Here is a 56,324-nt window from a genome sequence, read left to right on the forward strand (position 1 = left end):
TCCGGTGCGGGCAGGGACACCCCGCCTCCCGGAGTGGAGCGGAGCGCGAACTTCCAGTCCGGGTTGAGCCGCGCCAGCCACAGGGCGCGCGGGCCCGCGAAGGCGAGTGCCTGCGGACGCAGGTCCGTGCGCCCGCGGGCCGCGTTCAGGAGGGCCGGAAGCAGCTCGGGCGGCGCCGCGAAGCCGCGGTCGTTGGCCAACGCCAGCCATTGGGGCAGCAGTTCCATCAGGTCGGGCACCGCACCCCGACGCCCGCCGCCGCCCGCGCCGGGATGGTCGGTGAGCAGCGTGGCGAGCCTCTGCCGTGCTGCGGGCGGTACCAGGGGCCTGGGGTCGTCTGCGACAGGTCCGGGAGGTGTCGCGGCGGGCGCGGGGCACAGACCGGCTCTGCGCCGGACGGTCTGCACGGCCGCCGCGTCCAGCAGGGCGGTCGGCGCGTCCTTGTCCTGGGCGCGTACGGGTGGCGTGCGGCGGTCGGTGCCGAGGAGCGCGGCGGTGACCAGGTCTTCCCAGGGGGCGACGGTCGCTTCAGTGAGTGCGGTGGTCGCGGCGGGTGCGGTGGTGGCGGTCATGGTGACTCCTCTCTCGGGCGGATCTGCCGAGGGACGCTCAGCGGACCTTGCGGCACTGCGGCACTGCGGCACTGCGGTGTTGCGGCACTGCGGTGTTCCGATGGCCCCCGCGATGCACCGCGCGAACCCGGAGCTGCTCCGCGAACGCGTCGGTTCCCGCAGGGCGGTCAGCACAGGGCCACCGCCTCCCCCACTCCGCGCGGCCAGGCCGTCAGAGGGGTGAAGCCCTCGTGACCACACTCGCCGAAGACCGTCACCGGAGCGCCTCCGGAGAGTGCCACCAAGCGCCACAGGCCCGCTCGGGCCGCTGCGGAAGGGGTGATGGGCAGGGCCATGTCGCCGTCCGAGTCCGCCAATTGCCAGCTGCCGGAGGCCGGGTCCGGGTGAGGGGTCGGTATCACTTCGCTCAGCGTCACCGGCCAGGAATCCAGCCAGGGGTCGTCCCGCAGCACCTCGCCGTAACGACTCGCGGCCTGTTCCGTCCGTACGCCCGACGGCCGGACCGCCACCGGTACGGGAGCGCTGAACTGTTCGCCCAGGTCGGCCCGCAGCTGCCCCGCACCCGGATACGCGGTCAGCTCGGCGTCGAGGGCGAGGCCGACCGGCAGTGCGAGTGCGGGTGCGCGGCCTGCGGCTCCGTACGACAGGAGCAGGGCCGTCCGTCCCGACTCCGCGCCGTACAGCCATATCCGGCGGGTGGTGAGCTTGCTGTCCGCCGTGTCGTACTGCGAGAGCACCAGCCAGCGGTCCCGCACCGGCCGGCCCTCCGCCGACGTGGGCAGGCCTATGCGGGAGCGGACCGTGGCCGCCAGAGCCTCCGGCAGCTGCTCGCGGTGCAGCCAGCCCTGGGCGAGGAGGTGGAGGAGGGCGCACTCCTCCAGCATCCGCACCGGCCAGCCGGGCCCGGAGGAGGGAATGGCTCCCAATTCCCGCACACGCGAGGCGAGTCCGGGCGCCTGTGCGTCGACCATGCGGGCCGCCGTCTCGTCCCACAGCCCGTACCCCGACTGTTCGGCGGAGGCTATGCCGCCCCGCAGCAGATCTGAGAGGCGCTGCTCCAGCTCCGTCACCCCCGCCGTGACCCGCTCGGCCCGCCGTTCCGCCCTGCGGCGCGCGGCCTCGGGGTCAGCGGTCGCCGAGCCCGGCGCCGCGTCCGAAGTCCGCTTGGGCTCCGCTCTTTTGCGACGCCCCGCCAGCCACTCCTGCGCCCAGGCCGGTGGCTGTGCGTCCGGCGGCGAATCGTCCGCCGCCGAATCGTCCGGCACCAGGCCAAAGGGCTCCTCGCCACCCGCCCAGAGCAGCAGAAGCCCGAGCGCGTGCTTGCACGGGAACTTGCGGCTCGGACAACTGCACTTGTACGCCGGGCCCGCCGCGCCCGTGACGTCCGCGATGTCGACGACCGTCTGATACGGCTTGCTGCCACTTCCCTTGCACAGTCCCCACACCGCCCCCTCGACCGAACTGCCTGCCTCCGACCATGGCCCTGCGACGCCGAGCTTGCTTCCCGCCTTGCGTGACGGGGCATCAGGCGCCAAGGCAAGGACCTGATCCGCCGTCCAGCGCACCCCCTGCTGAGTCATGTCTTCGACGGTAGGTCCCACCACTGACAATCGGTCTCGCATCTGATGTCTGTGCAGGTCAGAGGGGTTTGAGGGTCGATTGTCAGTGGCGTGGTGCACGGTTGGAACCACATCCGGGCCAGACGTGTCCGGACGAGTTGGAGGGGGATCGCTCCATGACCGTGTCCATCGACTCGACGACCTCGACAACGGGCGAGGCGGAGGTGCTGCGTCCGCACGCCGAGTACGCTTTCGCCGCCGAACTGGCCGCGCTCGCCGCGCAGGACGACCGGCCCCGGCCCGCCCGCTGGCGGCTCTCGCCGTGGGCGGTCGCGACGTATCTGCTCGGTGGGACATTGCCCGACGGGACGGTGATCTCGCCGAAGTACGTGGGGCCGCGCCGCATCGTCGAGGTCGCCGTCACCACCCTCGCCACGGACCGTGCCCTGCTCCTGCTCGGCGTGCCCGGCACCGCGAAGACCTGGGTGTCCGAGCATCTGGCGGCTGCCGTCAGCGGGGACTCGACGCTGCTCGTGCAGGGCACGGCAGGGACGCCGGAGGAGGCGATCCGGTACGGCTGGAACTACGCGCAGCTGCTCGCGCACGGCCCCAGCCGCGACGCGCTCGTGCCCAGCCCTGTCATGCGGGCCATGTCCGACGGCATGACGGCGAGGGTCGAGGAGCTGACCCGCATCCCCGCCGACGTGCAGGACACATTGATCACGATCCTGTCGGAAAAGACCCTCCCCATACCGGAGTTGGGGCAGGAGGTGCAGGCCGTCCGAGGCTTCAACCTGATCGCCACGGCCAACAACCGCGACCGCGGGGTCAACGACCTGTCGAGCGCTCTGCGCCGCCGCTTCAACACCGTGGTCCTTCCCCTGCCGGAGAGCGCCGACGCCGAGGTCGACATCGTCTCGCGCCGCGTCGATCAGATCGGGCGCTCGCTCGATCTGCCCGCCGGGCCCGAGGGGATCGATGAGATACGCCGCGTCGTCACCGTCTTCCGCGAGCTGCGGGACGGGGTCACGGCCGACGGCCGTACGAAGGTGAAGTCGCCGAGCGGCACGCTCTCCACGGCCGAGGCGATCTCCGTCGTGACCAACGGCCTAGCGCTTGCGGCCCATTTCGGGGACGGCGTGCTGCGGCCGGGCGATGTCGCCGCGGGCATTCTCGGCGCGGTCGTCCGCGATCCGGCGGCGGACCGGGTGATCTGGCAGGAGTACCTGGAGGCGGTGGTCCGTGAGCGGGACGGCTGGAAGGACTTCTACCGCGCGTGCCGTGAGGTGAGCGTGTGAGGGGGGCGGCTGTGACGGGTGTGGCTGTGGCTGTGACTGATGTGGGTGTGGCTGTGACGGTGGCTGGTTCGCGGGAGACGGGGAGGGGCGGACATGAGCGACGAGGTGCGGGGGACGACTCGGGCTGGCGAGGGGCCGTTGCTGCTGGGGGTGCGGCATCACGGGCCTGGGTCTGCGCGTGCGGTGCGGGCAGCGCTTGAGGAAGGCGCGCCCCGTGTGGTCCTGATCGAGGGACCGCCGGAGGCCGACGCGCTGGTGGCGCTCGCGGCGGAGGAGGATATGCGGCCGCCGGTCGCGCTCCTTGCGCACGTCGTGGACGAACCGGGCAGGTCGGCGTTCTGGCCGCTGGCCGAGTTCTCACCGGAGTGGGTCGCGATCAAGTGGGCCGCAGGGGCCGGGGTTCCGGTCCGGTTCATGGACCTTCCGGCGGCGCATTCGCTGGCGGGAGCGGAGGAGACGGAGGACGCGCCGGAGAGGGAGCCCGGCGCCTCCGGACCTTCGGGGGACGGGGACGCGGACGCGGTGCGGATCGATCCTCTTGCGGTGCTCGCGGAGACCGCCGGGTACGACGATCCCGAGCGGTGGTGGGAGGACGTCGTCGAGCACCGGGGCGGGGGCGGTGACGCGTTCGCGCCGTTCGAAGCACTCGGAGAGGCCATGGGGGTGCTGCGCGAGGAGTACGGGACCGGCGGGCACGACCGTGACCTGGTGCGCGAGGCGTACATGCGGATCCAGGTGCGGGCAGCGCAGCGGGAGTTCGGAGCGGACGACGTCGCGGTCGTGTGCGGGGCGTGGCATGTGCCCGCGCTGCGGCAGAAGGTGACCGTGGCGGCCGACCGGGCGCTGCTCAAGGGGCTGCCCAAGGTGAAGGTCGACATGACCTGGGTGCCCTGGACGCACCGCCGTCTCTCCCGGGCGAGTGGATACGGAGCGGGGATCGCCTCGCCCGGCTGGTACGGGCATCTGTTCGGCGCGCCCGACCGCCCCGTCGAGCGCTGGCTGACCAAGGTCGCGCGGCTCCTTCGGGACGAGGACAGGCTCGTGTCGTCCGCGCATGTCATCGAGGCGGTACGGCTCGCGGAGACGCTCGCCGTGATGCGGGGGCGCCCGCTGCCGGGGCTCACCGAGACGACGGACGCGATCCGGGCGGTGATGTGCGAGGGCTCCGACGTGCCGCTCTCCCTCGTGCACGACAAGCTCGTCGTCGGGGACGTGCTCGGGGAGGTGCCGGATTCCGCGCCGGCGGTGCCGTTGCAGCGCGATCTCACGCGCCTCCAGCGGAAGCTCCGGCTCAAACCGGAGGCTTTCGAGCGGGAGTTGGAGCTCGATCTGCGCAAGGAGACGGACGCGGCTCGCAGCAGGCTGCTGCATCGGCTCCGGCTGCTCGGGATCAGCTGGGGCGAGCCTGTGGCGTCGCGGGGGAGTACGGGTACGTTCCGGGAGACCTGGCGGCTGCGGTGGGAGCCGGAGCTCTCCGTGCGGGTGGCGGAGGCGGGAGTGTGGGGCACGACCGTGGTGTCGGCGGCCACCGCTCGGGCCGAGTCCGATGCCGTCGGGGCGAGCGCGCTGGCCGATGTCACCGCGCTGGCCGAGCGGTGTCTGCTGGCCGAGTTGCCGCAGGCGTTGCCGGTGGTGATGCGGGTCCTGGCGGACCGGGCGGCGCTGGACGCGGACGTCGGGCATCTGGCGCAGGCGTTGCCCGCGTTGGTGCGGTCGCTTCGGTACGGGGATGTGCGGGGGACGGACACCGCCGCGCTCGGCGAGGTGGCCGGGGGGCTTGCCGAGCGGGTGTTCGTCGGACTGCCTCCTGCCTGTGCGGGGCTCGACCAGGATGCGGCGCTGGAGATGCGGGGGCATGTGGACGCGGTTCACCAGGCGGTGGGTTTGCTGGGGGAGTTGGGCGATGGGGGTGCGCCTGCTCCTGCCGCTGCTGCTCCTGCTCCGGCCGCTGCTCCGACCTCTCCCTCTCCCTCTCCCTCTTCCTCTTCCTCTTCCTCTACGTCTTCAGGGGAGAGGGCGGCTCGTATGCAGGGGCGGTGGTTCTCCGTGTTGAGGGTGTTGGGGGAGCGGGACAGCATTGCCGGGGTGGTGCGCGGGCGGTGTGTGCGGATCCTGATGGACGGCGGGGAGTTGGCCGAGGGGGAGGCCGCTCGATTCATGGGGCTCGCCCTGTCCCGGGGGACCGAACCCGCTGAAGCCGCCGCCTGGATCGAGGGGTTCGTGGGCGGTGGGTCCGGGGGCGGCATGTTGCTCGTGCACGACGAGCGGCTGCTCGGGCTCGTCGACGACTGGTTGAGCGGGGTTCCTGACCGAGCTTTCACCGACGTGCTGCCCCTGCTGCGGCGCACCTTCTCGGCGTACGAACCGGGAGTGCGGAGGACTCTGGGCGAGCTGGTGAGACGTGGGCCGGCGGCGGGTGGAGGCGGCTTGGGCGTTGCCGGTGGGATACCTGGCTTCGGGGCCGAGCTCGACGCTGAGCGCGCGGATGCCGTTCTGCCGGTGCTGAGTCTGTTGCTCGGGGCCGGGGCCGGGGTCAGGGGCGGGAGCGGGGGCAGGTCTGAGCCCGGGGCTGGGGCCGGGCTTGGTGACGGTGACGGTGACGGTGACGAGCTTGTGGGGGTGGGCTGATGGCACACGACATGGCTGAGGTAGTGGCTCTGGGAGCGGCGGGGGACGTGACTGCGGGAGCGGCAGCGGAGGCGGCGCAGGGTGTGACCGTGGAGGCGGGGGCGGGCGTGGCTCAAGACGGGGCGGCAGCTGTGCCCCAGGGCATGACGGCAGCCACAGCTCTGGCTGGGGCGGTGGCCGATGCTCGGGCAGGGGCAGCAACTTCAGCTCAGGTCGGGGCGGTGGCCGATGCTCAAGCAGGGGCAGCAACCCCAGCTGTGGCGGGGGCAGACCACGGCGTGAGCGTGGTGCTGGGCACGGGACCGGATGGGGCGCGTGGTCCGGTGTCGGATCGTGCGGAGGAGCGGCTGCGGAGGTGGCGGCTTGTGCTCGGCGGGGGTGCGGCGGATGGCACGGGGTGCGAGCTCGTCGGCCGGGACGCGGCGATGGACGGGGCGCTGGGTGCGTTGTACGGGGGAGGGGACCGGGGGCGGGACCGTTCGGCGGGGCTCGGGGCGTCCGCGCCGTCCGTGTCGCGCTGGCTCGGGGACATCCGGACGTACTTCCCCTCGTCCGTCGTCCAGGTCATGCAGCGCGACGCCATCGAGCGGCTCGGCCTCTCCACGCTGCTCCTGGAGCCGGAGATGCTGGAGGCAGTGGATGCCGACGTGCATCTGGTCGGGACGCTTCTCTCCCTCAACAAGGCCATGCCGGAGACCACCAAGGAGACCGCGCGGGCCGTCGTGCGCAAGGTCGTCGAGGACCTGGAGAAGCGGCTCGCCACGCGCACCCGCGCCACCCTCACCGGTGCGCTCGACCGCAGCGCCCGCGTCAGCAGGCCGCGCCACCACGACATCGACTGGAACCGCACGATCGCGGCCAACCTCAAGAACTACCTGCCGGAGTACAAGACGATCGTGCCCGAGCGGCTCATCGGGTACGGGCGGGCAGCGCAGTCCGTGAAGAAGGAGGTCATCCTCTGCATCGACCAGTCGGGCTCGATGGCGGCGTCCGTCGTCTACGCCTCGGTGTTCGGTGCCGTGCTCGGGTCGATGCGGTCGCTCAACACGCGGCTCGTCGTCTTCGACACGAACGTCGTCGACCTCACCGATCAGCTCGACGACCCGGTGGATGTCCTGTTCGGCACGCAGTTGGGGGGTGGGACCGACATCAACCGGGCGCTCGCGTACTGCCAGTCGCAGATCACCCGCCCCGCCGACACTGTCGTCGTACTCATCAGCGACCTCTACGAAGGGGGCATACGCAACGAGATGCTGAAGCGGGTCGCGGCGATGAAGGCGTCCGGGGTGCAGTTCGTGACGCTGCTCGCGCTCTCCGACGAGGGGACACCCGCGTACGACCGGGAGCACGCGGCGGCGCTCTCCGCACTGGACGCACCGGCCTTCGCATGCACCCCGGACCTCTTCCCCGAGGTGATGGCGGCGGCGATCGAAAAACGCCCTCTCCCGATACCGGACATGAACAGGCACCGCTGATCACCTGATCACAGGAGCAAACGAGTGGCCCTTGTCACCACAGCGGTCGCCCTCCCGCTACCCGGATCCGCGATCTGTGACAGTCATCACCGCCCAAATGCGATCTGCGATTTAGGGACCTGCGGCCCACGGCGATAACCTGCGAGACGGACATGCCGCGTACCGGACTCCGTCCTACGCCTCTCTTGTGACAGCGCAGTCACGTTGCCCTCCGCGGCACGCCCACGCAGACAGCTGACCACAAAGCAGCGAGATCGCAGCGAGATCACGGAAAAGGGACGGACGCGCGTGGACCTGTTCGAGTACCAGGCGAGGGACCTCTTCGCCAAGCACGGTGTACCGGTGCTGGCCGGTGAAGTCATCGACACGCCTGAGGCGGCGCGCGAGGCCACCGAGAAGCTGGGCGGCAAGTCGGTCGTCAAGGCACAGGTGAAGGTCGGTGGCCGCGGCAAGGCCGGCGGCGTGAAGCTGGCCGCCAACCCGGACGAGGCCGTCGCTCGCGCGACGGACATCCTCGGGATGGACATCAAGGGCCACACGGTCCACAAGGTGATGATCGCCGAGCTGTCCCCGGAGATCGAGGCTGAGTACTACGTCTCGTACCTCCTCGACCGCACCAACCGCACCTTCCTCGCCATGGCGTCGGTGCAGGGCGGCATGGACATCGAGGAGGTCGCGGAGAAGACCCCCGAGGCCCTCGCGAAGGTCCCGGTCAACGCCGTCGACGGCGTGGACATCGTCAAGGCCCGCGAGATCGTGGCCCAGGCGAAGTTCCCGGCCGATGTGGCCGAGGGTGTCGCCGAGGCCATGGTGACCCTGTGGGACACCTTCGTCGCCGAGGACGCGCTCCTCGTCGAGGTCAACCCGCTGGTGAAGACCAAGGACGGCCGCATCCTGGCCCTTGACGGCAAGGTCTCGCTCGACGAGAACGCCGACTTCCGCCAGGCCGACCACGAGGCCCTCGAGGACAAGGACGCAGCCAACCCGCTCGAGGCTGCTGCCAAGGCCAAGAACCTCAACTACGTCAAGCTCGACGGCGAGGTCGGCATCATCGGCAACGGCGCGGGTCTCGTCATGAGCACCCTCGACGTCGTCGCGTACGCCGGTGAGGCGCACAACAACGTCAAGCCGGCCAACTTCCTCGACATCGGCGGCGGCGCTTCGGCCGAGGTCATGGCGAACGGCCTGGAGATCATCCTCGGCGACCCGGACGTCAAGTCCGTCTTCGTCAACGTCTTCGGTGGCATCACCGCGTGCGACGAGGTCGCCAACGGCATCGTCCAGGCGCTCGAGCTTCTCAAGTCCAAGGGCGAGGAAGTCACCAAGCCGCTGGTCGTCCGTCTCGACGGCAACAACGCGGAGCTGGGTCGCAAGATCCTGTCGGACGCCAACCACCCGCTCGTACAGCGCGTGGACACCATGGACGGCGCGGCCGACAAGGCCGCCGAGCTCGCGGCTGCGAAGTAAGGGACCAGGTCAGAACACCATGGCTATCTTCCTGACCAAGGACAGCAAGGTCATCGTCCAGGGCATGACCGGTGCCACGGGCATGAAGCACACCAAGCTCATGCTCGGCGACGGCACGAACATCGTCGGCGGCGTGAACCCGCGCAAGGCCGGCACGTCCGTCGACTTCGACGGCACCGAGGTACCGGTATTCGGCTCCGTCGCCGAGGCGATCGAGAAGACGGGCGCCAACGTCTCCGTCCTCTTCGTGCCGCCGGCCTTCTCCAAGGCCGCCGTCGTCGAGGCCATCGACGCCGAGATCCCCCTCGCGGTCGTCATCACCGAGGGCATCGCCGTCCACGACTCCGCCGCCTTCTGGGCGTACGCGAAGTCGAAGGGCAACAAGACCCGCATCATCGGCCCGAACTGCCCCGGTCTCATCACGCCGGGCCAGTCGAACGCCGGCATCATCCCGGGCGACATCACGAAGCCGGGCCGTATCGGCCTGGTCTCGAAGTCCGGCACGCTGACGTACCAGATGATGTACGAGCTCCGTGACATCGGCTTCTCCTCGGCCGTCGGCATCGGTGGCGACCCCGTCATCGGCACGACGCACATCGACGCCCTCGAGGCGTTCGAGGCCGACCCCGAGACCGACCTGATCGTCATGATCGGCGAGATCGGCGGCGACGCCGAGGAGCGTGCGGCGGACTACATCAAGGCCAACGTGACGAAGCCGGTCGTCGGCTACGTCGCCGGCTTCACGGCGCCCGAGGGCAAGACCATGGGCCACGCCGGCGCCATCGTCTCCGGCTCCTCCGGCACCGCGCAGGCCAAGAAGGAGGCCCTCGAGGCCGCGGGCGTCAAGGTCGGCAAGACGCCGACCGAGACGGCGAAGCTTGCGCGAGCCATTCTCGCGGGCTAGCAGTGTTCAAAGTGGGCCGCACCTCATGCGAGGTGCGGCCCACTTTGCGTTGTGACCTGCGGGTCGGCCGTGGCTGGGCGCGCAGTTCCCCGCGCCCCTAAAGGGGCGCTCGGCGCTCCTCATCTCGCCAGCGGCGTCAGTTTCTCCGGGCCGTTCGACAAGTCCTCGCGGAGCTTCTTGTGGAGGATCTGGTCCGCGTACGTGAGGTGGCCCGGGCCCATCCGGGGCGGTACGCCGCTGATGGCCTTTCCGGGGGACTGGGGCGGCTCGTAGTGCGTGGGGGCGGTTCTGAGGGTGAGGGCCGTCGCGCCGACGATCAGGGCGGTGAAGGCGATCGCCGCCCGGGTCCAGAAGCGGGCACGGTGTTCGCTTCCGGTGCGTACCAGGCCCGCGTTCGGGGACCGCAGCTTCTCCGCCCCGCACAGTTCGCCGAGGCGCTGGTGCAGGGCTTCGGGTGTCGCCGCCAGTTCGGGGAGCCGCTCGGTGATCGTCTCGCGGGCGTGCAGCAGCCGGTTGGCCGCCGCGGGAGTGCTCGCCTCCGTCTCGGCTGCGGTCTCGGGCAGATCGAGCCCGACGCCGTCGTAGAGCAGCAGGGTGCGGCGCTGCGCGGGCGGCAGGCTCATAAGGACCTTGAGGAACGCGCGGTCGTCCAGCGCCGCGGGCGGGGCGTCCGGGTGGCGGTGGGCGGGGCGCAGGCGGTGCCAGGGGGACATCGCGTACTCGTACGCCGCCGCGCGCACCCAGCCGGCGGGGTCGCGGTCGACGGCGACCTCGGGCCAGCGCTGCCAGGCGAGCTGGAAGGCGCGCTCCACGGATTCCTGGGCGAGGGTGCGGCGGCCGGTGAGCAGGTAGGTCTGGCGTACGAGGCCGGGGCCGCAGGTCGAGCAGAGCGCGTCGAAGGCTTCGGCGGGCGTTGCCCCGGCGGTGGACTCCGGCGCCCCTGACTCCACCACAGTCCCCGGCCCCGGCTTCGGCTCGGCCTGAGCGACGGCCGTCGCTGCCCGCGCCACCGGCTCGGGCCGCGTGTGGCCGTTTATCGCGGCGCCCACCGGGATCCGCGCGGGAGACTTGTCGCCCTTGGTGTCCTGGACCGGCGGCTGCGGCAGGTCCCGGGCCCAACTGGTGCGCCGCGCGGAGCGCATGCCCTGCTTGCCCCGCTTGCCCGCGACGGTCTGCTCGTTCGCGAGTTCGGCGAGCAGCCTCGTGTAGACCTCACGCCTGCGGCCGCGCGGCGCCGAGCGGCCCGACTCCCAGGAGCGGACCGTCTCCCGGGTGACGCCCACCCGGGCCGCGATGTCGGCCTGGCTCAGGGACTTCGCCTCGCGCAGGCGACGCCGTTCCTTGGGGGACGGCAACGGTGTGGCATGGCTCTGGGTCATGTCGGACTCTCCGCGCCGTGGGCCGTGGGCCTTCGTGCGGCGGGTAGCCGGGCGTGACTGATCCGTCGTACGAAAAAGTACATAAACATATCTTGAGCGACACATCCGGTATTCGCCTGTTACGAGGAGAAAGCGCGTGTCGTTGGGAGCATGGTGACGTGACTCATATCACCGACCGCAGCTCACCGTTGCCGCCCCTCAAACCGCTGATCCAGCGGGTGCGCGACCGTCGGCCCGGGCTTGCGACGTGCCTGTTCGGAGGGGCCGTGGCGGCCGGGCTCGGGCTCGGCTCGTCGGCCGTCCTGGTGATGGTCCTCTGGATCAGCTCGCCCTATCCGGACAGCGGGCCCGGCGGGGCGCTGCATGTCGCCGCCGCGGTCTGGCTCATCGCCCACGGCACGGAGCTGATCAGGACCGACACGCTCTCCGGGGCACCGGCGCCGCTCGGCGTCACGCCCTTGCTCCTGGTGGTACTTCCCGGCTGGCTGGCGCACCGGGCGGCGCGGGTCGCGGCGGATCCGCAGGAGCGGGGGATGGCGCCGCGGACCGCGTGGTGCGGGGTGGTCGGCGGCTATCTGCTGGTCGGCGCCGCCGCGACCCTGTACGCGGCTGGGGGCGAGCTGCGGCCGTCGTGGCCGAGCGCCGCCCTGCACATGCCGCTGCTCGTGGGGGGCGCGGCGGCGGTCGGGGTCTGGACGGCGCTCGGACGGCCCGGGAGCCCGCTGCCGGGCGTGGTGCGGGCGGGTCTTCGCGCGCTGCCCGCGCGGGTACGTCCCTTCTTCGTACGTCGATACGTCCGCGCCGTCACTAGGGCAGCGGCGGCCGGGGCGCTGGTCCTCGTCGGTGGGGGAGCGCTCCTCGTCGCGGGGTCCCTCGTCCTGCACGGCGGTCTTGCGAAGGCGTCGTTCGCGCAGGTCACGGACGTGTGGTCGGGCCGGTTCGCGGTGCTGCTGCTTGCCATGGCGCTTGTGCCGAACGCGGCGGTGTGGGGCGCCGCGTACAGCCTCGGCCCCGGGTTCGCGCTCGGCACGGGGAGCACGGCGGGGCCGCTCGCTGTGAGCGCGGGGCCGATGCTTCCTGCCTTCCCGTTGCTCGCCGCGGTGCCGGGGGAAGGGCCGGGGTCGCCTCTGACGTGGGCGGCGGGAGCGGTGCCTGTGGGGGCGGGCATCGCGGTCGCCTGGTTCACGGCGGGGGCGGCGGCGCCTGCCTCCGGGGAGCGCGACGGGGTGTGGTCACGGGGGCGGACGGCGCTGGTCGCGGTGGTGGCTGCGGCGCTGTGCGGGGCGGCCATGGCGGGGCTCGCGGCGCTGGCGGGCGGCCCGATGGGCGTGGCCGTCCTGGCCGAGTTCGGTCCTGTGTGGTGGCAGACGGGGGCGGCGGCGCTGGGGTGGACGGCGGCGGTGGGGGTGCCGTTCGCGCTGCTGGTCCGGGCCTGGCGCTTGCGGACACACCGGACGGCGACACGCGGGACTTCGCCGGGCGGCACCGCGCTGGGCGGCACCACCCCGGGCGGCACTGCGCCGGGCGTGGCTACGCCTGACGGGACCACGTCGAAAGAGCCCACCCCGCGTCGTACCTGGCTCAGGCTGCCAAGACCACGCGTCCCTCAGCTACGACTCCCGCACCTGCGCGTTCCGCGCCTGCGCATGCCCCGTCTTCGCGCCCTCCGCCCACGCCTCCCCCAGCTCTCTCGCCGCCGCCAGAGCCCACCGCCTCCGGAGCCGCCGACTCCGGCCTCGGAGCCGTTCGAGCCGTACGACTTCCTGCCGCGCACACCGGCGGTGGACACGGTGGACTGGGGCATGGCGGACTGGCACGACGACACGTCCCGCGAGGCGCGCTGGGCGGCGCTGAGGGACGCGAGCAAGGAGGAGCGGCCTCCGGGGTCTTGAGGGGTGGGGCGGGGCTTGTCGGAGTGGCACGACGGCGCTTGCCGTGACGTGAGGCGCGCTGGACGGTGCTGAGGGACGCGACTGAAGAGGAGCGCCTGCCGCGGCACCCAGTGGGGCCGGGCGGAGGCGGGACGGAGCCCGAAGACCCGCCTCCGCCCACCCCGGACCAGCGTCAGTCCTGCTCGCCCAGCAGTGGCCGCAGCTGCTTCGGCAGGAGGTCGTTGCACTGCTGCTGCGACTGGGTCGTGAGGGCGTCGCTGGCGCACGTGTAGTAGTCGCGGTACACCATCTGCGCCGCGAACGTCGCCGCCACCATCGCCAGGGCGAGCGACGCCGTCACCAGGCCGCTGATCGCCGCCGTCCGCTGCGGCTTGGTGCTCGTGAGGTCGGCCGCGGGCTGCTGCGCGGCGGGCGCCGTCGGGTCCGGCTGCTTCGGCTTGGCCCGCAGCGCGCTGATGCCCCAGTTCAGCGCGAGCGCGCCCAGGAGCAGGGCGACGGACCGCCAGCCGAAGAGCGCGAAGAAGAAGGCCCACATGCCGGAGAGCAGGGCGTACCGTGCGCGGCGCTGGGCCGGGTCGGTCGGGTCCCAGCGCATGCCGCTGCCGGATCCGGAGCCGGAAGGACCGTCGGGACCGCCCTGGCCCCCGCCCCCACCCTGCTGGCCGGGCCGCTCGCCGAAGCCGCCGCCCTGGGCGCGCCCGGGCTGCCGGTCGCTCCACTGGCTGCCCCAGGGGGAGTGGCCCTGGTCGTCGGAGCCGTCGCCGCCGTTGCCGGGGCGGGGCCGCCACGGCTTGTCCGGCGTCCCCTCCGGCGGCGGCGCGAACGGATTGTCGTCCTTCTTCCCGGAACTGCCGGAGCTGCCAGAACTGCCCGAGCCCCCGGAACTGCCGGAACTGCCCGAGCCGGAGGAGCCGGAGCTCCCGGAGTCCTGGGAGTCCTGCGGCGGGGACGACGGGCGGCCGTCGCGCAGCAGCGTCGAGCCGCGCTCCCCTCCGTGCGTCAACCCGAACGCGAAGGACAGCGGGTGGCGGAGGCTACGGTCCGGCATCAGGTGTGCGTCTTCCCCTTGGTCGAGCGAGCTTCTGGACGGCGTGACGTCATGTGACGTCTTGGTGCAGACGCTACCTTCCGGCCGCGCCCCCGTCCCGTGAGGGGCCGCACCGTGTGCCGGTATCGTTGCTGACGGTCGGCGGCTTCGTAGAGTTCCCCTATCGCGGGAGATGAAGCTTTCGTACGACCGTACAAAGACGCACCTCCCGAGAAAGGGCCCCGCTGTGGCCAAGAGCCCTGTGGCCAAGCGCCTCGTCGTGCTGGTCTCCGGATCAGGTACGAATCTGCAGGCTCTGCTCGACAAGATCGCGACGGACGGGGCGGCGGGATACGGCGCCGAGATCGTCGCCGTCGGCGCCGACCGTGACGGCATCGTCGGGCTCGAACGCGCCGAGAGCGCCGGGATTCCCACCTTCGTCTGCCGGGTGAAGGACCACGCGACGCGTGACGAGTGGGACGCGGCTCTGGCCGAGGCCACGGCCTCGTACGAGCCCGATCTGGTCGTCTCCGCCGGGTTCATGAAGATCGTGGGGAAGCGATTCCTCGCACGGTTCGGCGGCCGGTTCGTCAATACGCACCCCGCCCTGCTGCCCAGCTTCCCGGGGGCCCACGGTGTGCGCGACGCGCTCGCGTACGGCGCGAAGGTCACGGGATGCACCGTCCACTTCGTCGACGACGGCGTCGACACCGGCCCGGTCATCGCCCAGGGCGTGGTCCCGGTCGGGGATGAGGACGACGAGAGCGCTCTGCACGAGCGCATCAAGGAAGTCGAGCGAAGGCTGCTCGTCGATGTCGTGGGGCGTCTGGCCCGTAACGGCTACCGCATTGAGGGACGAAAGGTACTTATCCCGTGACCGCCGAAGGTACGCACGCCTCGCAGCGCCCCATCAAGCGCGCGCTCATCAGTGTCTATGACAAGACCGGGCTCGAGGAGCTCGCGCGCGGGCTGCACGAGGCCGGCGTCGAGCTCGTATCGACCGGTTCGACCGCCGCGAAGATCGCCGCCACCGGGGTGCCCGTCACCAAGGTCGAGGAGCTCACCGGATTCCCCGAGTGCCTGGACGGCCGGGTCAAGACGCTGCACCCGCGCGTGCACGCCGGGATCCTCGCCGACCTGCGCCTTGAGGACCACCAGCGCCAGCTCGCCGACCTCGGCATCGAGCCGTTCCAGCTGGTCGTCGTGAACCTCTACCCCTTCAAGGCGACCGTGGCCTCGGGTGCGACGCCCGACGAGTGCGTGGAGCAGATCGACATCGGCGGCCCCTCGATGGTCCGCGCCGCCGCCAAGAACCACCCCTCGGTGTCGGTCATCACGAGCCCCGCCCGGTACGCCGACGTGATCGCCGCCGTCCGTACCGGCGGTTTCGACCTGACCGCACGCAAGCGCCTGGCTGCCGAAGCGTTCCGCCACACCGCCGAGTACGACCTCGCGGTCGCCTCGTGGTTCGCGGACGGCTACGCGTCGGACGGCACTGACTTCCCCGAGTTTCTTGGCGCCGCGTACACGCGTAAGCACGTCCTGCGCTACGGCGAGAACCCGCACCAGGGCGCCGCCCTCTACGTCGACACTGCATCGATTAGCGGCTCCGCCGCGGGCGGAGGCCTCGCCGAGGCCGAGCAGCTGCACGGCAAGGAGATGTCGTACAACAACTACACGGACACGGACGCCGCGCGCCGTGCCGCGTACGACCACGACGACCCCTGCGTCGCGATCATCAAGCACGCCAACCCTTGCGGCATCGCGATCGGCGCGAACGTCGCCGAGGCGCACCGCAAGGCGCACGCCTGCGACCCGCTCTCCGCGTTCGGCGGCGTGATCGCCGTCAACCGCCCGGTCTCCAAGGAGATGGCGGAGCAGGTCGCCGACATCTTCACCGAGGTCATCGTCGCGCCCGAGTACGAGGACGGCGCCATCGAAGTCCTCACCAAGAAGAAGAACATCCGCGTCCTGCGCGCCCACACGGCCCCGTCCAACACGGTCGAGGTCAAGCAGATCGACGGCGGCGCGCTCCTCCAGGTCACCGACCGCCTCCAGGCCGACGGCGACAACCCCGCCAACTGGACGCTCGCCACGGGCGAGGCCCTGAACGCGGGCGAGCTCGCCGAACTCGCCTTCGCCTGGAAGGCGTCGCGCGCGGTGAAGTCCAACGCGATCCTGCTCGCCAAGGACGGCGCCTCGGTCGGCGTCGGCATGGGCCAGGTCAACCGCGTCGACTCCGCGAAGCTCGCCGTCGAGCGGGCGGGCGAGGAGCGCGCGCACGGCGCGTACGCCGCGTCGGACGCGTTCTTCCCGTTCCCCGACGGCCTGGAGATCCTCACGGCCGCGGGCGTCAAGGCCGTGGTGCAGCCGGGCGGTTCGGTCCGTGACGAGCTGGTCGTCGAGGCCGCGAAGAAGGCGGGCGTGACGATGTACTTCACGGGTACGCGGCACTTCTTCCACTGAGCGGGTCCCGCACGAAACGGTGGCCGCACCCCCCGCCGGGGGTGCGGCCACCGTTGTTTCGCAGTGTGCAGCGTGTCGCCTCAGTAGCGGGGGCGGTTGAACCACGCGGTGCCGCTCGGCACGACCGGGGCGATCGTGATGATGACGGCGAAGACAACCCAGATCAGCGGGCCGATGATCGCGGTGGCAAAGCCGGTGTCCAGGCCCACGAAGAGGTAGATCAGGCCGACGACACCGCCAAGGGCGCCGTAGATGACCGTGGTGATCCGGACGCCCTGGGCGCCACGGCTGAACTTCACGCCCAGCGTGATCGACAGGGCGGCGAACGCCGCGGCGATGAGGGCGAACACCACGAACAGGCCGGTGGCCGCGTCGCCGAAGTCACTGCTGCTGGTGAAGCCGAGGTCATCGGCGCTGTCCGAGACGTCGTTGGCGACCGCGGCGCCGTAGAGGAATCCGATCGCGCCGAGTATCTGCACAGCCGAGATCAGGAACAGGAAGACGCGCGCGGTGACCAGGAGCCCCGGCATCGAATGCTGCATCATGTTGCCGCCCGGGTAGCCGGGGTAGGCCGGCTGCTGCGGATAGCCGTAGCCCTGCTGCGGCGGGACGCCGGGCGGCGGGGCCTGGGGGTAGCCGTACCCGGGAGCGGCCGGGGGCTGACCCTGCGGCGGACCGTAGGGGTTGTTCGGGTCGCCGTAACTCATGGCGGTCTTCCTCCGTCGGGTAATGCGTCGGGTAATGCGGGGACGACGCGGCACATCACGGAGGAAAGTTCTACAGATGCGGTCCGTCCCCCCGACACTGCCCGCGGCACTGTGTCGCATATCGTTCTTTAGGCCATGCTTATTTGTCCAGCCGCATGGCGTATGCGTTGTGCAAGTGCAACAGAGCTGGTGAGGTCTCGGGACACAGCTGGGACACAGCCGGGCCGCGGCGGCGCCCTGATTGGTACCGGGCGGGCCTCATCCGGGAAGATGGGGTCATGACCGCCCAGATTCTCGATGGCAAGGCCACCGCAGCCGCGATCAAGTCCGAACTGACCGTCCGCGTGGCGGCCCTGAAGGAGAGGGGCCTCACGCCCGGCCTCGGGACTGTTCTGGTCGGTGACGACCCGGGCAGCCAGAAGTACGTCGCCGGGAAGCACCGCGACTGTGCGCAGGTCGGCATCGCCTCCATCCAGCGTGAACTGCCCGCCACCGCGACGCAGGACGAGATCGAGGCCGTCGTCCGCGAGCTCAACGACGACCCCGCCTGCACCGGTTACATCGTGCAGCTCCCGCTGCCCAAGGGCATCGACGAGAACCGCGTCCTGGAGCTCATGGACCCGGCCAAGGACGCCGACGGCCTGCACCCGATGAACCTCGGCCGCCTCGTCCTGAACGAGCCCGCGCCGCTGCCCTGCACGCCGTTCGGCATCATCACGCTCCTTCGTCAGTACGGCGTGGAGATCAACGGCGCCGAGGTCGTGGTCGTCGGACGCGGTGTGACGATCGGCCGCTCGATGCCGCTCCTGCTCACCCGCCGCTCGGAGAACGCGACGGTGACGCAGTGCCACACCGGTACGCGCGACCTGTCCACGCACCTGAAGCAGGCCGACATCATCGTGGCCGCCGCGGGCGTACCGCACCTGATCAAGCCCGAGGACGTGAAGCCGGGCGCCGCGATCCTGGACGTCGGCGTCTCGCGCGACGAGACCGGCAAGATCGTCGGCGATGTGCACCCGGGCGTCCGCGAGGTCGCCGGGTGGATCTCGCCGAACCCCGGCGGCGTCGGCCCGATGACGCGCGCGCAGCTGCTCGTCAACGTCGTCGAGGCCGCCGAGCGCGCCGCGACCGCCGCCGCGAGCTGAACCGGGAAAGGGTGAGCCCATGAGCGCAGAACCTGACCAGGACCAGGGGGCATCGCGGGCCGACGTCGACGTCGATGCCGACGCCGGTGTCTCGGATGCCGGGGAGGACGCCGTGGCCTTGGCGGACACCGAGGCCAAGGGCCACGTCAGCGCCCCCGGCCCCGACGGGCCGAAGAAGACCACGCGGCGCTTTCCCCTGCTGACCCGGGACACCGCGCGTCCCGAGGGCGGCGGCCGGGCCGCGGCGGGCGACGCCCCCGCGCCCGCCCGGCAGTGGCCGCTGCTCAGCGTGCTCTCGACGGTGGGGCTCGGGCTGCTGCTCACGGCCTTCGACGTGTTCCGCGTCGGCACGATACTGATCGGCGTCGCGCTGATCGGCGGCGCAGTCATGCGGTGGGGGCTGCCCAGCGTCGGCATGCTCGCGGTGCGTTCGCGCTTCACGGACATGGTCACGTACGGCGTCCTCGGCGTCGCCATCGTGCTGCTCGCGCTGATGGCGCAGCCGGACCCGTGGCTGCAGATCCCGTTCCTGAGCGAGACCCTGCACCGGACGATCACCACCTAGCGGTGGGCGGCGCGTACGACGTGGCCGGAGGCCCGTCCTCTCCCCCGGGGAGGACGGGCCGCCGTCGTCGTGGTGCTGGTGCTGGTGCAAGAAGGTACGGCGGCGGAGGCGGGGGAGTCGTCATACGCCGGGTTGAGAGCCGGGTTGAGGTTTTGGCACCTCTCGCGGAGTACGCCCGCGATTCCTGCAACTTCCGCGGTACCGCCGTAGTTTGACGTTCCGGGGCCCGCGCCGGAGCTACGCTGCGGCGATGCGGATCCGCCCGCTCGTCGCCGACACGTCGATCGCGGTCGCCCTGACCACGGTCGCCGTACTCCTCGGGCAGGAGTCGGTACGGCAGGGATGGCCCCAACTGGACGCGCGGGGCTATGCGTTGGTCGCGCTCGCCAATGTGCCGATCGTGTTCCGGTCCAGGGCGCCGCTCGCGGTCCTGCTCCTCGTGTACGTGGCGTGGGCCACGTACGTGACCTTCGGCTACTGGCCCGTCGTGAACACCTTCGCGCCCATGCTCGCCGTCTACACCGTCACGGCCCTGCGGCCCGCCCGCGTCTCCGTCCCCTGCGCCGCCCTGATGAGCGCCGTCTGGATCTACGCGGGCGTGGTGAGCGATGAGGCGGCGATGACGTCCGTGGTCGCGCAGGCCATCGGCTTCCCCCTGGTGATCTGGCGTTTCGGGTACGTCGCCGGACGGTCCGCCGAACTGGCCAGGCAGCTCAAGCGAGAGCAGGACGAGCGGGCGCGGCGCGAGGTGGCCGAGGAACGCGGGCGCATCGCGCGGGAGTTGCACGACGTGGTCGCCCACCACATGTCGGTGATATCCGTGCAGGCGGGTCTCGCGAAGTTCGTCTTCACCTCGGATCCGGCCACCGCCCACGCCGCGCTCTCCACCATCTCAGGCACCAGCGCAGAGGCCCTTGAGGAACTGCGTCGCCTGCTGCGGGTGCTGCGCGCGCAGGAGGAGGGCGACGGCGCGCCCGACGCCCCGATGCCGGGGCTCGCGCGGCTCGGCGAGATGGTCGAGCGGGTGCGGGCCGGGGGAGTGGACGTGGGCCTGCGCGTCGAGGGGACGCCTCGGCAGCTCGCGCCCGGGGTCGAACTCTGCGCGTACCGCGTGGTCCAGGAGGCCCTGACCAACGTACTGAAGCATGCGCCGGGGGCCGGCACGGCGGTCGAACTGCGGTATCAGCCGCACCATGTGACGGTCTCGGTCACCAACGACGGCGAGGGGGCGGTTCCGGACAGAGTGGCCACAGGGAGCGGCCATGGGTTGATTGGGATGCGGGAGCGGGCCAAGCTCTACGGCGGGACGATCAGCATCGGTCCGCTGAGCGAGGGAGGGTTCGCCGTGCGCCTGACCCTGCCGACCTCCGCGCGGGCCACATCGCAGGGGGACGACGCGACTTAACATGACCAGGGTGCTCGTGGTCGACGACCAGTTCCTCATCCGGGCCGGCCTTGTGGGGCTGCTGCGTGCCGCGCCCGGCATCGAGGTCGTCGGTGAGGCGGGTGACGGGGCGGAAGCCGTCGCGCTCGCCGCGACGACCCGGCCCGACGTGATCCTGATGGACATCCGCATGCCCGGCATGAGCGGCATCGTGGCCACCGAGAAGATCCTCGCCGACGCGCCCGAACCGGCGCCGCGCGTCCTGGTCCTGACCACGTTCGATCTCGACGAGTACGTGTACGGGGCGCTGCGGGCCGGAGCGTCGGGCTTCCTGCTCAAGGACTCCGGGCCCGAGCGCCTGCTCGCCGCGGTGGCCGCCGTCGGTGGCGGCGACGCGCTCTTCGCGCCCAGTGTCACCTGCCGCCTCGTCGAGGCCTTCGCCCGGCAGCCCGGGGCCGGGCGCGGCAGGGGGTCCGTGGGCGGTGGACCGGCCAAACCGCCGCCCGACCTACGGGCGTTGACCCTGCGCGAGGTCGAGGTCCTGAAGCTGATCGCCACGGGCCTGTCCAACGCGGACATCGCCGATCACCTGTACATCAGCGAGGCCACCGTCAAGACCCACCTCAACCGCACGATGACCAAACTCGACCTGGGCAGCAGGGCGCAGGCGGTGGTGGTGGCGTACGAGACGGGCCTCGTCACGCCGGGCGGCGGCGGTCGCTGAACACGGCGGGTCTCAAGGAGCGGAAAAGTCCCGACGAGCGGAAAAGAAGACGGCGCCCGTCCTCTCCCCCGTGGGAGGACGAGCGCCGCCGGTTGGCGGGGAGGCCGCCGTTCCAACGAGATCCAGCGTCGTGCCCTTACTAATTCCATACAAGGGCTGCCTTGCCCCTGTGGCACGGAGGTGACCATTCCGCCACGGTGTTCCCGGCCCGCAACAGACGGCCGTCCGGACGCCTGGGTTCGCTACCCGGGGTTCCGCATCGTGGGCCGGGACGGCGGTGGGACACTGGACGTTGGACTACAAGGAGTGCGACTGTGCACGCCAGTGGCCCGAATGCTCCCGTGCGCCCCCGGTCCGGGAACTGACATCCTGACTTCCGGCATCCCTCTGGGTAGTCCATGACAGGAGCAGCGGGGGCTGCCTCATGGGCAGAGCGGGGGGAACCACGCGCGGGGGGCAAGTAGGCACGTACGGGGGGAATAGGGGGAGTAATGCCTCGTTGGAAGGCGCTACCGGATGAGCTCGACCCGCAGGTCAGGGAGTTCGCCAGTCAGCTGCGCAGGCTCGTCGACCGGAGTGGTCTGAGCATCGCCGCGGTGTCGGACCGCACCGGGTACAGCAAGACGTCGTGGGAGCGCTATCTGAACGGGCGGCTGCTCGCCCCCAAGGGTGCGATCGTCGCGCTTGCAGAGGTGACGGGAACCAACCCCGTTCACCTCATCACCATGTGGGAACTCGCCGAGCGCGCGTGGAGCCGCTCCGAGGCACGGCACGACATGACCATGCAGGCCATCCGGATCTCCCAGGCGCGGGCCGCGCTCGGAGAGCTGGGGCCGAATCCGCCGGGCGGCAAGGGGAGCAGCGGCGCGGCGCGCAACGGCGCGGGCGCGGGTTCGAACGCGGGCCCCGGTGCCGGTACCGGTGTCGATTCCGCCGACCGTCCAGACCGTCCAGACCGTCCCGGCCGCCCCGGCCGTACCGGCGGGAGCGTCACCGGAGTCGCGGGCCCCGCGGGCGTCTCGCCCACGGTCCCGCCGCAGACGCCGTCGTACGGACCTGCGGGCGTGGGCATGGGCGGGGGCGCGGGCGACCTGGGAGCCGTCACGGCGCAGCCCGGCCCGCACGGGCCGGGCAACGGCGGGGACTCTCCCGACCGGCAGCGGCGGCGCAGGAAGCTGACGATGTTCCTCGCGGGTGTCGTCGGCGCGCTCGTCGTCATAGCGGTCGCCGTCTTCCTGACGGACTTCGGCAAGGACGACAAGAGCAACGAGAGCGCCAAGCCGTCGGCGACGCCGACCACGAGCGACAAGGACCTGCCCGCGGGCGTCGAGTGCACCGGCAAGAGCTGCACGGGCAAGGACCCGGAGACCATGGGCTGCGGCGGCGAGTTGGCGAGCACGACGACACGCGCGACGGTGGGCAAGGCGCTCATCGAGGTCCGCTACAGCAAGACGTGCGGGGCGGCCTGGGCGCGCATCACGCAGGCGGCGCCGGGCGACAAGGTCACCATTTCCGGTGAGGGCGCCGCCAAGGAGAACGGGACCGTGAACGCGGACTTCGACGCGTACACGCCGATGGTGGCCGTCAAGGACGGTGTCTCGGCGAAGGCCTGCGCGACGCTCAAGGCCGGTCAGACCGGCTGCACGAAGTAGGCGCCGCCCGCATCAGAAGTCACATCAGGAGCCGGGGCGGCCGCACCCCGGGAGGTGGCGGCCACCACAGGGGGGGGAGCGTGGTGGCCGCCCGGGGGTGTGACCACTCCCGTGGGGGTACTGCTCCGTGTGCCCTCGCGTCCGGAAGACATGCCTGTCTTTTTCGTTGAATTTTTATGGGGCCCGGACAGGGCGCCCGGACGATCTCTGTGGGGTGGCCGGATGACGTCTGTGGGGTGGGCCACACCCTCCCGGGGTTCGGGGGTCGGCGGGGCGCGATAGCCTGACGGCGGATCTCTCTTGATGCCAAGAGATCGATCATCGAGAGGCGATCGACGAGGGCGTCGGCAGGGGATCCAGCACAAGGGGCAGGGACCCCCACCGCCAGCTGTCTTACGGAGATCGCCATGACCCGCACTCCCGTGAATGTCACCGTCACCGGCGCGGCCGGCCAGATCGGCTACGCGCTGCTCTTCCGCATCGCGTCCGGCCACCTGCTCGGCGCGGACGTGCCGGTCAATCTGCGACTGCTCGAGATCACGCCGGCCCTGAAGGCCGCCGAGGGCACCGCAATGGAGCTCGACGACTGTGCCTTCCCGCTGCTGAACTCGATCGAGATCAGCGACGACCCGAACGTCGCCTTCTCCGGCACGAACGTCGCCCTCCTCGTCGGCGCCCGCCCCCGCACCAAGGGCATGGAGCGCGGCGACCTGCTCTCCGCCAACGGCGGCATCTTCAAGCCGCAGGGCAAGGCGATCAACGACAACGCCGCGGACGACATCAAGGTCCTCGTCGTGGGCAACCCGGCCAACACCAACGCGCTCATCGCGCAGGCCGCAGCCCCGGACGTACCGGCCGAGCGCTTCACCGCGATGACCCGCCTGGACCACAACCGCGCGCTCTCGCAGCTGTCGAAGAAGACCGGCGCCCCGGTCTCCGACATCAAGCGCCTCACCATCTGGGGCAACCACTCGGCCACCCAGTACCCCGACATCTTCCACGCGGAGATCGCGGGCAAGAACGCCGCGGACGTCGTGAGCGACCAGTCCTGGCTCGCCGACAGCTTCATCCCGACCGTCGCCAAGCGCGGCGCGGCGATCATCGAGGCCCGTGGCGCGTCCTCGGCCGCCTCCGCCGCCAACGCCGCCATCGACCACGTCCACACGTGGGTGAACGGCACGGGCGCCGGTGACTGGACCTCCATGGGTATCCCGTCGGACGGCTCGTACGGCGTTCCGGAGGGCCTCATCTCCTCCTTCCCCGTCACCACCAACAACGGCACGTACGAGATCGTCCAGGGCCTGGAGATCAACGACTTCTCGCGCACGCGCATCGACGCGTCCGTGCAGGAGCTCACCGAGGAGCGCGAGGCGGTCCGCGGCCTCGGTCTCATCTAGTACGACCCTTAAGTACGACCCCTGGCGCGACCCCTTGGTACGCCCCTTAAGCACGCCCTCTCGCCCCCGGCAGCCACTCGATCGGCTGCCGGGGGCGAGGTGCGTTCATTCGCTTGTCCGAGGGGCAAAATCAGCTTTCTGTGGTCAGGGTGTACACGCTCAGTTACGCTCCAATTCCGCTTTATCCTGACGGAGTTGGCCATGGCAGGTAATACCGAGGCCACCAGACTGCTGTGCGCCGGCGTCCACCTGGACGCGGTGTTTCGCAGGAAGGTCGTCTCAGAACTCGTCGGTCACGCGGAGCGCCCCGTGGCGCCGCCGCTAGGTGCCGATGTGCTCCCGGTGCTCGCGCACGCCCTGCGCGCCCGGCGCGAGGAACTGTTCACCGCGCTGCTCCTGGCAGCCGTGTGGATCGGGTTCCTCGTCGCCGACGCGGTGATGGTGTGGGACGCCCTCGAAGACGCCAGGGGCGGCGATTCGGGCGTATCCGGCGTGGATCTGGCGCTGCTCGCTCTCGACCCGCACGGCGTCGTCGACTCGGGCCCTGGCGGCACGTTCGGCGCCCTCCTGCCGGGCGGCTGGGCGATCGCGTACGCCGCTGTGGCCCTGCTCCTGTGGCTGGGCAGGGTCGTCTCGGGCCGGGGCACGGACGGCGGGACGCTGCGGCGGATGGATCTTCCGGCGCCGCTGGCCTGGCTGTGGCGCAGGATCGGCTGGCTGGTGACCGTACTCGTGTGGTGGTGCGCCGCCGCGTACGGGTTCTCCGCGCTCGCCGTGATCAAGGAAACCCCCTACCCGGTGATCTTCCCGCTGCTCATCGGGGCCGTCGTCTGGCGCCATCAGTTCCTGAGCAAGCGGATCCTGCGCACGTACCTCGCCCGGCAGGCCTTCGCCGAGACCGAACAGCCCGGCATCCCCCTGCGGTTCTCACGCATCGTCGAGTGCATCCACCGCGAGCAGAACGCACCGGTGACCCTCTACGACGCCAACCGTCCCTTCGTGGGCGCCGGAAAGCCCCGCAAGCCGTGGTCGGTCGTGCTCGAACTGCGGCGCGCCGAGAAGGAGAAGGACGGCGGGATCGGCGTGGTGCCGTCCCAGCGCGTGTACGAGACGCTGGCCGCGCGCGAGGTCATCAAGATGATCGAGCCACGCCTGAAGGACCTGCGCCGGTCCGCCGCCGCCACCAGCGTGGACCGGCTTCGTGACCTGGAGATCGAGGAGTTCGTCTACCTTCCGGCGGGCGCGGGCCGCGACGAGCAGCTCTACACCGGACAGGGGTACGAGACCGCGGGGCCCTACGACGCCGGGCAGGCCGCCCGGCATCTGGAACGGGCGGCGGGCGAGGGCGGCGAGGCGCGCCGCCACTTCCTGCGGATCAGGGTCGGCGCCTGGAACGAACAGGTCGTCGTCTCGCTCCTGGTCAGGGTGCACACCCAGGGCGGCATGCTCGTCCTCGAAGTGGTGCCGCACGTGCTCGGGCCGATCGTCCCCGAGTTCCGCGAGGTCGACACGATCGTGGCCCGCGAGCCGGAGGGACCGGTCCACGACGCCCTGCGCGCCTGCGTCGACGGCCCCGCGGTCGGCGTGGCGATCGGCATCGCGGCCCTGCGCGCACTGCCCTCCCTCATTCCCTCGTTCCGGCTGTGGCTCGTCCAGCCCGAAGCCACGTCCGAAGGCGTGAAGGTCCCCGCGCCGCCCGCCGCGCAGCTCCTGCGCTCCCTGTGCGCCCGGCTCGGGATCGACCGCCCCGCGCAGGCGCCGCCGGACGCCCCGCTGGTCTCGCTGCGCCAACTGGCGAGCACCGACGACCTCTCGCTCTTCCAGGAGATGGACGTCGCCCGCTACACCCGCACCCTCCAGGACCGCATCGGCGAGGGCGTCCGTGACGCGCTGCGGGCCGGCGGCTTCCGCACGGACCGCCTCGAACAGAACATCACGCAGATCAACAACAGCGGGGTCTACATCTCGGAGATGTCCGGCGGCGCACTCGCCACCGGCTCCCAAGGCCAGGCCACGCACACCGAGAGGAGCACGGCATGAGCGGCGACGGGGACAACGGCGGCGGAGGGGACGGCGGCGGTGCGCACGTCCAGATCGGTTCGATCACCGGCGGCTCGCAGGCCTTCGGCGCGCACGGCAAGGCCGAGTCCACCAACCACACGGTGGTGGTGTCCGATCCGAAGCAGCAGCATCTGCTCGCGCAGGTCCGGGCGCTGCGCGGCGAGCTGAGCCGGGCGACCGGGCGCACGGCCGAGGACGAGGCACTCGACGCCGAACTCGGCGAGGTGGAGGGGGAGATCAGCCGCGCGGGCCACGGTGGCAGCGGCCTGCTCGGCAGGCTCCGTACGCGCCTCGAGCAGTACGGCGCTGCCGCCGCGACAGCCGCGTCCGTGACGGCCGTACTCCAGGCGATCGCCCAGATCACGGGCTGAGTGACGAGCGGTGCTGATCTTCGACGACGACCGCCAGGAGTGGGTCGGCCATGAGCAGGAGCGGCGGATCGCCGAGCTGCACGACCGGGACGCGGTGCGCCAGGGCAAGGCGCAGCGCGGCGCCGTGACGCTCCTCGCGGTGTGCGGCCTCGTCTTCGGCGCCTGGGCGCTCGGCTGGAAGGACGAGCCGCGGCCGACGGGGTACCTCACGGTGCTCGACCGGCCCGCGCGCGGCGCTACCGCGGACGCGCAGGGTGGCGACACGGCGGCGCCCTCGCCCGCGGGCGTACCGCCCGCCCCGTACGAGGAGGTGAACGACGAGGAGGGCTACCGCCTCGCCGTCCCCCGGGGCTGGGTCCGTGAAGTGGTGACCCCGGTCGCGGGCTACAACGTCGTCAACTACCGCAGCCCGAAGGGGGACAGGCGGCTCCAGGTGTACAGAGTGGGGGAGGCCACCCCCTACAAATCGCTGCGGACCTGGCTCGACGAGACGCCGATGCCCGGCGGCTTCGACCAACTCGCCCCGCTGGAGCGCATGGACGACGACGGCCGCCCCGCCGCCCAGCTCGACTACGTGGCCGACCGGTTCAAGGGCGAGCCGGACATCGTCGGGTGGCATGTCATCGACCATCGCTTCGAGGCGGTGGACGGCAAGCTCTACGCCCTCGCGGTGTACGGCTCCGACGCGGACGGCAGGGACGACGAGGGGAAGTTCATGTCGACCGCCCTGGCGTGGTTCTGCCCGCCGGACGAGACCTGCCCCGCGCCTGGCTCCGACTGAACTGGCTCTGACCAGCTGCCCGTTGCGCACATGCTCACTGATGTAGTACTTCTTATACATGAGCGAGCAGGTGCACAACAGGTTGGCGATGGTGCGCGCGGAGCGAAAGGTGTCGCGCCAGAGCCTCGCCGAGGCGGTGGGTGTCCACTACCAGACCATCGGCTACATCGAGCGTGGGCAGTACAACCCGAGCCTCGACCTGGCGCTGAAGATCGCGGAGTTCTTCGGTCTTCCGGTGGAGGCGCTGTTCTCCCTCGAGCCGTTCCGCCCGCTCACGGACGAGGTCTACGGGAGGAGTCAGGGATGACGGACCAGCAGCGGGTGCGGGAGGCGCGGGCGCGGGAGATGACCGGGTACGACCGGCGGATGCTCGCGCTCATGAACCGGCGCGAGGGAGCGCCGATGTACGCCACGGCCACACGCAGGCGGATAGCGGTCGGCGCCCACATCGCCCTGACCGTGGCGAGCGTCGCGGCCTGGCTCCTGACGGTCGTCGGCCACCAGCGCTGGGCGATGTGGACGATGCTCGTGCTCGTCCTGCCGTGGTGCGTGGCCACCGGCGTCATCAACGCCTCCACGCGCGGCCTCCTCGAACTGCGCGAACGCGTCCTCGACGAGCGGCAGCGGGCCGAGAGGTTCCGTGTCGCGGCGCGTGCCCGTCAGCTCATGCTGTGGCTGCTCCTCGCTGCCGCCGTCGGTGCGGGAATCGCGGCGAACCAGGGATGGGACACGGAGGAGCTGCTCTTCCCCGTGCTCTTCACCGCGTTCGTCGTGCACTGGCTGATGCCGCTGTGGGTGGCGGGCCTCGCCGTGCGGGACGAGCCCGCGGACCTCGATCTCGACGTCAACCGTGACGGCGACCGCGACCTCGATCCCGACGACGTCGACAGGTAGGGCGCACAAACCGTTCCATCTGCGTTGCTTTCGCTCCAAGTGCCCGCACGCGCAGTGACACAGAGCACTTTCGGTTATGTAATGCGCATGGTTCCTCCGCCTCAGGGCAGGTGGACCCGGCTACCGCGAGTGACAGGCGGGGCGAATGACAGGAACGGAAGGCAAACGGGACGTGTCCGCACAACAGACCATCCATGTGGGCGGAGAGTGGCGAAACGCCCTCTCCGGCGCCACGCGCGAGATCCTCGACCCGGCTGATGCCAAGCCGTTCGCACTGATCGCCGAGGGCGGCACCGAGGACACCGACGCGGCCATCGCCGCCGCACGTGAGGCGTTCGACCACGGACCGTGGCCGGCCACGCCCGTCGCCGAACGGGCCGCGCTGCTGCGCCGCGTGGCGGACCTCCTCGTACGCGACCGGGAGAAGATCGGGCTCCTGGAGAGCCGCGACGCCGGCAAGACGGTCGAGGAGGGCCGCGTCGACGTCGACTGCGTCGCCGACGCCTTCCGGTACTTCGCCGACCTGGTGATCGGCGAGGGCGCGGGCCGTGTGGTCGACGCGGGGTCCGACGACATCCACAGCGTCGTCGTGCACGAGCCGGTCGGCGTCTGCACGATGATCACGCCCTGGAACTACCCGCTGCTCCAGGCCAGCTGGAAGGTCGCCCCCGCGCTCGCCGCGGGCAACACCTTCGTCATCAAGCCGAGTGAGGTCACTCCGCTGACGACGGTCGCGCTGATCGAGCTGCTCGTCGAGGCGGGTCTCCCGGCCGGTGTCGCGAACATCGTGACCGGCCCGGGACACACCGTCGGCGCGCGCCTCTCCGACCACCCCGACGTCGACCTTGTCTCCTTCACCGGCGGCCTCGTCTCCGGCACCAAGGTCGCGCAGGCCGCGGCCCTCGGCGTCAAGAAGGTCGCCCTCGAACTCGGCGGCAAGAACCCGAACGTCGTCTTCGCCGACGCCTGCGCCACCGAAGAGGGCTTCGACACCGCCGTCGACCAGGCGCTGAACGCCGCCTTCATGCACAGCGGGCAGGTCTGCTCCGCCGGTGGCCGCCTCATCATCGAGGAGTCGGTGCGCGAGCGCTTCGTCGCCGAACTCGCCCGCCGCGCGAGCCGCATCAAGCTCGGCCGCGGCACCGAGGACGGCGTCGAGTGCGGCCCGCTCGTCTCGCAGCAGCAGCGCGAGAAGACCGAGTCGTACGTGGCGTCCGCCCTTGAGGAGGGCGCGGTCCTGCGCTCCGGCGGCAAGCGCCCCGAGCCCAGCGAAGTCCGCCCCGCGACCGGCTACTTCTACGAGCCGACCGTGCTCGACCAGTGCCACCGCGAGATGCGCGTCGTACGCGAAGAGGTTTTCGGCCCGGTCCTTACCGTCGAGACCTTCCGCACCGAGGACGAAGCCGTCACGCTGGCCAATGACACCGAGTACGGTCTCGCGGGCGCCGTCTGGACCAACGACGCCGGCCTGGGCCGCCGCATGGCGCGGCGCCTGCGCCACGGCACCATCTGGATCAACGACTTCCACCCCTACCTGCCGCAGGCGGAGTGGGGCGGCTTCGGCAAGAGCGGCGTCGGGCGCGAGCTCGGACCCGCCGGGCTCGCCGAGTACCGCGAGTCCAAGCACATCTACCAGAACCTCGCACCGCAGCCCGTCCGCTGGTTCGCGGGCTGAGGCCCGACTCGTAGAGGCGTGCGCGGGGGCGGCAGTCCCGCCCCCGCGCACGTATGCATGTCCGAACGTCCGAGCACCCCCCGCTCAATAAGCGCGAGCACCTTGCACCACACCTCGCAGGAAGAGGAGCAGCACGCATGGCTGAGACCACCGAGTACGACTACGTCATCGTCGGCGGCGGCACCGCAGGTTCGGTGATCGCGTCCCGCCTCACCGAGAACCCGGACGTCACCGTCGCCGTCATCGAGGGCGGCCCGAGCGACATCGACCGCGAGGACGTCCTCACGCTGCGCCGATGGCTCGGCCTCCTCGGCGGCGAGCTCGACTACGGCTACACGACCACCGAGCAGCCGCGCGGCAACTCGCACATCCTGCACAGCCGTGCCAAGGTCCTCGGCGGCTGTTCGTCGCACAACACCCTGATCTCGTTCAAGCCGCTGCCGTCCGACTGGGACGAGTGGGAAGAGGCGGGCGCCACCGGCTGGGGCTCCGCCGCGATGGACCGCTTCTTCGGCAAGCTGCGCAACAACGTCGTGCGCGTCGCCAAGAAGGACCAGAACCAGATCGCCACGGACTGGGTCGAGGCCGCGCAGAGCGCACTCGGCGTCCCCGAGGTCATCGGCTTCAACGACAAGCCCTTCGACGAGGGCGTCGGCTTCTTCGACCTCTCGTACCACCCGGAGAACAACAAGCGCTCCTCCGCGTCCGTCGCCTACCTCCACCCCCACATGGAGGCCGGTGACCGCCCGAACCTCCACCTCTTCCTGGAGACCTGGGCCACCAAGCTGGAGTTCGACGGCACGACCGCGCGCGGCGTCCACATCCGTAAGAAGGACGGCGCGGAGCAACTGCTCACCGCCCGCCGCGAGGTGCTCGTCTGCGCGGGCGCCGTCGACACCCCGCGGCTGCTCATGCACTCCGGCATCGGCCCCGCGGGGGACCTCGAAGCCCTCGGCATCCCCGTCGTGCACGACCTGCCGGGCGTCGGCGAGAACCTCATCGACCACCCCGAGTCGGTCATCGTCTGGGAGACCAACGGGCCGATCCCCGGCAACTCCGCGATGGACTCCGACGCGGGCCTGTTCGTGAAGCGGGACCCGGACCACAAGGGCCCGGACCTGATGTTCCACTTCTACCAGATCCCGTTCACGGACAATCCGGAGCGCCTGGGCTACGAACGCCCGGAGCACGGAGTCTCGATGACGCCGAACATCACAAAGTCTCGTGCACGAGGACGTATCTATCTGACATCGAACGACCCGGAAGTAAAGCCTGCTCTCGACTTCAAGTACTTCGAGGACGAAAGTGACTACGACGGGCAGACTCTCGTCGACGGCATCAAACTGGCCCGCAAGGTCGCGCAGTCCGAGCCCTTCGCCAAGTGGCTCAAGCGTGAGGTCTTCCCTGGTCCTGACGTCACCGACGACGCCGAGATCAGCGAGCTCGTGCGCAAGGCCGCCCACACCGTGTATCACCCTGCGGGAACCTGCCGAATGGGCGCTTCCACTGATGAACTTGCCGTAGTCGACCCGGACTTGAGGATCCGGGGCCTTGAGGGAATTCGTATCGCGGACGCATCGGTCTTCCCGACCATGCCTGCCGTGAACCCGATGATCGGAGTGCTGATGGTCGGGGAAAAGTGCGCGGAACTGCTGACCGGGAGTGATGTCCGATGACCACCACCACTGAGAAGACACCAGCGCCCGAGTCGGCGGCGCCCGCGTTCTCCGTCCGGGACCTGTGGAAGGTCTTCGGCCCCAAGGCCGAGCGCGTACCGGGCAACGAGGAGTACGCGAGTCTCTCCGCGACCGAGCTGCGCGAGCGCACCGGCTGCACGGCGGCCGTGCGGGACGTCAGCTTCGACGTGCAGCGCGGCGAGGTCTTCGTCGTCATGGGCCTCTCGGGCTCCGGCAAGTCCACGCTGGTGCGGACCCTGACCCGGCTCATCGAGCCGACCAGCGGCTCCATATCCATGGACGGCCAGGACGTGGTCGCCATGGACAAGAACCAGCTGCGTGAACTGCGCCGCCACAGGGCCGCGATGGTCTTCCAGAACTTCGGTCTGCTTCCGCACCGCTCGGTCCTCGACAACGTCGCCTACGGCCTGGAGATCCAGGGCGTGGGCAAGGCCGAGCGCCGGGCCAAGGCCCTGGAGGTCGTCGCCAAGGTCGGCCTCGAAGGCCTTGAGGACCGCCGCCCCACCCAGCTCTCCGGCGGCCAGCAGCAGCGCGTCGGCCTGGCCCGCGCCCTCGCCGTCGACCCCGAAGTGCTCCTCTTCGACGAGCCGTTCAGCGCGCTGGACCCGCTGATCAGACGAGACATGCAGGAAGAGGTCATCCGCCTGCACCGTGAAGAGGGCCGCACGATGGTCTTCATCACCCACGACCTGAGCGAGGCACTGCGCCTGGGCGACCGCATCATGCTGATGCGGGACGGCGCCATCGTGCAGCTGGGCACCCCCGAGGACATCGTCGCCAACCCGGCCGACGACTACGTCCGCGACTTCGTCCAGGACGTGTCGCGCGAGCAGGTCATCTCCGTGCGCCGCGCCATGCGCCCCGCCATGGGCGACGAGGCCGAGACCGGTGCCGCGATCAGCCCGGACACGCTGGTCGTCGACGCCATCGAGGCCGTCGCGCGCAGCGGCGAGTACTGCCGCGTCGTGGACGGCGGCCGCACCCTCGGCATCGTCGACCACGAGCAGCTCCTCGCCGTGGTCGCGGGTCTCGACAGCGACCCGCAGGACAAGGAGGTGGCAGCTGTATGAGTGCCGCCCCGACTTCCGTACTGGAGAAGAAGGACGGCGTCTCCCCGCCGGGTCCTTCCGCGGACCCCGGGCCGCTCGCCAGGCTCGTGCGGAACCCCAAGGCCGTCCTGCTGCTGTGCGCCCTGCTCGTCGCGGTCGTCTCGGCGGCCGTCACCGCGAACGGCGTCTGGCCGTCCGATCTGACCTTCGACGTGCGCTCGCCGCTCGACGACGTCAACACGTGGATGGCGGAGAACCGCGACACCAGTCCGATCTTCCTGTACTTCCTGCTGCACATCAGCAACACCGCGCAGTCCTCGGTGGACGGTGTGCTCAGCGGTCTGGAGAGCCTCGGCTTCATCGGCGTGATCGCCGCCGCCGTGGTCATCTCCTGGTACGCGGGCGGGGCGGGACTGCGCCGCCGCTCGCTGACCCTCGCGGGCATCGCCTTCGGCACCTTCGCCGTGATCGGCGTGCTCGACGTGTGGGACAAGGCGATGGAGACCGTCGCCCTGATGATCGTCTGTGTGGCCGTCGCGGGACTCGTCGGTGTGCTTCTCGGCCTCGCGGCCGGACTCTCGGACCGCGCCGAGCGCATCCTGCGCCCGGTCTTCGACACCATGCAGGTGCTTCCGGCCTTCTCCTACCTGCTGCCCTTCGTGTTGATGTTCGACGTCGGCACCCCGGCCGTCTTCATGGCGACCGTCATCTACGCAGCCCCGCCGATGGCCCGGCTCACCTCGCTGGGCCTGCGCGGCGCCGACGCGGCAGCCCTCGAAGCCTCCCAGTCCCTTGGCGCCAGCGCCTGGCAGCGGCTGTGGACGGCACGGCTTCCGCTGGCCCGCAAGCCGATGCTGCTCGGCCTCAACCAGACGATCATGATGTGTCTTTCGATGGTCGTCCTCGCCACGGTGGTCGGCGCCGGCGGTCTGGGTGACCCGATCTTCACGGCGATCTCCACCCTCGACGTGGGGCTCGCGGCTCCGGCCGGTATCGCGATCGTGCTGATCGCCATCTGGCTGGACCGCACGACCGCGGCGTTCGGCGAACGCGTCGACGACTCGGCACCCGCGCGCAGCGCCGTCGCGACGCGCGTCCTGTGGGCCGTCATGGCCGCCGTCGTCGCGGCCGCCGCCGTCATCGGCCAGGTGCTCGGCCGTACGGAGTGGCCCGAGAACTGGGTCGTCTCCATCTCCCAGCCGATCAACGAGGCCGTCGGCTGGATCGAGCGCGAGCTCGGCTCCGGCATCCCGGTCATCGGCGGCACCCTCACGTGGGCGAACGGCTTCATCAGCTGGGTCATCAACCCGGTCTTCGACGGCCTGCTCGCCACCCCCTGGTGGGCGGTGATCCTGGTGGCCGGTGCCCTCGCCTATCTCGCCGGGCGCTGGCGTGCCGCGGCCACCGTCGTGCTCGCGCTCGTCGCGATCGGCGTGATGGGGCTGTGGAACCGCTCGATGGACACGCTCTCGCAGGTGCTCGCGGCCCTGGTGGTCACGTTGATCCTGGGCTTCGCCGTCGGTGTCCTCGCGGCCCGCGTGTCCTGGGTGGAGCGGGGCATCCGCCCGGTGCTCGACACCATGCAGACCCTGCCGGCGTTCATCTATCTGATCCCGATGATCGCGCTCTTCGGCAGCAACCCCGCAGCCGCCGCGGTGGCCTCGGTCATCTACGCGCTGCCCGCGGTCATCCGCATCACGGCCCAGGGCATCCGCCAGATCGACCCGTCGGCCCTGGAGGCGGCCCGCTCGCTCGGCGCCTCCACCGGCCAGCAGCTCTGGCAGGTCCAACTGCCGCTGGCGCGGCCCGCGCTGCTCGTCGCCCTCAACCAGGGCGTCGTCCTCGTCCTCTCCATGGTCGTCATCGGCGGCATGATCGGCGGCGGCGCGCTCGGCGTGGACGTGGTCAAGGGCCTCACCAAGGGCGACCTCGGTCTCGGCATGACGGCCGGTATCGCGATCGTCTGCCTCGGTCTGCTCCTCGACCGCATCTCCCAGCCCGGCGCCGACGTCAAGGAACGCGCACTGCGCTGACGTACGTCCGCCCGCCCCCGTAATCCCGCCCTCCTGCTACGTAAGGGAACAATCAGGTGAACTACAGCAAGCGGATACGTACAGCCGTCATCGCCGGTCTCGGCGCCGCGTCCATGGTGGCGCTCAGCGCCTGTGGCGCCGCCGACACCAAGTCGTCGGGCAACTCCGACGAGGTCACCCTCACCGTGCCCTCCTGGGTCGGCGCGCGCGCCAACGCCGAGGTCGCCAAGGCGCTCCTCGAGGACGAGGTCGGCGTCAAGAAGGTCCAGCTGCAGCAGCTCGACGAGCCGATCGCCTGGGACGCGCTGAACAACGGCAAGGCCGACGCGATCCTGGAGGACTGGAACGGCCAGCCCAAGAAGCAGAAGCTCTACATCGACCAGAAGAAGACGGTCGTCAAGGGCGGCGACCTCGGAGTCACCGGGCACATCGGCTGGTACGTGCCGAAGTACTACGCGGACAAGCACCCGGAGATCCTGGACTACAAGAACCTCAACAAGTACGCCAAGGACTTCAAGAGCAACCGCAGTGGCGGCAAGGGCGAGTTCATCGGCGCGGCCCCGTCGTACACCACGTACGACGAGTTCCTGATCAAGAACCTCAAGCTGAACTACAAGATCAAGGACACCGGCAACGAGGCCGCGCAGATCAAGGAGATCCAGCGCAAGTACGCCGCCAAGGAGCCGTTCATCAGCTACTGGTGGGAGCCCCTGTGGGCGAACGCCGACATGGACATGGTCGAGGTGAAGCTGCCGCCGTTCAAGGAGGGCTGCAACGTGCCCGAGGCCAAGACCGCGTGCGGCTACGCCAACACCCCGCTGCAGAAGTACTTCAACGCGGACTTCGCCAAGGACGGCGGCAAGGCGGCCGAGTTCCTGAAGAACTTCAAGTGGACGACCGACCAGCAGAACGAGGTCGCCATGTCGATCGCCAAGGACAAGATGTCCGGCGAGGCCGCGGCCCAGAAGTGGATCAAGGAGAACAAGGACGTCTGGGAGAAGTGGATCCCGAAGAAGAAGTGAAGCGACGTCGCATGAAGTGACGCGCAGCAGTGACGATGGTGCCGGTCCCTTTGGGGCTCGGCACCATCGTCGTTTCGTCGCCCGGCGTAGTGCACTTTCGTGCAATAGCCGCGCATGACGTCTGTCCTTACGGTGGGCAGTGTTCATGTCAAGCGTGGAGAGAGAGTAGGCGCGTATGAAACTGCCTCGTCGAGTGAGTACGCGAGTGTGCGCACTCGCTGTCGGTGCCGCTGTCGTGATGCCGGTGATGGGCAGCCAGGCGGCTCAGGCCGACTCCGCGTCCATCTCCGGCGCGCGCCCCGCGAACGCCGTCCCGCTCGCCGCCGCGGGGAAGTCCGACGTGGTGGCCAAGGCGGGTGGGTTCCACTCGAAGAAGGGCACGCTCTCCTGCCGAAAGAGCGGTGAGACCGCCTGGATCTGGGACTCCGCCGCGGGCACCTCACGCGTGTCGTGGAAGCCCTCCGGCGGCAGACTGGTGTCCAGGGTGTGGAAGCACTCGCACGACGGCATCTCGACGCGGACCATCCCGACGTGGCGCAAGAAGGTCACGTGGAAGGTCACGTCGACGTACGGGAACAAGAAGAACCTGAGCAAGGTGTACGGCTACTGCAGCAAGCAGGGCTGGCGTGTGGGAAAGGCGTCGGACAAGCTCAGCCAGAAGAAGTCCGGCACCAAGACCTGCCCCGCCGGTAAGACCGTCTACATCTCCTCCGGCGGAATCGGCAACATGAAGCACCGCTTCAAGTCGACCGGCGGCGGCGCGCTGCGCACGCACAACTTCGGCGGTTCTCAGCAGGTTCTGGTGACGGAACGCGCGACGCCGACCGAGATGCGTTCGGTGAAGTGGCGGGTGGAGGCCTGGAGCATCAAGAACAGCATTCCCAATGCCCAGACCGGCCGGGTCAAGATCTCCTGCATCAGCAAGTACTGAATTTCTCGTACTGAATTTCTGAATTCCCTCGCGGCGCGTGCCGGGCTCCCCACCACCGGGCGCCCGGCACGCGCCGTCACGGCTGCCTCAGGCCCCCTGCGATCTCCCGCAACGCCTCCGTCGCACGGATCAGCAGACCCGGCCCGAACGTGATCCGCGTGGCGCCCAGTTCGCCCAGCTTCCGCAGGGACGGACCGTCCGGCTTCGCGCCCGCATTGACGGGGCCGTCGATGCCCGCCCGCAGCCGCGGCAGGACCTCGGGCGGCGCGAAGATCGGATAGACGCAGTCCGCGCCCGCAGCCACGTAGAGACGGGCCCGTTCGACGGCCTGTTCGGGGTCGGCGACACCCCGGACGAACGTGTCCACACGGGCGTTGATGAACACCCGGTCGCCCGCGACGGAACGTACCTCCGCCAGCCAGTCCGCCTGCTCGCGCGGATCCTTCAGGGCCCCGCCCGACGAGTCCTCCAGGTTGCAGCCGACCGCGCCCGTCTCCAGGAGCCGCTCCACGAGCTCCTTCGGCGGCAGGCCGTAGCCGTCCTCGATGTCCGCGGACACGGGTACGGACGCGGAGACCGACCGTACGATCCGGCCTACCGCCGCGAACATCTCGTCCGGCGGCACCTCGCCGTCCGCGTACCCCAGCGACGCCGCCACCCCCGCACTCGGCGTGGCCAGGGCCGGGAACCCGGCCTCCTCGAAGACCCGGGCGCTGGCGGCGTCCCACGGCCCGGGAAGGACCAGCGGGTCACCGGGCGCACGCCCCTGATGCAGCGAGCGGAAGTCGTCCACGAGGCTCATGGCGTGTACCCGCCCGGCTCGATACGACGGCTGACCATCAGCCGGTTCCAGCTGTTGATGACCGTGATCACCCCGATGAGATGGGCGAGTTCGGCCTCGTCGAAGTGCTTGGCCGCAGTCTCGTAGGCCTCATCCGGGACGAATCCGTTCGTCAGGACGGTGACCGCCTCGGTCAGCGCGAGAGCGGCCCGCTCGCGCTCGCTGAAGAGCGCACCCGCCTCCGACCAGGCATTGAGCAGCGCGATCCGCTTCGGGTTCTCACCGTTCTTCACGGCGATGTCCATGTGCATGTCCAGGCAGAACGCGCACGCGTTGAGCTGCGAGGCCCGCATCATCACGAGCTCGGCGAGCACGGGGTCGCCGAGACCCTTCTTCGCGGCCGCGCCCAGCGCGGCCATCGCCGCCCCGACACCCTTGTCGAGGTGAGTGGTACGAGCGCTCACTTGTGGTCTCCGGCCTTGTAGTGGCCCGGCACCTGACGGGTCGAGACGCCGAAGCGGTTCCACGCGTTGATGACCGTGATCGCGGCGATCAGCTGCGTCAGCTCCTGCTCCTCGAAGAGGGCCGCGGCCTTCTCGTACACCGCGTCCGGTACGAAGCCGTCCGTCAGGACGGTGATCGCCTCGGCCAGCTCAAGGGCGGCGACCTCCTTCGCGGTGTAGAAGTGCTGTGATTCCTCCAACGCGCTGAGCTGGATGATCCGCTCCACACTCTCGCCCGCCGCGAGGGCGTCCTTGCTGTGCATGTCGATGCAGAGCGCACAGTGGTTCAGCTGGGAGGCGCGGATCTTGACGAGCTCCAGGATCACCGGGTCGACGCCCTTACGTGCGGCGGCGTCGAGCCGGATCATCGCCTTGAAGACCTCGGGGGCGTGCTGGTGCCAGTCGAGGCGGGGCGTGTGCTCGTGAAGGTATCCGGTGCTCTGTTCCTCGGTCCGCGTGTTCTCGTTCGTCGTCATGCCATCGACCGTACGACTCCAGTAGCCCAAGGGTATGGTCCATTCCTATGGAAGATTCTTGGGCCACTTTGGGCGTCGACCTCCACCTGGAGACGGACGGCGACGCGACGCGCTCCGGCGTGCGCAAGGGCCTGACGGACGCCCTGCGCGAGGCCGTGCGCGGCGGCAGGCTCGCCCCCGGAACGCGCCTGCCCTCGTCCCGCTCCCTCGCCGTCGACCTGGGCATCGCCCGCAACACCGTCGCCGACGCGTACGCGGACCTCGTCGCCGAGGGCTGGCTCACCGCCCGCCAGGGCTCGGGCACCCGCGTCGCCGAACGGGCCGTGCCGCGCCCCGTCGAACCCGCGCCGCGCCGCAGGGCCGTCGGCGGCCCGACGTACGACCTGAAGCCGGGCACCCCCGACCTCGCCTCCTTCCCGCGCGCCGCCTGGCTCAAGGCCGCCCGCCGGGCCATGTCCGCCGCCCCGAACGACGCGCTCGGCTACGGCGACCCGCGCGGCCGTATCGAGCTGCGCACCGCCCTCGCCGACTACCTCGCCCGCGCGCGCGGCGTGCACACGGACCCGGACCGCATCGTCATCTGCGCCGGGTTCGCGCAGGGGCTCAGGCTGCTCGGCGGTGTGCTGCGGGCGCGTGGCCTGCGGGAGATGACGGTCGAGTCGTACGGCCTCGACGTGCACTGGAATCTTCTGAAGCGGGCGGGGTTGCGGACGAGGCCGCTGTCGTTCGATGAACTGGGCACGTCCACGGATGAGTTGGGTTCGGGGGCTGGGGCTGGCTCCGGCTCCGGCTCCGGCTCCGCCAAGGTGGCGCTCCTGACGCCCGCGCATCAGTTCCCGATGGGGAATCCGCTGCACCCCGACCGGCGTGCGGCCGCCGTCGACTGGGCGCGGCGCGAGGGCGGACTGATCCTGGAGGACGACTACGACGGGGAGTTCCGCTACGACAGGCAGCCGGTGGGCGCGCTCCAGGGCCTCGACCCCGACCGCGTGGTCTACCTCGGCACGGCGAGCAAGTCCCTGGCCCCCGCCCTCCGGCTCGGCTGGATGGTCCTTCCCGCGCCGATCGCCGCCGAGGTCATCGAGGCGAAGGGGGGCGCGGAATGGGAGTGCGGGGCGCTTGACCAGCTGACGCTCGCGGAATTCATCACGTCAGGTGCGTACGACCGTCATGTGCGGGGCGCCCGCCTGCGCTACCGGCGCCGCCGGGACCAACTGGTCGCCGCTCTGGCCGTACGGGCGCCGGAGGTACGGGCCACGGGGATCGCAGCGGGCCTGCACGCGGTACTCGAACTGCCGCCGGGAACCGAAAAGTCGGTGGTACAGGCGGCGAGCTGGCAACGCCTCGGAGTGCAGGGCCTGTCCGCCTTCCGCCACCCGGCCGCGCGGGTTCCGGGGCGGGACGCGCTGGTGGTGGGGTACGGAACGCCGCCGGATCATGCGTGGGCGGGGGCGCTGGACGCGCTGTGCAGGGTACTGCCGTAGGGCTCGGCACCTCACTGGTGGCCGTTGATCACCGGCTGCGCCGAGCTCGTCCTCAATCGCCGGACGGGCTGAGATCTGCCTTCTCCACCGGCGCTTCCCCGAACCGCGCCAACGCCAACGCCCCCACCACGGCAACCACGAACCCGAGCACCGCGAGCCACTCCAACCCGCCCCGAGTCCGATCCCCCAGCCACACCACGCCCACCACCGCGGGCCCGATCGTCTCCCCGATGACCATCCCCGCGGTAGCGGTCGTCACCGACCCCCGTTGCAGCGCGGAGGTGAGCAACAGGAACGCCGCACCCCCACCCACCAGCAGGGCGTAGCAGGCAGGGTTCCTCACCAGCGCCCCCGGCGAGACATCGTCGATCAGCCGCACGGCCACCTCCACCACCCCGAACCCGAGCCCGGCCCCGAGCCCCAGAGCCAGCGCCCGCCCCCGTCCGGGCAGCCGCCCCGCCACCGCGCCGAGCAGCAGTACCCCCACCGCCACGCCCAGCATCACCCACCGCAGTGTCGTCGACCCGACGCCCTTGCCCTCGTCCCCCGAAGCGAGCCCCAGCATCGCGAGCCCCGCGCACACCACCCCCACAGCCGCCCACTCCACCCCGCTCAACCGCACCCGCAGCAGCCGCGAGGCCACCACGGCGGTGACGGCGAGGCTCGCGGCGAGGGCCGCACCGACGGCGTAGATCGGGATGGAGCGCAACGCCACGATCTGCAGCAGGAACCCGAGCCCGTCGAGTCCGAGCCCCACGACGTACCGCCACTGCTTCACCGCGCGCAGCAGCAGCGCGGGATCGACCCCGGACCCCGTTCCCGGCGCCGTGGCGCGGGCGGCGACGGCCTGGAAGACGGAGGCCGTGCCGAAGCAGACCGCTGAACCGAGCGCGCAAATCATCCCAAGAGACACGAAGTGACTGTAGAGGAAAGGGAATCGGTTCGGCCGTTTGGCATGGCCATGGGCATCTCCCTACGCTGAGCGCCGATCACGTACGCCAACGGGGGAGCAGTAAGGCAGATGGCAGCGGAGCAGAAGCAAGAGCAGAAGCAAGAGCAGAAGAAGCCGCGGCGCAGGCTGCGGTCCAGCACGGTCGTGCTCGGCGGAATGGGCGTCCTCGCGGCGGCCCTGACCTCGTGCGGCTCGGATCCGGACAAGCGGTGCGTGGACCGCGACAGCTACAACTCGCTCTCCGGTTACAAAATCGTCGGCGACAAGAACTGCAAGAGCGGTACGTCCTCCTCGAAGGGCAGCGGGGGCAGCTCCTACGGCACAGGCCTGGGCAAGTCCGGCCGCACGGACGCCGACTGGTACTACGACAGCGACGTCGACGGCCGCTACGCCGACTACGGCACCTTCAGCCGCAGCGAGGCCGTCGACCGCGACGGCTTCGGCTGCTCGAGCAGCGGCAGCGGCGGCGGCTGAGCCGGACGGGACCGAGAGACCCGAGAGGCCCGAGACCATGGAACGCCGCACCCTCACCCCCCGCCCCGGCTGGCAGCAGACCGTCGAGGACCAGGGGCTCATCTACCCCCTCACCCGCTACCCCGACGACTCTCTGCGCCCCTACTGGGACGAGTCCGCCTGCTACGTCTTCTCGCTGCCCGAGGTCGAGGCCCTCGAAGAAGTCGTGGAGGAGCTGCACGCGATGTGCCTGGCGGCAGCCGAGCACATCGTCACGCACGACCGCCTCGCCGACCTCGGCATCACGGACCCCCGAGTGGCCGAAGCGGTCACCGAGGCCTGGCACCGCCGTGCCGAACTGCCCTCCCTCTACGGGCGATTCGACCTCCACTACGACGGCACGAGCGGCAGCCCGGCCAAGATGCTGGAGTACAACGCCGACACCCCCACCTCCCTGGTCGAGGCCGCGAGCCCCCAGTGGTTCTGGATGGAGGAGTGCTTCCCGGGCGCCGACCAGTGGAACTCCCTCCACGAACGCCTCGTCGACGCCTGGAAGAAGCAGGCGCCGCTGCTCCCGCCCGGCGGCCCGCTGTACTTCGCGCACTCGGCGGGCGACGAGCTCGGCGAGGATCTGATGACGGTCGCGTATCTGCGCGAGACCGCGCAGCAGGCCGGGCTCGACACCGAGGCGATCTCCATGGAGGACATCGGCTGGGACCGGCTCTCGCGGCGCTTCGTCGACAAGAAGCTCGGCTTCATCCGCAGCTGTTTCAAGCTCTATCCGTGGGAGTGGCTGACCACCGACCGCTTCGCCCCGCAGGTCCTTCAGACCCTCGACAACGGCGGCGGCACCGGTTCCACCCTGTGGATCGAGCCCGCCTGGAAGATGCTCCTCTCCAACAAGGCGCTGCTCGCGATCCTTTGGGAGCTGTACCCCGGCCACCCCAACCTCCTCCCCGCCTACCTCGACGGCCCGCGTGAGCTGGCTTCCGGGCGGGGATACGTCGCCAAGCCCCTCCTAGGCCGAGAAGGCGCCGGAGTCACGATCCACCCGCCAGGAGACGAACCCCTCGTACGCGAAGAGGCCTGTTGCTACCAGGAGTTGGCGCCGCTTCCCGATTTCGACGGCAACCGCGTGGTGCTCGGTGCGTGGGTCGTCGAGGACGAGGCGGCGGGGCTCGGTATCCGGGAGTCGGCGGGTCCGATCACGGACGAGTACGCGAGGTTCCTGCCGCACGTGATCCTCTGAGGTCCGGCCTGCGGATGCACCAAGTCCCCCGAGTACGCTGCCGATTGATCGAGACGACGCACTCGGAGGCGAACCGCCCATGGCCGACAGCAGGATCAACACCACGCAGCCTCACACGGCCAGGATCTGGAACTACTGGCTCGGCGGCAAGGACAACTACCCCGTCGATCAGGCCGCCGGGGACCAGATCCGCACGCTGCACCCCGGTATCGGCGCGTACGCGCTCGCCGACCGGCAGTTCCTCGGGCGCGCCGTGAGCCACCTCGTGACCGAGTGCGGCATCCGGCAGTTCCTCGACATCGGCACCGGCCTGCCGACCGCCGACAACACCCACGAGGTCGCCCAGCGGCTCGCCCCCGAGTCCCGTGTCGTCTACTTGGACAACGACCCGTTGGTCCTCACCCACGCGCGCGCCCTGCTCACCAGCACTCCCGAGGGCAGGACGGACTACCTCGACGAGGATCTGCGCAATGTGGAGACGATCCTCGAACACGCGGCCAAGACACTGGACTTCGACCAGCCGGTGGCGCTGATCCTGCTCGGAGTCGTCATCTTCATCGAGGACGACTCCGAGGCGTACGGCATTGTGCGCCGCCTGCTCGACGCGCTGCCGGCCGGCAGCCACCTGGTCCTCTCGCACACGATCACGAGCCCGGAGATGCCCGACGTGGACGAGGCGGTGGCGTTCTGGAACGAGAACGGCACACCCAGGCTCACGCAGCGCACCCCCGAGCGAGTCGTCGAGTTCTTCGAGAGCTTGGAGCTCCTCGAACCCGGCGTGGTGTCGTGCAACCGCTGGCGCGCGGAGACCGCACCCGGCGTCGAGGACGTGGCCATGTTCGGCGGAGTCGGCGTCAAGCACTGACCCCGAAGAACCCCGAAGGACACAGCCCCGAACCGGATCACTCCCAGAACTACGCAAGGACCCCCCGCAGCTGATCAAGCCCCCAGTCCAGGTCCTCCTTGCTGATCACCAGCGGCGGAGCGATCCGGATCGTCGAGCCGTGGGTGTCCTTGACGAGGACACCCCGGCCCATCAGCTTCTCGGAGATCTCGCGGCCCGTGCCGTGCGACGGGTCGATGTCGACGCCCGCCCACAGCCCGCGGCCCCGCACCTGCGTCACCGCGCCCGTGCCTGCCAGCAGCCCGAGCTCGGAGTGCAGATGCTCGCCCAGCTCGGTGGCCCGCTGCTGGAACTCGCCCGAGCTCAGCATGGCGACGACCTCCAGGGCCACCGCGCACGCCAGTGGATTGCCGCCGAACGTCGAGCCGTGCTCACCCGGCTTGAACACCCCGAGCACATCCGCGTCCGCCACCACCGCGGACACCGGCACGACACCCCCGCCGAGCGCCTTGCCCAGGATGTACACGTCCGGCACCACGCCCTCGTGCTCGCACGCGAACGTGGCGCCCGTCCTGCCGAGCCCCGACTGGATCTCGTCCGCCATGAAGAGGACGTTCCGCTCCCGCGTCAACTCCCTTACGCCCGCCAGATATCCGGCCGGGGGTACGAGGACCCCCGCCTCGCCCTGGATCGGCTCCAGGAGCACGGCCACCGTGTTCTCCGTGACCGCGGCCCGCATCGCCGTCAGATCGCCGTACGGCACGATCTCGAATCCCGGCGTGTACGGACCGAAGTCCGCCCGCGCCTCGGCGTCCGTCGAGAAGCTGACGATGGTCGTGGTGCGCCCATGGAAGTTGTCGCGCGCGACGACGATCTTCGCCCGCCCGTCGGGCACGCCCTTGACCTGGTATCCCCACTTCCTGGCGGTCTTCACGGCCGTCTCCACCGCCTCGGCGCCGGTGTTCATCGGCAGCACCATCTCCTTGCCGCACAGCTCGGCGAGCCGCGTACAGAACTCGGCGAACCGGTCGTGGTGGAAGGCCCGCGACGTGAGCGTCACCCGCTCCAGCTGCTCCTTGGCCGCGTCGATCAGGCGGCGGTTGCCGTGCCCGAAATTCAGGGCCGAGTACCCGGCGAGCATGTCGAGGTAGCGGCGCCCCTCGACATCCGTCATCCAGGCGCCTTCGGCCGACGCGACCACGATGGGCAGGGGGTGGTAGTTGTGCGCGCTGTGGGCTTCGGCCGAGGTGATGAACTCTTCGGTAGTCGACACGGGGTCTCCGTTCGTCCTGCGGCGGGGGGCGGGTGTGGCGCCCAGTTTCTATCGTCGCTCGGATCGCGGACGAAGAAACCTGCCGTGGCGGCGTGCCCGCTAGGCTGGCCGCTACAGCGCGGCGACTGGCGCACGGGGAACGGACCCCGGGGAAGCCGTGCAAGGGCAGAACCTTCGAGGTGCCGACCGCCTGGGCACCCCGGGACCACGACCGGACACTGACCGCTCGCCCCGGAGGACGCCATGACGCACGCCGCTCCCTCAAGTTCCCCGAACACCCTCAGCCACCCCGCGCTCGCCGCCGAGGACCCCGAACTGGCTACCCTCGTCGCAGCCGAGGAGCAGCTCCAGGCCGACACCCTGCGCCTGATCCCCAGCGAGAACTACGTCTCCACCGCCGTCCTCGAAGCCTCCGGCACGGTCCTGCAGAACAAGTACAGCGAGGGCTACCCCGGCCGCCGCTACTACGAGGGCCAGCAGAACATCGACCCCGTCGAGCGGCTCGCCGTCGCCCGCGCCAAGTCCGTCTTCGGCGTCGAGCACGCGAACGTGCAGCCCTACTCCGGCTCCCCTGCCAACCTCGCCGTCTACCTCGCCTTCGCCGAGCCCGGCGACACCGTGATGGGCATGGCCCTGCCCATGGGCGGCCACCTCACCCACGGCTGGGGCGTCTCCGCCACGGGCAAGTGGTTCCGGGGCGTCCAGTACGGGGTGCGCCACGACACCGGCCTCATCGACTTCGACGAGGTGCGCGACCTCGCCCTCAAGGAACGCCCGAAGCTGATCTTCTGCGGTGGCACCGCACTGCCCCGCACCATCGACTTCGCGGCCTTCGCCGAGATCGCCCACGAGGCGGGGGCTGTCCTCGTCGCCGACATCGCGCACATCGCGGGCCTGATCGCGGGCGGCGCCCACCCCTCACCCGTACCGCACGCCGACGTGATCTCCACGACCACCCACAAGACCCTGCGCGGCCCGCGCGGCGCGATGCTGATGTCCCGCGACGAGCACGCCAAGGCCATCGACAAGGCGGTCTTCCCCGGTCTCCAGGGCGGCCCGCACAACCAGACCACCGCGGCCATCGCCGTCGCCCTGCACGAGGCGTCGCGGCCCTCCTTCCGCGACTACGCCCACGCGGTCGTCGCCAACGCCCGCGCCCTCGCCGAAGCACTGCTCGCCCGCGGCTTCGACCTGGTCTCCGGCGGTACCGACAACCACCTCATCCTGATGGACCTCACCCCCAAGGACGTACCGGGCAAGGTCGCGGCCAAGGCCCTCGACCGGGCCGGGATCGTCGTCAACCACAACACCGTGCCCTACGACCCGAGGAAGCCGTTCGACCCCTCCGGCGTCCGCATCGGCACCCCTTCCCTCACCTCCCGAGGCCTGGGCACGCAGCACATGCCGACCGTCGCCGACTGGATCGACCGAGGCGTCGCCGCGGCCCGTGCCGGAGACGAGGACGCCCTGACGAAGATCCGCTCCGAGGTGGCCGACCTGATGTCCGCCCACCCGGCTCCGGGCCTTCCGACCCACTGACCCTGTGTTCCTCGTCTCATTCGCGACGGCCGGATCACAAGATCGCGGCACACCCGTCACACGACTGTTTCCGAGCTATGAGAGTCACCTGAGAGAATGAGCCTCATGGCCATTGATCGTCCTCGCGTGCTCTCCGGAATCCAGCCCACCGCAGGCTCGTTCCACCTCGGCAACTACCTCGGCGCGGTCCGCCAGTGGGTGGCGCTGCAGGAGTCTCACGACGCCTTCTACATGGTGGTGGACCTGCACGCGATCACGATCCCGCAGGACCCGGCCGAGCTGCGGGCCAACACCCGGCTCGCCGCCGCCCAGCTCCTGGCGGCGGGACTCGACCCGGAGCGCTGCACGCTCTTCGTCCAGAGCCACGTCCCCGAGCACGCCCAGCTCGCCTGGATCATGAACTGCCTCACGGGCTTCGGCGAGGCGTCGCGCATGACGCAGTTCAAGGACAAGGCGGCCAAGCAGGGTGCGGACCGCGCCTCCGTGGGCCTCTTCACGTACCCCGTCCTCCAGGTCGCGGACATCCTGCTCTACCAGGCCCATCAGGTCCCGGTCGGCGAGGACCAGCGCCAGCACATCGAGCTGACCCGCGACCTCGCTGAGCGGTTCAACGGCCGCTTCGGAGAGACGTTCACCGTTCCGGCGGCGTACATCCTCAAGGAGACGGCGAAGATCTTCGATCTCCAGGACCCGGCGATCAAGATGAGCAAGTCGGCGTCAACGCCGAAGGGCCTGATCAACCTCCTCGACGAGCCCAAGGCCACCGCCAAGAAGGTCAAGAGCGCCGTCACCGACACCGACACGGTCGTGCGCTACGACACGGCGGAGAAGCCGGGTGTCAGCAACCTCCTCAGCATCTACTCCACGCTCACCGGCACCGGTATTCCGGAACTGGAGCAGAAGTACGTCGGCAAGGGCTACGGTGCGCTGAAGACTGACCTCGCCGACGTCATGGTCGACTTCGTGACTCCCTTCCGGGACCGCACCCAGGCCTACCTGGACGACCCGGAGACGCTCGACTCGATCCTGGCCAAGGGCGCGGAGAAGGCGCGCGCCGTCGCCGCGGAGACACTTGCCCAGGCGTACGACAAGGTGGGCCTCCTGCCCGCCAAGCACTGAGCCACACCGCCCCCTGCACCGCACAAGGCACAGCAGCGCCCTCTGGCAGCCAGCCAGCCAGTCAGCCATCCGCCGCCCGCCATCCGACCGACAGGAGTACGACGTGGGGACCGTAACGATCGGTGTGTCGATCGCGGTCCCGGAGCCTTACGGCAGCCTGCTCCAGGAGCGGCGCGCGGGCTTCGGGGATCCCGCGGCGCACGGCATCCCCACCCACGTCACGCTGCTGCCGCCCACTGAGGTGGACGCAACCGCGCTGCCTGCGGTTGAGGCGCACCTGGGGGCCGTCGCGGCGGCCGGGCGCCCCTTCCCGATGCGGCTCTCCGGTACGGGCACGTTCCGTCCGCTGTCGCCCGTCGTCTTCGTCCAGGTGATGTCCGGCGGCGCGGCCTGCGGCTGGCTGCAGGAGCGGGTGCGGGACGCCTCCGGGCCCATGGCGCGCGAGCTGCAGTTCCCGTACCACCCGCACGTCACGGTGGCGCACGGCATCTCCGAGGAAGCCATGGACCGGGCGTACGCGGAGCTTTCTGAGTACAGGGCCGAGTGGCCCTGCACCGGCTTCGCGCTCTACGAACAGGGCGCCGACGGCGTGTGGCGCAAGCTGCGCGAGTTCGCCTTCGGCGGTGGCGGCCCTGTGGTGCCTCCGCAGGCCTCGGCCCCGGCCGCACACAGTTCGCTGCCCGCTCGCTGACCCGGGGCGCCGACCCCGTGGAACCTCACACCGGAAGCCGCCGGAACACCGTCCGCGGCACGTGACGCAGCGCCGACATGACCACCCGCAGCGCGCCGGGCACCCACACCGTCTCCGAGCGCCGCCGCAGGCCCGTCTCGATGGCCAGCGCGACCGCCTCCGGAGTGGTCGCCATCGGCGCCTCCTCCAGGCCCGCCGTCATCTTGGAGCGTACGAATCCGGGGCGCACGACCATCACGTGCACACCCGTGCCGTGCAGCGCGTCGCCCAGGCCCTGGGCGAAGGCGTCAAGGCCCGCTTTGCTCGACCCGTAGATGAAGTTCGTGCGCCGTGCCCGCTCGCCCGCGACCGACGAGAGCACCACCAGGGAGCCGTGCCCCTGGGCCTGAAGGGACCGCGCGCACACCAGGCCCGCGGAGACCGCCCCGGTGTAGTTCGTCTGTGCGACCCGCACCGCCGAAAGCGGCTCGTCCTCGTCGCGTGCCTGGTCGCCGAGGATGCCGAAGGCCAGCAGGACCATGTCGATGTCGCCCTCGGCGAAGATCTTGCCGAGCGTGGCCTCGTGGGACTCGGAGTCGAGCGCGTCGAAGGCGACGGTACGGACGTCGGCCCCCAGCTCGCGCAGGCCCGCGGCGGCCTTCTCCAGGCCCGGCGAAGGCCGCCCCGCCAGCCACACCGTGCGGGTGCGCCGCGCGACCAGACGGCGGGCGGTGGCGAGACCGATCTCGGAGGTGCCGCCGAGTACGAGCAGGGACTGGGGGGTGCCGAAGGCGTCCTTCATGGGACCAACTCCTTGAGGTGCTAGAGGGCGAGGCGGCGCGAGAGGTCCGAGCGGAACACGCCGCGCGGGTCGATCTCCGCCCGCAGCGCGCGGAAGTCGTCGAGCCGCGGATACATCGCGGCGAGCATGTCGGGGCGCAGGCGGGAGTCCTTGGCCAGGTAGACGCGGCCGTCGGAGGCGGCGACCTCCTCGTCGAGCTCGTCGAGGAAGGCGCCGAGGCCCGGCAGGTTCGCCGGGATGTCCAGGGCGAGGGTCCAGCCGGGCATCGGGAAGGAGAGCCAGCCCGGATCGCCCTCTCCGAAGCGCTTCAGTACGGCGAGGAAGGACGGGCAGCCGCGGTCCGAGATGCGCCGCACGATGCGGCGCAGAGACTCCTCCTGGCCGTATCCGACGACGAATTGGTACTGCACGAAGCCGCCGCGGCCGTACACGCGGTTCCAGTGCGGTACGCCGTCCAAGGGGTGGAAGAACGTCGACATCTTCTGGAGTTCGCCCACCCGCAGGCGCGGTGCCTTGCGGTACCAGAGCTCATTGAAGAGGCCCACCGACTTGCGGCCGAGCAGCCCTTCGGGCAGGAAGCGCGGGGCGGAAGGCAGCTGACCGGGGCGGAACGTCAACGGGGCTCTACGCGCGCGTGGCGGGAGGGCGTCAAGAGGGGCGTGGTCGCCGCGCGTGAGCACCGCGCGCCCCATCGACACACCGCGCGCCAGGAGGTCGATCCACGCGACCGAGTAGCGGTAGCGGTGGTCGGTCGCGGTGAGGCGGGCCATCAGGTCGTCCAGGTCGGTGGCGCGCTCCGTGTCCACCGTCATCAACGACGTCTCCACCGGCTGAAGTCGCAGCGTCGCGGCGAGGATCACGCCGGTCAGGCCCATGCCGCCCGCCGTCGCGTCGAACAGGGGAGTGCCGTTCTCGACCGCCTGCACCGCGCCGTCGGCGGTGAGCAGTTCCACGGCCATCACATGGCGCGAGAACGACCCGGACCCGTGGTGGTTCTTGCCGTGGATGTCCGCGCCGATCGCGCCGCCCACGGTCACATAGCGGGTCCCCGGCGTGACCGGCACGAACCAGCCGAGCGGGAGCAGGACCTCCATCAGGTGGTGCAGGGAGACCCCGGCGTCGCACAGGACGGTGCCCGCGTCCGCGTCGATGGCGTGGATGCGGTCCATGCCGGTCATGTCGAGGACCGCGCCGCCCGCGTTCTGCGCGGCGTCCCCATAAGCCCTCCCCAGGCCTCTGGCGATGCCGCCGCGCTCCCCGCAGGCCTGGAGGGCGGCCACGGCCTCCTCGGGTGAACGGGGGCGGATCAGGCGGGCGGTGGTGGGGGCGGTGCGCCCCCACCCCGACACGGAAACGGCCTCGGACGTCGTCGCGGTCGCGGAGTCGGTGGACGGAGCGGAGTCGGCAGGCATACACGTGACCGTATCGTCCAAGCAAGTGCAGTTTGCCCATATTCATCCAAACTCTCACCGAAATGGGTGATTGAGGGAGTGTCGTCGTATATTGCCGTAAATATTGAGAGGTCGCCTAGAAGAGTCGGCAGGGAGGTCAGGTCCTCGAAGTCACCGGAGAAGGAGGCCACATGCACGACCTGGACCACCGGCTGCTGTCGGCCCTGCGCGACTGCGGCTCCGACGCGCGCGTGGCCGCCGCCGCACGGGCCCTGTCCTGGGCCGGCGAGCACGGCGCCCTCTGGATCGCCGGGGGACTCGCGGGCGCCGCGGTCGACCGCGGGCGACGCGGCACATGGCTGCGCGCCACGGCGCTGACCGCCGCCGCACACCTGGCCAGCATGGGCGTCAAACGGGTCGTACGGCGCCCGCGCCCCGGCGCCGACACGGGCGTGGAGCCCCTCGTCAGGACCGCGGGACGGCACTCCTTCCCCAGCTCGCACGCCACTTCGGCCGCCGCGGCCACCGTCGCGTACGGCGCGCTGAGCCCCGCCGGAGCCCGTATCGCCGCGCCGCTCGCCGCCGCGATGTGCGTCTCGCGGATGGTCGTCGGCGTCCACTACCCCAGTGACGTGGCGGCGGGCGCGGCCCTCGGCGCCCTCACCGCGCGCGTGGGCTCCGCCTGGATGAACGGGGGCCGCACGCATGGCTGACCGCACCGCCCTGCTCGAACGCCCCCAGCCGCCAGGCCCGTCAGGACCGACACCCCTCGCCCTGCCGCTCGGCCTCCTGAAGACCGCGCGCCCCCGCCAGTGGGTGAAGAACGTCCTGGTCGTCGCGGCCCCCGCCGCCGCGGGCGAGCTCTTCTCGCGCCACTCCCTGATCCAACTCGCTCTGGTCTTCGCGCTGTTCACGGCCGCCGCGTCCGCCGTCTACCTCATCAACGACGCGCGCGACGCCGACGCCGACCGCGCCCACCCCACCAAGTGCCGCAGGCCGGTCGCCGCGGGGCAGGTGCCGGTGCCGGTCGCGTACGCGGTCGGCGGGCTGCTCGCCGTGCTCGCGCCCGTGGCCGCCGCCGCGCTCTGCACACCCCTGACGGCGGGACTGCTCGCCGCCTACGTAGTGATGCAACTGGCCTACTGCGTCAGCCTCAAGCACGTACTCGTCGTCGATCTCGCCGTCGTCACCACGGGCTTCCTCATGCGGGCGATGATCGGGGGAGTGGCACTCGGCATCCCGCTCTCGCGCTGGTTCCTGATCACCACGGGCTTCGGCGCGCTCTTCATGGTCTCCGCCAAGCGCTACTCCGAAGCCGTCCAGATGTCCGGGAGCTCCGAGAAGCTGGGCGCCACGCGCGCGTTGCTCACCGAATACACCACCGGCTACCTCCGCTTCGTCTGGCAGCTCGCCGCCGGGGTCGCCGTCCTCGCGTACTGCCTGTGGGCCATGGAGAGCGGCGGCACCGCCAACGGCAGCTCGCTGCCCTGGCGGCAGCTGTCGATGGCCGCCTTCGTCCTCGCGGTCCTGCGGTACGCCGTCTTCGCCGACCGGGGCACGGCGGGCGAGCCCGAGGACGTCGTCCTGCGCGACCGCGCGCTCGCCGTCATCGGCCTGGTGTGGATCGCCATGTACGGCCTCGCGGTCGCCGACTGGTGAGCGCCCTCAAGGAGCGCCTTCGGGCCATGGGCCCCGAGCTGCTCGGCTTCGCCGCCGCCGGGATCTGCGCGTACGCCGTCGACCTGGGCCTCTTCGTCTGGCTGCGCGGACCCGTCGGTCTCGACCCGCTGACCGCGAAGGCGCTCTCCTTCTTGGCCGGTTGTTCGGTCGCGTACGCGGGCAACGCGCTCGGCACCTACCGGCGGCGCGAGGGGGCCGCCGTCTCGCGCCTTCGCCAGTACGGGATCTTCTTCGCCGTCAACATCGCGGGCGCCCTGGTGCAACTGCTCTGCATCGCGGTGTCTCACTACGGCCTAGGCCTCACCTCACAGCGCGCCGACACTGTTTCCGGTGCGGGAGTCGGTATGGCGCTCGCCACCGTTCTGCGTTTCTGGGGTACCCGGACCTTGGTCTTCCGTTCTGTGGGCAGGGAGGCAACATGGACTGGCTGAAAAAGCTCCCCGGCATCGGACCCCTGGTGGAGCGACTGATGCGCACGCACGCGTGGAGCGCGTACGAGCGGCTCGACAGTGTGCACTGGACCCGCCTGGCGGCCGCGATGACGTTCATCAGCTTCCTGGCGCTCTTCCCGCTGATCACCGTCGCCGCCGCGATCGCCGCCGCGACGCTCTCCAAGGGGCAGCAGAACAAGCTCGAGGACACCATCTCCCAGCAGGTCCCCGGCATCTCCGATCAGCTGAACCTCGATGCCCTGGTCGCCAACGCGGGCACCATCGGCCTCGTCGCGGGCGCCCTGCTGCTCTTCACCGGCATCGGCTGGGTCGGCTCGATGCGGGAGTGCCTGCGGGCCGTCTGGGAGCTGGAGGACATCGAAGAGAACCCCGTCATGCGCAAGATCAAGGACGCCGGGGTGCTCTTCGGACTCGGTGGCGCGGGCCTCGCGTCCGTCGCCGCGTCGACCCTCGCGTCGACCGCCGTCGGCTGGAGCGCCGACCTGCTCGGTGTCTCGGAGAACGGCTGGGGCGGGGTGCTCCTACAGGCGATCGCGTTCGCCATCGCCGTCTTCGCGGACTTCCTGCTGCTGCTCTACGTCCTGACGCTGCTGCCGGACGTCCAGCCGCCGCGCCGGCACCTGATCACCGCGGGACTGATCGGCGCGGCAGGCTTCGAGCTGCTCAAGCTGCTGCTCGGCGGCTATATGAAGGGCGTCGCGTCGAAGAGCATGTACGGCGCTTTCGGAGTGCCCATCGCGCTCCTCCTGTGGATCAACTTCACGGCGAAGCTTCTGCTGTTCTGCGCCGCCTGGACGGCGACGCGGAAGCAGGAACGTACCGAAACAGAAGAGGAAACCGGCCAGGAGGAGGCCGGCGACGTCAGCGGCGGCTCTTCCGCCGCACCAGGTCCGGCAGCGGCATCCGGCGGCTGATCACGAACCACCCGGCGGCGATGAGCGCGAGGACGCCACCCGCGACGCCGAGCGCGATGCCGACACCGCCCGAGCTCTTGTCGGAGGCGTGCGCCACGTTCTTGGCCGCGCTCGAATCGCTCTTCCCGGCGCCGGGAGCACCCTTGCCGCTGCCCGTACCGGCACCCTTCGGGGCGACCAGTTCGCCCACCGGGTCGACCTTGCCCGAGGCCTTGAAGCCCCAGTCGAGGAGGCGCTCGGTCTCCTTGTAGACCGCGTGCTGCTCCCCGGAGTCCGGGTTCATGACGGTGACGAGCAGCACCTTGCCGTCGCGCTCGGCGACACCGGTGAAGGTGTTGCCCGCGTTCGTGGTGCTGCCGTTCTTGACGCCCGCGATGCCCTTGTAGGCGTCGAGACCGATGTCTCCCGTGAGGAGTCGGTTGGTGTTCTGGATCGCGAAGGACTCGCGCTTCTTCTTGCCCTTGTCCTTGCCCTTCGTGACCTTCTTGGTCTCACCGGGGAACTGGGCGGTGGCCGTCGAGCAGTACTCGCGGAAGTCCTTCTTCTGCAGCCCGGAGCGGGCGAACAGCGTCAGGTCGTACGCGGAGGAGACCTGCCCCTTCTCGTCGTAGCCGTCCGGGGTGACCACGTGCGTGTCCAGGGCCTGCAGCTCCTCGGCGTGCGACTGCATGTCCTTGACGGTCTGCGGGACACCGCCGTTCATCGCCGAGAGGACGTGCACCGCGTCATTGCCCGACCGCAGGAAGACACCGAGCCACAGGTCGTGGACCGAGTACGTCTCGTTCTCCTTGACGCCGACCAAGCTGCTGCCCACGCCGATGCCCGCCATGTCGGAGAGCTCGACCTTGTGCTTCTGCGACTTGGGGAACTTCGGCAGGACCGTGTCCGCGAAGAGCATCTTCAGGGTGCTCGCCGGGGGCAGCCGCCAGTGCGAGTTGTGCGAGGCGAGCACCTCGCCGGTCTCGGCGTCGGAGACGAGCCAGGAGCGCGCCGACAGTTCCTTGGGGAGTACGGGGGCACCCGCCTTCAGGCTCACCTGGGTGCCGGGCTCGCCGAGCTTGGCACCGCCCACGGTCGACATCGAGGCGGGTGGCTTGGGTTTGCCCCCGTCTCCCGGCTTGTCGTCCGCCCATGCGGGAGCTGTGGTCGACATGGTGAGCAATGCGGCGGAAGTGACCAACAAGGCGGTCTTTTTTACGGCAGGCACGGACGAGAACGTACAGGGCGCCGCTGTGGAAGTCGCCGCCGAGGTGGGCTGAGTGTCGGGCTCCCCACCCCGGCGGCGCCTCGGAAGGGAGTCTCGCGATACTGAACGTATGAAGCTCAGCCGCCCGGTCTCCTGGTTCCTGCTCGCCTTCGGTGTGTGGAGCTGGTTCATCTGGATCACTTTCGTCAAGAACCTGTGGAAGGACGGCAGTGGGCTCGCCTTCGATGACGCAGGCGACCCGACCGCGTACTTCTGGGTCCACCTGACGCTCGCCGTCGCCTCCTTTGTCTTGGGGACGGTGGTAGGGACCATTGGGTTCCGTGGGGTTCGTGCTCTGCGCCGTACGTCATAACTGATCGGTCACTGTTGAGGGGCTAGCTCCGTGGTCATCCTGTTCGTGCTGGCCGGTCTCGCCGCGTTCGCGGTCCTCGCCGGGATGCAGTGGTACATGTGGCGTCGCCTGGTGCGGGACACGACGGCACGGCCCGGGTTCGTCCGGCGCGCGGGCGCCGTGCTCTTCGTGGTGGGGCCGCTGCTGATGTTCGCGGGGCTCGCGAGCGAGCGGGCCGGGGCGCCGTTCTTGCTGCAGAAGGTGCTCACCTGGCCGGGCTTCATGTGGATGGCGCTTTCGATCTATCTCGTGCTCGCGCTTCTTGTGGGCGAGCTCGTACGGCCCCTCTTCTTGAGGCTCCTCCTGAGGCGTCGTTCAAAACTCACCCCTACGGAGGACCCCGGTTCGGGGGAGGCCCTCTCCGTAGAGGCGCAAGCCCTCTCCGTAGAGGCGCAAGCCCTCTCCGTAGAGGCCGAGGCCGAATCCGTGGAGGGCGGAGAGGCCGTAAGGACTTCGGAGCGAACAGATCCGGCCACCCCCTCGCGCCGCCTCTTCGTCTCCCGGATCGTCGGCGGGACCGCCGCGGCCGTCGCCGTCGGAACGGTCGGCTACGGAACGTACGGCGTCCTGCGCGGGCCCCGGGTCAAGCGCGTCACCGTGCCGCTCGCCAAGCTGCCGCGCGGGGCGCACGGGTTCCGGATCGCCGTGGTCAGCGACATCCACCTGGGGCCGATCCTCGGACGCGGCTTCACCCAGCGCGTGGTCGACACGATCAACGGCACGCAGCCCGACCTCATCGCGGTCGTCGGTGACCTGGTCGACGGCAGCGTCGAAGACCTCGGGCCCGCCGCCGAGCCGCTCGCACAGCTTCGCGCGCGGCACGGGACGTACTTCGTGACCGGCAACCACGAGTACTTCTCGGGAGCCGCGCAGTGGGTCGATCACGTACGCGACCTCGGCCTGCGTCCCCTGGAGAACGCCCGCACCGAACTGCCCGGCTTCGACCTCGCGGGCGTGGACGACGTGGCGGGCGAGAGCGAGGGGCACGGGCCGGACTTCGCCAAGGCGCTGGGCGACCGGGACCGCTCGCGGGCCTCCGTCCTCCTCGCCCACCAGCCGGTCGTCATCCATGACGCCGTCAAGCACGGCGTCGACCTCCAGCTCTCCGGGCACACCCACGGCGGACAGCTGTGGCCAGGCAATCTCATCGCCGACCTGGCCAACCCGACGCTCGCGGGCCTTGAGCGGTACGGCGACACCCAGCTGTATGTGACGCGTGGCGCCGGGGCGTGGGGGCCGCCGGTGCGGGTCGGGGCACCTTCCGACGTCACGGTCGTCGAACTGGCCTCCCGGCAGGCGTAATCGGGCATCGGTTCGATGTGGTGTGGACCTGGCCGGATACGGTCGGGCCGCACGGTGACGGTGTGACACCAAGCGCTTCCTCTGCGC

Annotated in this window: 51 protein-coding genes and 1 riboswitch (1 of these 52 cut by a window edge); of the genes, 38 read left to right on the top strand and 13 right to left on the bottom strand. The window is 70.5% G+C overall.

Annotated features, from left to right (window positions below):
* Together ACWFRJ_RS27970 and ACWFRJ_RS27975 are read right to left on the bottom strand one after the other, a co-directional pair.
* Positions 1-572, bottom strand: the 5' end (the start) of a protein-coding gene (locus ACWFRJ_RS27970) for a DUF5691 domain-containing protein (protein WP_453536514.1). Its footprint begins 1,123 nt before the window's first position; the window shows 572 of its 1,695 coding nt (coding positions 1-572); the start codon lies at positions 570-572; its stop codon lies off the left edge, out of view.
* 167 nt (positions 573-739) lie between these two features.
* On the bottom strand, positions 740-2,152 hold the full coding sequence (locus ACWFRJ_RS27975) for an SWIM zinc finger family protein (RefSeq protein WP_453536517.1): 1,413 nt from the start codon (positions 2,150-2,152) through the stop codon (positions 740-742).
* Positions 2,153-2,307: 155 nt separating this feature from the next.
* Here ACWFRJ_RS27975 and ACWFRJ_RS27980 point away from each other — a divergent pair, with 155 nt between their 5' ends.
* The 5 genes from ACWFRJ_RS27980 to sucD all read left to right on the top strand — a co-directional run bounded on the left by ACWFRJ_RS27980 (position 2,308) and on the right by sucD (position 9,903).
* Positions 2,308-3,429 (top strand): ATP-binding protein, encoded by a 1,122-nt coding sequence (locus tag ACWFRJ_RS27980; RefSeq protein ID WP_453536520.1) that lies wholly within the window; start codon positions 2,308-2,310, stop codon positions 3,427-3,429.
* A 93-nt stretch (positions 3,430-3,522) separates the two neighbouring features.
* Positions 3,523-6,057, top strand: a complete 2,535-nt coding sequence (locus tag ACWFRJ_RS27985; RefSeq protein WP_453536523.1) for a DUF5682 family protein — start codon at positions 3,523-3,525, stop codon at positions 6,055-6,057.
* A 323-nt stretch (positions 6,058-6,380) separates the two neighbouring features.
* A complete protein-coding gene (locus tag ACWFRJ_RS27990; RefSeq protein ID WP_453536526.1) occupies positions 6,381-7,532 on the top strand; it encodes a vWA domain-containing protein in 1,152 nt (383 codons plus the stop codon).
* A gap of 288 nt (positions 7,533-7,820) precedes the next feature.
* Positions 7,821-8,999, top strand: coding sequence for an ADP-forming succinate--CoA ligase subunit beta (gene sucC, locus ACWFRJ_RS27995; protein WP_453536528.1), 1,179 nt, complete (start codon positions 7,821-7,823; stop codon positions 8,997-8,999).
* Positions 9,000-9,018: 19 nt separating this feature from the next.
* A complete protein-coding gene (sucD, locus tag ACWFRJ_RS28000) occupies positions 9,019-9,903 on the top strand; it encodes a succinate--CoA ligase subunit alpha (protein ID WP_453536531.1) in 885 nt (294 codons plus the stop codon).
* Between the two features lie 119 nt (positions 9,904-10,022).
* Here the strand turns inward: sucD and ACWFRJ_RS28005 are convergent, their stop codons facing one another.
* A complete protein-coding gene (locus ACWFRJ_RS28005; RefSeq protein ID WP_453536534.1) occupies positions 10,023-11,282 on the bottom strand; it encodes a sigma factor-like helix-turn-helix DNA-binding protein in 1,260 nt (419 codons plus the stop codon).
* Positions 11,283-11,440: 158 nt separating this feature from the next.
* Between ACWFRJ_RS28005 and ACWFRJ_RS28010 the strand changes: the two genes are divergently transcribed.
* Positions 11,441-13,174 carry a cell division protein PerM gene (locus ACWFRJ_RS28010; protein ID WP_453536537.1) on the top strand — a complete coding sequence of 578 codons (1,734 nt, stop codon included), beginning with the start codon at positions 11,441-11,443 and terminating at the stop codon, positions 13,172-13,174.
* A 172-nt stretch (positions 13,175-13,346) separates the two neighbouring features.
* On the opposite strand, the gene ACWFRJ_RS28015 is transcribed toward ACWFRJ_RS28010, so the two are convergent.
* Positions 13,347-14,222 (bottom strand): hypothetical protein, encoded by an 876-nt coding sequence (locus ACWFRJ_RS28015; protein WP_453536540.1) that lies wholly within the window; start codon positions 14,220-14,222, stop codon positions 13,347-13,349.
* A 226-nt stretch (positions 14,223-14,448) separates the two neighbouring features.
* Between ACWFRJ_RS28015 and purN the strand changes: the two genes are divergently transcribed.
* Both purN and purH read left to right on the top strand, forming a co-directional pair.
* Positions 14,449-15,078 (top strand): phosphoribosylglycinamide formyltransferase, encoded by a 630-nt coding sequence (purN, locus tag ACWFRJ_RS28020; RefSeq protein WP_453536543.1) that lies wholly within the window; start codon positions 14,449-14,451, stop codon positions 15,076-15,078.
* A complete protein-coding gene (purH, locus tag ACWFRJ_RS28025; protein WP_453536546.1) occupies positions 15,075-16,667 on the top strand; it encodes a bifunctional phosphoribosylaminoimidazolecarboxamide formyltransferase/IMP cyclohydrolase in 1,593 nt (530 codons plus the stop codon). Before purN ends, purH begins: the two co-directional genes overlap by 4 nt.
* Before the next feature lie 80 nt (positions 16,668-16,747).
* On the opposite strand, the gene ACWFRJ_RS28030 is transcribed toward purH, so the two are convergent.
* Positions 16,748-17,374, bottom strand: a complete 627-nt coding sequence (locus ACWFRJ_RS28030) for a hypothetical protein (RefSeq protein WP_453536549.1) — start codon at positions 17,372-17,374, stop codon at positions 16,748-16,750.
* A gap of 278 nt (positions 17,375-17,652) precedes the next feature.
* On the opposite strand from ACWFRJ_RS28030, the gene ACWFRJ_RS28035 reads away from it, so the two are divergent.
* The 17 genes from ACWFRJ_RS28035 (at position 17,653) to ACWFRJ_RS28115 (ending at position 36,755) form a co-directional block, all read left to right on the top strand.
* On the top strand, positions 17,653-18,519 hold the full coding sequence (locus ACWFRJ_RS28035) for a bifunctional methylenetetrahydrofolate dehydrogenase/methenyltetrahydrofolate cyclohydrolase (RefSeq protein ID WP_453536552.1): 867 nt from the start codon (positions 17,653-17,655) through the stop codon (positions 18,517-18,519).
* Positions 18,520-18,538: 19 nt separating this feature from the next.
* The gene (locus tag ACWFRJ_RS28040) at positions 18,539-19,084 is read left to right on the top strand and encodes a DUF3017 domain-containing protein (protein WP_453536555.1); all 546 of its coding nucleotides are present in this window, start codon (positions 18,539-18,541) and stop codon (positions 19,082-19,084) included.
* A gap of 250 nt (positions 19,085-19,334) precedes the next feature.
* Entirely contained in the window at positions 19,335-20,489 is a 1,155-nt protein-coding gene (locus ACWFRJ_RS28045) for a sensor histidine kinase (protein ID WP_453536557.1), read from the top strand.
* 1 nt (position 20,490) lies between these two features.
* Positions 20,491-21,192, top strand: coding sequence for a response regulator (locus ACWFRJ_RS28050; RefSeq protein WP_453536559.1), 702 nt, complete (start codon positions 20,491-20,493; stop codon positions 21,190-21,192).
* Between the two features lie 491 nt (positions 21,193-21,683).
* A complete protein-coding gene (locus ACWFRJ_RS28055; RefSeq protein WP_453536562.1) occupies positions 21,684-22,844 on the top strand; it encodes an XRE family transcriptional regulator in 1,161 nt (386 codons plus the stop codon).
* A 407-nt stretch (positions 22,845-23,251) separates the two neighbouring features.
* Positions 23,252-24,241, top strand: a complete 990-nt coding sequence (locus ACWFRJ_RS28060; protein ID WP_453536565.1) for a malate dehydrogenase — start codon at positions 23,252-23,254, stop codon at positions 24,239-24,241.
* A 201-nt stretch (positions 24,242-24,442) separates the two neighbouring features.
* The gene (locus ACWFRJ_RS28065; protein WP_453536568.1) at positions 24,443-26,281 is read left to right on the top strand and encodes a hypothetical protein; all 1,839 of its coding nucleotides are present in this window, start codon (positions 24,443-24,445) and stop codon (positions 26,279-26,281) included.
* Positions 26,278-26,673, top strand: coding sequence for a hypothetical protein (locus tag ACWFRJ_RS28070; RefSeq protein ID WP_453536571.1), 396 nt, complete (start codon positions 26,278-26,280; stop codon positions 26,671-26,673). The genes ACWFRJ_RS28065 and ACWFRJ_RS28070 overlap by 4 nt, the downstream gene beginning before the upstream one ends.
* A gap of 10 nt (positions 26,674-26,683) precedes the next feature.
* Positions 26,684-27,454 carry a hypothetical protein gene (locus tag ACWFRJ_RS28075; RefSeq protein ID WP_453536574.1) on the top strand — a complete coding sequence of 257 codons (771 nt, stop codon included), beginning with the start codon at positions 26,684-26,686 and terminating at the stop codon, positions 27,452-27,454.
* 58 nt (positions 27,455-27,512) lie between these two features.
* Entirely contained in the window at positions 27,513-27,761 is a 249-nt protein-coding gene (locus tag ACWFRJ_RS28080) for a helix-turn-helix transcriptional regulator (protein ID WP_389904188.1), read from the top strand.
* A complete protein-coding gene (locus ACWFRJ_RS28085) occupies positions 27,758-28,348 on the top strand; it encodes a hypothetical protein (protein ID WP_453536579.1) in 591 nt (196 codons plus the stop codon). Before ACWFRJ_RS28080 ends, ACWFRJ_RS28085 begins: the two co-directional genes overlap by 4 nt.
* A 145-nt stretch (positions 28,349-28,493) precedes the next feature.
* Positions 28,494-30,023, top strand: coding sequence for an aldehyde dehydrogenase family protein (locus ACWFRJ_RS28090; RefSeq protein WP_453536582.1), 1,530 nt, complete (start codon positions 28,494-28,496; stop codon positions 30,021-30,023).
* Positions 30,024-30,160: 137 nt separating this feature from the next.
* A complete protein-coding gene (locus ACWFRJ_RS28095) occupies positions 30,161-31,699 on the top strand; it encodes a GMC family oxidoreductase (RefSeq protein ID WP_453536585.1) in 1,539 nt (512 codons plus the stop codon).
* The gene (locus tag ACWFRJ_RS28100; RefSeq protein ID WP_453536587.1) at positions 31,696-32,790 is read left to right on the top strand and encodes a quaternary amine ABC transporter ATP-binding protein; all 1,095 of its coding nucleotides are present in this window, start codon (positions 31,696-31,698) and stop codon (positions 32,788-32,790) included. The genes ACWFRJ_RS28095 and ACWFRJ_RS28100 overlap by 4 nt, the downstream gene beginning before the upstream one ends.
* Positions 32,787-34,802, top strand: a complete 2,016-nt coding sequence (locus ACWFRJ_RS28105; RefSeq protein WP_453536590.1) for an ABC transporter permease — start codon at positions 32,787-32,789, stop codon at positions 34,800-34,802. Before ACWFRJ_RS28100 ends, ACWFRJ_RS28105 begins: the two co-directional genes overlap by 4 nt.
* A gap of 56 nt (positions 34,803-34,858) precedes the next feature.
* Entirely contained in the window at positions 34,859-35,824 is a 966-nt protein-coding gene (locus ACWFRJ_RS28110) for a glycine betaine ABC transporter substrate-binding protein (protein WP_453536593.1), read from the top strand.
* 193 nt (positions 35,825-36,017) lie between these two features.
* Complete coding sequence (locus tag ACWFRJ_RS28115) at positions 36,018-36,755, top strand: hypothetical protein (RefSeq protein ID WP_453536596.1); 738 nt, start codon at positions 36,018-36,020, stop codon at positions 36,753-36,755.
* Positions 36,756-36,831: 76 nt separating this feature from the next.
* Here the strand turns inward: ACWFRJ_RS28115 and ACWFRJ_RS28120 are convergent, their stop codons facing one another.
* Genes ACWFRJ_RS28120 through ACWFRJ_RS28130 form a run of 3 tightly spaced genes read right to left on the bottom strand, consistent with a single transcriptional unit; the run spans position 36,832 to position 38,515 of the window.
* Positions 36,832-37,557: an isocitrate lyase/PEP mutase family protein gene (locus ACWFRJ_RS28120; RefSeq protein ID WP_453536599.1), complete on the bottom strand. Its 726-nt coding sequence runs from the start codon at positions 37,555-37,557 to the stop codon at positions 36,832-36,834.
* The gene (locus tag ACWFRJ_RS28125) at positions 37,554-38,000 is read right to left on the bottom strand and encodes a carboxymuconolactone decarboxylase family protein (RefSeq protein WP_453536602.1); all 447 of its coding nucleotides are present in this window, start codon (positions 37,998-38,000) and stop codon (positions 37,554-37,556) included. The genes ACWFRJ_RS28120 and ACWFRJ_RS28125 overlap by 4 nt, the downstream gene beginning before the upstream one ends.
* Positions 37,997-38,515 (bottom strand): carboxymuconolactone decarboxylase family protein, encoded by a 519-nt coding sequence (locus ACWFRJ_RS28130; RefSeq protein WP_453536605.1) that lies wholly within the window; start codon positions 38,513-38,515, stop codon positions 37,997-37,999. Before ACWFRJ_RS28130 ends, ACWFRJ_RS28125 begins: the two co-directional genes overlap by 4 nt.
* Positions 38,516-38,562: 47 nt before the next feature.
* Between ACWFRJ_RS28130 and pdxR the strand changes: the two genes are divergently transcribed.
* Positions 38,563-39,999, top strand: a complete 1,437-nt coding sequence (gene pdxR / locus ACWFRJ_RS28135; protein WP_453536608.1) for a MocR-like pyridoxine biosynthesis transcription factor PdxR — start codon at positions 38,563-38,565, stop codon at positions 39,997-39,999.
* A gap of 52 nt (positions 40,000-40,051) precedes the next feature.
* Here pdxR and ACWFRJ_RS28140 read toward each other — a convergent pair whose 3' ends face one another.
* The gene (locus tag ACWFRJ_RS28140; RefSeq protein ID WP_453536725.1) at positions 40,052-40,900 is read right to left on the bottom strand and encodes a hypothetical protein; all 849 of its coding nucleotides are present in this window, start codon (positions 40,898-40,900) and stop codon (positions 40,052-40,054) included.
* A gap of 120 nt (positions 40,901-41,020) precedes the next feature.
* Between ACWFRJ_RS28140 and ACWFRJ_RS28145 the strand changes: the two genes are divergently transcribed.
* The 3 genes from ACWFRJ_RS28145 (at position 41,021) to ACWFRJ_RS28155 (ending at position 43,518) form a co-directional block, all read left to right on the top strand.
* Positions 41,021-41,425, top strand: coding sequence for a hypothetical protein (locus tag ACWFRJ_RS28145; RefSeq protein WP_453536611.1), 405 nt, complete (start codon positions 41,021-41,023; stop codon positions 41,423-41,425).
* A 37-nt stretch (positions 41,426-41,462) separates the two neighbouring features.
* The gene (locus tag ACWFRJ_RS28150; protein WP_453536614.1) at positions 41,463-42,653 is read left to right on the top strand and encodes a glutathionylspermidine synthase family protein; all 1,191 of its coding nucleotides are present in this window, start codon (positions 41,463-41,465) and stop codon (positions 42,651-42,653) included.
* A gap of 79 nt (positions 42,654-42,732) precedes the next feature.
* Positions 42,733-43,518 (top strand): SAM-dependent methyltransferase, encoded by a 786-nt coding sequence (locus ACWFRJ_RS28155; protein ID WP_453536617.1) that lies wholly within the window; start codon positions 42,733-42,735, stop codon positions 43,516-43,518.
* A 49-nt stretch (positions 43,519-43,567) separates the two neighbouring features.
* On the opposite strand, the gene rocD is transcribed toward ACWFRJ_RS28155, so the two are convergent.
* The gene (gene rocD / locus ACWFRJ_RS28160) at positions 43,568-44,770 is read right to left on the bottom strand and encodes an ornithine--oxo-acid transaminase (RefSeq protein ID WP_453536619.1); all 1,203 of its coding nucleotides are present in this window, start codon (positions 44,768-44,770) and stop codon (positions 43,568-43,570) included.
* Between the two features lie 111 nt (positions 44,771-44,881).
* Positions 44,882-44,973, top strand: a riboswitch (ZMP/ZTP riboswitch).
* Positions 44,974-45,013: 40 nt separating this feature from the next.
* Between rocD and ACWFRJ_RS28165 the strand changes: the two genes are divergently transcribed.
* From ACWFRJ_RS28165 to ACWFRJ_RS28175, 3 genes are all read left to right on the top strand, one after another.
* Positions 45,014-46,309, top strand: a complete 1,296-nt coding sequence (locus tag ACWFRJ_RS28165; RefSeq protein WP_453536622.1) for a serine hydroxymethyltransferase — start codon at positions 45,014-45,016, stop codon at positions 46,307-46,309.
* Positions 46,310-46,414: 105 nt separating this feature from the next.
* Positions 46,415-47,428 carry a tryptophan--tRNA ligase gene (trpS, locus tag ACWFRJ_RS28170; RefSeq protein ID WP_453536625.1) on the top strand — a complete coding sequence of 338 codons (1,014 nt, stop codon included), beginning with the start codon at positions 46,415-46,417 and terminating at the stop codon, positions 47,426-47,428.
* A 103-nt stretch (positions 47,429-47,531) separates the two neighbouring features.
* Positions 47,532-48,119: a 2'-5' RNA ligase family protein gene (locus ACWFRJ_RS28175; RefSeq protein WP_453536628.1), complete on the top strand. Its 588-nt coding sequence runs from the start codon at positions 47,532-47,534 to the stop codon at positions 48,117-48,119.
* Positions 48,120-48,144: 25 nt separating this feature from the next.
* Here the strand turns inward: ACWFRJ_RS28175 and ACWFRJ_RS28180 are convergent, their stop codons facing one another.
* Complete coding sequence (locus tag ACWFRJ_RS28180) at positions 48,145-48,900, bottom strand: decaprenylphospho-beta-D-erythro-pentofuranosid-2-ulose 2-reductase (protein WP_389904144.1); 756 nt, start codon at positions 48,898-48,900, stop codon at positions 48,145-48,147.
* 20 nt (positions 48,901-48,920) lie between these two features.
* The gene (locus ACWFRJ_RS28185) at positions 48,921-50,312 is read right to left on the bottom strand and encodes an FAD-binding protein (RefSeq protein WP_453536631.1); all 1,392 of its coding nucleotides are present in this window, start codon (positions 50,310-50,312) and stop codon (positions 48,921-48,923) included.
* Between the two features lie 170 nt (positions 50,313-50,482).
* Between ACWFRJ_RS28185 and ACWFRJ_RS28190 the strand changes: the two genes are divergently transcribed.
* From ACWFRJ_RS28190 to ACWFRJ_RS28205, 4 genes are read left to right on the top strand one after another with little or no spacing between them, the layout of a single operon-like run.
* Positions 50,483-51,004 (top strand): phosphatase PAP2 family protein, encoded by a 522-nt coding sequence (locus tag ACWFRJ_RS28190; RefSeq protein ID WP_453536634.1) that lies wholly within the window; start codon positions 50,483-50,485, stop codon positions 51,002-51,004.
* Positions 50,997-51,950 (top strand): decaprenyl-phosphate phosphoribosyltransferase, encoded by a 954-nt coding sequence (locus tag ACWFRJ_RS28195; protein ID WP_453536637.1) that lies wholly within the window; start codon positions 50,997-50,999, stop codon positions 51,948-51,950. Before ACWFRJ_RS28190 ends, ACWFRJ_RS28195 begins: the two co-directional genes overlap by 8 nt.
* Before the next feature lie 26 nt (positions 51,951-51,976).
* Positions 51,977-52,402, top strand: a complete 426-nt coding sequence (locus ACWFRJ_RS28200; protein WP_453536728.1) for a GtrA family protein — start codon at positions 51,977-51,979, stop codon at positions 52,400-52,402.
* A complete protein-coding gene (locus ACWFRJ_RS28205) occupies positions 52,390-53,337 on the top strand; it encodes a YihY/virulence factor BrkB family protein (protein ID WP_453536641.1) in 948 nt (315 codons plus the stop codon). The genes ACWFRJ_RS28200 and ACWFRJ_RS28205 overlap by 13 nt, the downstream gene beginning before the upstream one ends.
* On the opposite strand, the gene ACWFRJ_RS28210 is transcribed toward ACWFRJ_RS28205, so the two are convergent.
* The gene (locus ACWFRJ_RS28210; RefSeq protein ID WP_453536643.1) at positions 53,285-54,490 is read right to left on the bottom strand and encodes a D-alanyl-D-alanine carboxypeptidase family protein; all 1,206 of its coding nucleotides are present in this window, start codon (positions 54,488-54,490) and stop codon (positions 53,285-53,287) included. The two genes, ACWFRJ_RS28205 and ACWFRJ_RS28210, sit on opposite strands and share 53 nt — an antisense overlap.
* Positions 54,491-54,653: 163 nt before the next feature.
* Between ACWFRJ_RS28210 and ACWFRJ_RS28215 the strand changes: the two genes are divergently transcribed.
* Complete coding sequence (locus ACWFRJ_RS28215; protein WP_383268708.1) at positions 54,654-54,896, top strand: SCO4848 family membrane protein; 243 nt, start codon at positions 54,654-54,656, stop codon at positions 54,894-54,896.
* 30 nt (positions 54,897-54,926) lie between these two features.
* Positions 54,927-56,237, top strand: a complete 1,311-nt coding sequence (locus ACWFRJ_RS28220) for a metallophosphoesterase (RefSeq protein ID WP_453536646.1) — start codon at positions 54,927-54,929, stop codon at positions 56,235-56,237.
* The last annotated feature ends 87 nt before the right edge of the window (positions 56,238-56,324 follow it).

The organism is Streptomyces sp. NPDC055239 (assembly GCF_053606205.1).

Bases quoted from the DNA above. Each gene is read 5' to 3' on its own strand.
- ACWFRJ_RS28150 (WP_453536614.1), top strand. From the start codon at position 41,463: ATGGAACGCCGCACCCTCACCCCCCGCCCCGGCTGGCAGCAGACCGTC.
- ACWFRJ_RS28055 (WP_453536562.1), top strand. From the start codon at position 21,684: ATGCCTCGTTGGAAGGCGCTACCGGATGAGCTCGACCCGCAGGTCAGG.
- trpS (WP_453536625.1), top strand. From the start codon at position 46,415: ATGGCCATTGATCGTCCTCGCGTGCTCTCCGGAATCCAGCCCACCGCA.
- ACWFRJ_RS28090 (WP_453536582.1), top strand. From the start codon at position 28,494: ATGACAGGAACGGAAGGCAAACGGGACGTGTCCGCACAACAGACCATC.
- ACWFRJ_RS28095 (WP_453536585.1), top strand. From the start codon at position 30,161: ATGGCTGAGACCACCGAGTACGACTACGTCATCGTCGGCGGCGGCACC.
- ACWFRJ_RS28200 (WP_453536728.1), top strand. From the start codon at position 51,977: ATGGGCCCCGAGCTGCTCGGCTTCGCCGCCGCCGGGATCTGCGCGTAC.
- ACWFRJ_RS28080 (WP_389904188.1), top strand. From the start codon at position 27,513: ATGAGCGAGCAGGTGCACAACAGGTTGGCGATGGTGCGCGCGGAGCGA.
- ACWFRJ_RS28120 (WP_453536599.1), bottom strand. From the start codon at position 37,557: ATGAGCCTCGTGGACGACTTCCGCTCGCTGCATCAGGGGCGTGCGCCC.
- ACWFRJ_RS28050 (WP_453536559.1), top strand. From the start codon at position 20,491: ATGACCAGGGTGCTCGTGGTCGACGACCAGTTCCTCATCCGGGCCGGC.
- ACWFRJ_RS28045 (WP_453536557.1), top strand. From the start codon at position 19,335: ATGCGGATCCGCCCGCTCGTCGCCGACACGTCGATCGCGGTCGCCCTG.
- ACWFRJ_RS28060 (WP_453536565.1), top strand. From the start codon at position 23,252: ATGACCCGCACTCCCGTGAATGTCACCGTCACCGGCGCGGCCGGCCAG.
- ACWFRJ_RS28040 (WP_453536555.1), top strand. From the start codon at position 18,539: ATGAGCGCAGAACCTGACCAGGACCAGGGGGCATCGCGGGCCGACGTC.
- ACWFRJ_RS28145 (WP_453536611.1), top strand. From the start codon at position 41,021: ATGGCAGCGGAGCAGAAGCAAGAGCAGAAGCAAGAGCAGAAGAAGCCG.
- ACWFRJ_RS28215 (WP_383268708.1), top strand. From the start codon at position 54,654: ATGAAGCTCAGCCGCCCGGTCTCCTGGTTCCTGCTCGCCTTCGGTGTG.
- ACWFRJ_RS27975 (WP_453536517.1), bottom strand. From the start codon at position 2,152: ATGACTCAGCAGGGGGTGCGCTGGACGGCGGATCAGGTCCTTGCCTTG.
- ACWFRJ_RS27980 (WP_453536520.1), top strand. From the start codon at position 2,308: ATGACCGTGTCCATCGACTCGACGACCTCGACAACGGGCGAGGCGGAG.
- ACWFRJ_RS28065 (WP_453536568.1), top strand. From the start codon at position 24,443: ATGGCAGGTAATACCGAGGCCACCAGACTGCTGTGCGCCGGCGTCCAC.
- sucD (WP_453536531.1), top strand. From the start codon at position 9,019: ATGGCTATCTTCCTGACCAAGGACAGCAAGGTCATCGTCCAGGGCATG.
- ACWFRJ_RS28105 (WP_453536590.1), top strand. From the start codon at position 32,787: ATGAGTGCCGCCCCGACTTCCGTACTGGAGAAGAAGGACGGCGTCTCC.
- ACWFRJ_RS28180 (WP_389904144.1), bottom strand. From the start codon at position 48,900: ATGAAGGACGCCTTCGGCACCCCCCAGTCCCTGCTCGTACTCGGCGGC.
- ACWFRJ_RS28155 (WP_453536617.1), top strand. From the start codon at position 42,733: ATGGCCGACAGCAGGATCAACACCACGCAGCCTCACACGGCCAGGATC.
- ACWFRJ_RS28030 (WP_453536549.1), bottom strand. From the start codon at position 17,374: ATGAGTTACGGCGACCCGAACAACCCCTACGGTCCGCCGCAGGGTCAG.
- ACWFRJ_RS28185 (WP_453536631.1), bottom strand. From the start codon at position 50,312: ATGCCTGCCGACTCCGCTCCGTCCACCGACTCCGCGACCGCGACGACG.
- ACWFRJ_RS28165 (WP_453536622.1), top strand. From the start codon at position 45,014: ATGACGCACGCCGCTCCCTCAAGTTCCCCGAACACCCTCAGCCACCCC.
- ACWFRJ_RS28140 (WP_453536725.1), bottom strand. From the start codon at position 40,900: ATGATTTGCGCGCTCGGTTCAGCGGTCTGCTTCGGCACGGCCTCCGTC.
- ACWFRJ_RS28100 (WP_453536587.1), top strand. From the start codon at position 31,696: ATGACCACCACCACTGAGAAGACACCAGCGCCCGAGTCGGCGGCGCCC.
- ACWFRJ_RS28085 (WP_453536579.1), top strand. From the start codon at position 27,758: ATGACGGACCAGCAGCGGGTGCGGGAGGCGCGGGCGCGGGAGATGACC.
- ACWFRJ_RS28205 (WP_453536641.1), top strand. From the start codon at position 52,390: ATGGACTGGCTGAAAAAGCTCCCCGGCATCGGACCCCTGGTGGAGCGA.
- ACWFRJ_RS28190 (WP_453536634.1), top strand. From the start codon at position 50,483: ATGCACGACCTGGACCACCGGCTGCTGTCGGCCCTGCGCGACTGCGGC.
- pdxR (WP_453536608.1), top strand. From the start codon at position 38,563: ATGGAAGATTCTTGGGCCACTTTGGGCGTCGACCTCCACCTGGAGACG.
- ACWFRJ_RS28195 (WP_453536637.1), top strand. From the start codon at position 50,997: ATGGCTGACCGCACCGCCCTGCTCGAACGCCCCCAGCCGCCAGGCCCG.
- ACWFRJ_RS27985 (WP_453536523.1), top strand. From the start codon at position 3,523: ATGAGCGACGAGGTGCGGGGGACGACTCGGGCTGGCGAGGGGCCGTTG.
- ACWFRJ_RS28130 (WP_453536605.1), bottom strand. From the start codon at position 38,515: ATGACGACGAACGAGAACACGCGGACCGAGGAACAGAGCACCGGATAC.
- ACWFRJ_RS28070 (WP_453536571.1), top strand. From the start codon at position 26,278: ATGAGCGGCGACGGGGACAACGGCGGCGGAGGGGACGGCGGCGGTGCG.
- ACWFRJ_RS28035 (WP_453536552.1), top strand. From the start codon at position 17,653: ATGACCGCCCAGATTCTCGATGGCAAGGCCACCGCAGCCGCGATCAAG.
- ACWFRJ_RS28210 (WP_453536643.1), bottom strand. From the start codon at position 54,490: ATGTCGACCACAGCTCCCGCATGGGCGGACGACAAGCCGGGAGACGGG.
- ACWFRJ_RS28015 (WP_453536540.1), bottom strand. From the start codon at position 14,222: ATGCCGGACCGTAGCCTCCGCCACCCGCTGTCCTTCGCGTTCGGGTTG.
- ACWFRJ_RS28005 (WP_453536534.1), bottom strand. From the start codon at position 11,282: ATGACCCAGAGCCATGCCACACCGTTGCCGTCCCCCAAGGAACGGCGT.